At 73.7% G+C, this 44752-nt stretch carries 37 protein-coding genes; 16 read left to right on the top strand and 21 right to left on the bottom strand.

Going from position 1 to position 44752, the window contains the following annotated elements; translation table 11 throughout:
• Positions 1 to 86: 86 nt before the first annotated feature.
• Both ACFWP3_RS29850 and ACFWP3_RS29845 read right to left on the bottom strand, forming a co-directional pair.
• A complete protein-coding gene (locus ACFWP3_RS29850; protein WP_384227120.1) occupies positions 87 to 878 on the bottom strand; it encodes a hypothetical protein in 792 nt (263 codons plus the stop codon).
• Positions 879 to 1696: 818 nt separating this feature from the next.
• Complete coding sequence (locus tag ACFWP3_RS29845; protein ID WP_384227109.1) at positions 1697 to 3994, bottom strand: right-handed parallel beta-helix repeat-containing protein; 2298 nt, start codon at positions 3992 to 3994, stop codon at positions 1697 to 1699.
• A gap of 160 nt (positions 3995 to 4154) precedes the next feature.
• Between ACFWP3_RS29845 and hmgA the strand changes: the two genes are divergently transcribed.
• Together hmgA and ACFWP3_RS29835 are read left to right on the top strand one after the other, a co-directional pair.
• Positions 4155 to 5516, top strand: coding sequence for a homogentisate 1,2-dioxygenase (hmgA, locus tag ACFWP3_RS29840; protein ID WP_384227106.1), 1362 nt, complete (start codon positions 4155 to 4157; stop codon positions 5514 to 5516).
• A gap of 72 nt (positions 5517 to 5588) precedes the next feature.
• On the top strand, positions 5589 to 6338 hold the full coding sequence (locus tag ACFWP3_RS29835; protein WP_384227105.1) for a GntR family transcriptional regulator: 750 nt from the start codon (positions 5589 to 5591) through the stop codon (positions 6336 to 6338).
• 153 nt (positions 6339 to 6491) lie between these two features.
• On the opposite strand, the gene ACFWP3_RS29830 is transcribed toward ACFWP3_RS29835, so the two are convergent.
• Positions 6492 to 6653, bottom strand: a complete 162-nt coding sequence (locus ACFWP3_RS29830) for a hypothetical protein (protein WP_384227102.1) — start codon at positions 6651 to 6653, stop codon at positions 6492 to 6494.
• A gap of 173 nt (positions 6654 to 6826) precedes the next feature.
• On the opposite strand from ACFWP3_RS29830, the gene ACFWP3_RS29825 reads away from it, so the two are divergent.
• Positions 6827 to 7951, top strand: coding sequence for a type ISP restriction/modification enzyme (locus ACFWP3_RS29825; protein WP_384227117.1), 1125 nt, complete (start codon positions 6827 to 6829; stop codon positions 7949 to 7951).
• Positions 7952 to 8183: 232 nt separating this feature from the next.
• Here the strand turns inward: ACFWP3_RS29825 and ACFWP3_RS29820 are convergent, their stop codons facing one another.
• Positions 8184 to 8909 carry a TetR/AcrR family transcriptional regulator gene (locus ACFWP3_RS29820; RefSeq protein WP_384227100.1) on the bottom strand — a complete coding sequence of 242 codons (726 nt, stop codon included), beginning with the start codon at positions 8907 to 8909 and terminating at the stop codon, positions 8184 to 8186.
• A gap of 73 nt (positions 8910 to 8982) precedes the next feature.
• Between ACFWP3_RS29820 and ACFWP3_RS29815 the strand changes: the two genes are divergently transcribed.
• From ACFWP3_RS29815 to ACFWP3_RS29805, 3 genes are read left to right on the top strand one after another with little or no spacing between them, the layout of a single operon-like run.
• Positions 8983 to 9963 carry an ATP-binding cassette domain-containing protein gene (locus ACFWP3_RS29815; protein ID WP_384227097.1) on the top strand — a complete coding sequence of 327 codons (981 nt, stop codon included), beginning with the start codon at positions 8983 to 8985 and terminating at the stop codon, positions 9961 to 9963.
• Positions 9960 to 10751: an ABC transporter permease gene (locus ACFWP3_RS29810; protein ID WP_384227095.1), complete on the top strand. Its 792-nt coding sequence runs from the start codon at positions 9960 to 9962 to the stop codon at positions 10749 to 10751. Before ACFWP3_RS29815 ends, ACFWP3_RS29810 begins: the two co-directional genes overlap by 4 nt.
• A 55-nt stretch (positions 10752 to 10806) precedes the next feature.
• Positions 10807 to 12024, top strand: a complete 1218-nt coding sequence (locus tag ACFWP3_RS29805) for a CaiB/BaiF CoA transferase family protein (RefSeq protein WP_384227092.1) — start codon at positions 10807 to 10809, stop codon at positions 12022 to 12024.
• A 51-nt stretch (positions 12025 to 12075) separates the two neighbouring features.
• Here ACFWP3_RS29805 and ACFWP3_RS29800 read toward each other — a convergent pair whose 3' ends face one another.
• Entirely contained in the window at positions 12076 to 12345 is a 270-nt protein-coding gene (locus ACFWP3_RS29800; RefSeq protein WP_076046471.1) for a hypothetical protein, read from the bottom strand.
• A gap of 248 nt (positions 12346 to 12593) precedes the next feature.
• On the opposite strand from ACFWP3_RS29800, the gene ACFWP3_RS29795 reads away from it, so the two are divergent.
• The gene (locus ACFWP3_RS29795) at positions 12594 to 14357 is read left to right on the top strand and encodes a serine/threonine-protein kinase (protein ID WP_384227089.1); all 1764 of its coding nucleotides are present in this window, start codon (positions 12594 to 12596) and stop codon (positions 14355 to 14357) included.
• On the opposite strand, the gene ACFWP3_RS29790 is transcribed toward ACFWP3_RS29795, so the two are convergent.
• Positions 14327 to 15133: an SGNH/GDSL hydrolase family protein gene (locus tag ACFWP3_RS29790; protein WP_384227114.1), complete on the bottom strand. Its 807-nt coding sequence runs from the start codon at positions 15131 to 15133 to the stop codon at positions 14327 to 14329. The two genes, ACFWP3_RS29795 and ACFWP3_RS29790, sit on opposite strands and share 31 nt — an antisense overlap.
• Positions 15134 to 15339: 206 nt before the next feature.
• On the opposite strand from ACFWP3_RS29790, the gene ACFWP3_RS29785 reads away from it, so the two are divergent.
• Positions 15340 to 16437 carry a DUF5925 domain-containing protein gene (locus ACFWP3_RS29785; RefSeq protein WP_384227086.1) on the top strand — a complete coding sequence of 366 codons (1098 nt, stop codon included), beginning with the start codon at positions 15340 to 15342 and terminating at the stop codon, positions 16435 to 16437.
• Positions 16438 to 16721: 284 nt separating this feature from the next.
• Here ACFWP3_RS29785 and ACFWP3_RS29780 read toward each other — a convergent pair whose 3' ends face one another.
• Positions 16722 to 17108: a GntR family transcriptional regulator gene (locus ACFWP3_RS29780; RefSeq protein ID WP_384227084.1), complete on the bottom strand. Its 387-nt coding sequence runs from the start codon at positions 17106 to 17108 to the stop codon at positions 16722 to 16724.
• Positions 17109 to 17189: 81 nt separating this feature from the next.
• Between ACFWP3_RS29780 and ACFWP3_RS29775 the strand changes: the two genes are divergently transcribed.
• The 3 genes from ACFWP3_RS29775 (at position 17190) to ACFWP3_RS29765 (ending at position 19875) form a co-directional block, all read left to right on the top strand.
• A complete protein-coding gene (locus tag ACFWP3_RS29775) occupies positions 17190 to 18131 on the top strand; it encodes a GNAT family N-acetyltransferase (protein ID WP_384227082.1) in 942 nt (313 codons plus the stop codon).
• Positions 18128 to 18610 (top strand): DUF402 domain-containing protein, encoded by a 483-nt coding sequence (locus ACFWP3_RS29770; protein ID WP_384227079.1) that lies wholly within the window; start codon positions 18128 to 18130, stop codon positions 18608 to 18610. The genes ACFWP3_RS29775 and ACFWP3_RS29770 overlap by 4 nt, the downstream gene beginning before the upstream one ends.
• A gap of 227 nt (positions 18611 to 18837) precedes the next feature.
• The gene (locus tag ACFWP3_RS29765) at positions 18838 to 19875 is read left to right on the top strand and encodes a lytic polysaccharide monooxygenase (RefSeq protein ID WP_384227077.1); all 1038 of its coding nucleotides are present in this window, start codon (positions 18838 to 18840) and stop codon (positions 19873 to 19875) included.
• 37 nt (positions 19876 to 19912) lie between these two features.
• Here the strand turns inward: ACFWP3_RS29765 and ACFWP3_RS29760 are convergent, their stop codons facing one another.
• The 3 genes from ACFWP3_RS29760 to ACFWP3_RS29750 all read right to left on the bottom strand — a co-directional run bounded on the left by ACFWP3_RS29760 (position 19913) and on the right by ACFWP3_RS29750 (position 25616).
• Positions 19913 to 20773: an esterase/lipase family protein gene (locus ACFWP3_RS29760; RefSeq protein ID WP_384227074.1), complete on the bottom strand. Its 861-nt coding sequence runs from the start codon at positions 20771 to 20773 to the stop codon at positions 19913 to 19915.
• A gap of 164 nt (positions 20774 to 20937) precedes the next feature.
• Positions 20938 to 21921 (bottom strand): hypothetical protein, encoded by a 984-nt coding sequence (locus tag ACFWP3_RS29755; protein WP_384227073.1) that lies wholly within the window; start codon positions 21919 to 21921, stop codon positions 20938 to 20940.
• 155 nt (positions 21922 to 22076) lie between these two features.
• Positions 22077 to 25616 carry a DNA polymerase III subunit alpha gene (locus ACFWP3_RS29750; protein WP_384227071.1) on the bottom strand — a complete coding sequence of 1180 codons (3540 nt, stop codon included), beginning with the start codon at positions 25614 to 25616 and terminating at the stop codon, positions 22077 to 22079.
• Between the two features lie 194 nt (positions 25617 to 25810).
• Here ACFWP3_RS29750 and ACFWP3_RS29745 point away from each other — a divergent pair, with 194 nt between their 5' ends.
• Entirely contained in the window at positions 25811 to 26929 is a 1119-nt protein-coding gene (locus ACFWP3_RS29745; RefSeq protein ID WP_384227070.1) for a DUF3533 domain-containing protein, read from the top strand.
• Positions 26926 to 27585, top strand: a complete 660-nt coding sequence (locus tag ACFWP3_RS29740) for an acetate uptake transporter (protein WP_384227067.1) — start codon at positions 26926 to 26928, stop codon at positions 27583 to 27585. Before ACFWP3_RS29745 ends, ACFWP3_RS29740 begins: the two co-directional genes overlap by 4 nt.
• 84 nt (positions 27586 to 27669) lie before the next feature.
• Here ACFWP3_RS29740 and ACFWP3_RS29735 read toward each other — a convergent pair whose 3' ends face one another.
• From ACFWP3_RS29735 to ACFWP3_RS29725, 3 genes are all read right to left on the bottom strand, one after another.
• The gene (locus ACFWP3_RS29735) at positions 27670 to 28089 is read right to left on the bottom strand and encodes a hypothetical protein (protein WP_384227065.1); all 420 of its coding nucleotides are present in this window, start codon (positions 28087 to 28089) and stop codon (positions 27670 to 27672) included.
• A 45-nt stretch (positions 28090 to 28134) separates the two neighbouring features.
• Entirely contained in the window at positions 28135 to 29790 is a 1656-nt protein-coding gene (locus ACFWP3_RS29730; RefSeq protein WP_384227063.1) for an amidohydrolase, read from the bottom strand.
• An 83-nt stretch (positions 29791 to 29873) separates the two neighbouring features.
• Positions 29874 to 31289: a purine-cytosine permease family protein gene (locus tag ACFWP3_RS29725; RefSeq protein WP_384227060.1), complete on the bottom strand. Its 1416-nt coding sequence runs from the start codon at positions 31287 to 31289 to the stop codon at positions 29874 to 29876.
• 156 nt (positions 31290 to 31445) lie between these two features.
• Between ACFWP3_RS29725 and ACFWP3_RS29720 the strand changes: the two genes are divergently transcribed.
• Positions 31446 to 32051, top strand: coding sequence for a TetR/AcrR family transcriptional regulator (locus ACFWP3_RS29720; protein WP_384227058.1), 606 nt, complete (start codon positions 31446 to 31448; stop codon positions 32049 to 32051).
• A gap of 190 nt (positions 32052 to 32241) precedes the next feature.
• Here the strand turns inward: ACFWP3_RS29720 and adhE are convergent, their stop codons facing one another.
• From adhE to ACFWP3_RS29705, 3 genes are all read right to left on the bottom strand, one after another.
• Complete coding sequence (adhE, locus tag ACFWP3_RS29715; RefSeq protein WP_384227055.1) at positions 32242 to 34863, bottom strand: bifunctional acetaldehyde-CoA/alcohol dehydrogenase; 2622 nt, start codon at positions 34861 to 34863, stop codon at positions 32242 to 32244.
• Positions 34864 to 35099: 236 nt separating this feature from the next.
• Positions 35100 to 37418 (bottom strand): radical SAM/SPASM protein FxsBH, inactivated beta-hydroxylase extension form, encoded by a 2319-nt coding sequence (gene fxsBH, locus ACFWP3_RS29710; RefSeq protein WP_384227053.1) that lies wholly within the window; start codon positions 37416 to 37418, stop codon positions 35100 to 35102.
• Between the two features lie 20 nt (positions 37419 to 37438).
• Positions 37439 to 37621, bottom strand: a complete 183-nt coding sequence (locus ACFWP3_RS29705; RefSeq protein ID WP_384227050.1) for a hypothetical protein — start codon at positions 37619 to 37621, stop codon at positions 37439 to 37441.
• A gap of 97 nt (positions 37622 to 37718) precedes the next feature.
• On the opposite strand from ACFWP3_RS29705, the gene ACFWP3_RS29700 reads away from it, so the two are divergent.
• Positions 37719 to 38579, top strand: coding sequence for an alpha/beta fold hydrolase (locus tag ACFWP3_RS29700; protein ID WP_384227047.1), 861 nt, complete (start codon positions 37719 to 37721; stop codon positions 38577 to 38579).
• Here the strand turns inward: ACFWP3_RS29700 and ACFWP3_RS29695 are convergent.
• The 4 genes from ACFWP3_RS29695 to ACFWP3_RS29680 all read right to left on the bottom strand — a co-directional run bounded on the left by ACFWP3_RS29695 (position 38512) and on the right by ACFWP3_RS29680 (position 42672).
• A complete protein-coding gene (locus ACFWP3_RS29695; RefSeq protein WP_384227045.1) occupies positions 38512 to 39330 on the bottom strand; it encodes a hypothetical protein in 819 nt (272 codons plus the stop codon). The two genes, ACFWP3_RS29700 and ACFWP3_RS29695, sit on opposite strands and share 68 nt — an antisense overlap.
• A 99-nt stretch (positions 39331 to 39429) precedes the next feature.
• Positions 39430 to 40314 (bottom strand): S1 family peptidase, encoded by an 885-nt coding sequence (locus tag ACFWP3_RS29690; protein ID WP_384227043.1) that lies wholly within the window; start codon positions 40312 to 40314, stop codon positions 39430 to 39432.
• Between the two features lie 135 nt (positions 40315 to 40449).
• Entirely contained in the window at positions 40450 to 41262 is an 813-nt protein-coding gene (locus ACFWP3_RS29685) for a DUF1684 domain-containing protein (protein ID WP_384227041.1), read from the bottom strand.
• A gap of 93 nt (positions 41263 to 41355) precedes the next feature.
• A complete protein-coding gene (locus ACFWP3_RS29680; protein ID WP_384227111.1) occupies positions 41356 to 42672 on the bottom strand; it encodes a DUF5685 family protein in 1317 nt (438 codons plus the stop codon).
• 283 nt (positions 42673 to 42955) lie between these two features.
• Between ACFWP3_RS29680 and ACFWP3_RS29675 the strand changes: the two genes are divergently transcribed.
• A complete protein-coding gene (locus ACFWP3_RS29675) occupies positions 42956 to 43405 on the top strand; it encodes a cell division protein SepF (protein WP_069919643.1) in 450 nt (149 codons plus the stop codon).
• 9 nt (positions 43406 to 43414) lie between these two features.
• Here ACFWP3_RS29675 and ACFWP3_RS29670 read toward each other — a convergent pair whose 3' ends face one another.
• The gene (locus ACFWP3_RS29670; RefSeq protein ID WP_384227038.1) at positions 43415 to 44587 is read right to left on the bottom strand and encodes an acyl-CoA dehydrogenase family protein; all 1173 of its coding nucleotides are present in this window, start codon (positions 44585 to 44587) and stop codon (positions 43415 to 43417) included.
• Between the last annotated feature and the right edge of the window lie 165 nt (positions 44588 to 44752).

The following is a 44752-nucleotide window of genomic DNA, read 5'->3' as shown; positions in this document are numbered from 1 at the left end:
GCGTACCAGGAGCGGGTGGAGCCAAATCAACTTCTTACACCCCGTGGAGCCACTTCACGTTCCCACCCTGGAGCCCAAAGAAGTGCTTACAGACAGGTCAGGACGAGGGCGGACTCGTGGGTCTCGACCTCGAAGAGGCCCGTGCGGTCGACCGTCAGGATCAGGGTGGCCTCCTGGCCTGCGGGCAGGGCGAGTTCCTTGTCGTAGCCGTGGACGTGCAGGGTGTCCGCGCGGTCGCTGGTGACGCGCAGGGCGACCCGTTCGCCGCGCCGCAGCTCGGTGCGGGCGGGAGCGGGGCTGACCTTGCCGTCCCGGACGGTGATGGTGACCGTCCGATCGGCCTGCTCCGGCGGGGTGCTGCCGTGGTCGTGGCCGCCGGGCTGGCCCGGGGCTGCTGCTGTGGCGGTGAGCGGGGTCGTGCCCTCGACCGGCTTGCCGGACACCGCCCAGGCGGTGTGGTCGTCGGCGTACAGGCGGACGGTCAGGGTGTGCGTGCCCTCGGGGACCTGTGCGGCGGGCAGGTGGAACCAGGGGCCGTACAGCCGGGCCAGTTTGCGGCCGTCGAGCTCCAGGTGGGCGTGGCCCGCGCCCGCGAGGGCGGCGCCGCCGGCGCTGTCGGGGGTGAAGCGGAAGTTCTTCACCGCCAGTTGGAGGTTCCAGCCGTCCTCCGAGTCCGGGCGGGCGGTGAGCCGCACCTCCGGCGCGCCCTCCGCCGGGACCTCGCGAAGCCGGTGGCCGGCGCCGTCGTCGGCGGTGAGCAGGGTGCCCGTGTTCCCGGAGGCCTGCTCGTGGGTGGTACCGGGCTTGTGGTGGGTGGTGGCCCGCCCACCACAACCCGTCGCCGCCGCGCAGACCAGCAACAGGACCAGCCCGAGCAGCGCAGCGCCGCGGACGGGGCGGACACGGCCGGTCGGCCTCCCGGAGAACGGGCGGGCGCCCACGGCCCGGCTGTCCAGAGCCGGGCTGGCGGTCCCGGCCGGCCTCGCGGGGGCGGGGCGGGTCGTCACGGTCGGCCTCGCGGAGACAGAGCGAGGGGAGTCAGCCCCCTCGCCAAGGTCGCGGTGGGGCGTCACAGTCGACCGCTCCGGGGCCGGGCGTACAGCCGCGTGCCCGCTTCCCGGAGCCGGGCGGGCGGTCACGGCCAGCCTCGCGGGGGCGGGGCGAGCGGCCACCGCCCGCTCGCCAAGGTCGGGGCGGGGCGGCACTGTCAGCCTCCCCGGGGCCGGGCGTACAGCCGCAGGCCGACTGTCCCGAGCCGGGGCGGCGGTGACGGCCGGCCTCGCGAGGGCTGGGCGGGCGGCCACGGGCTGCTCGCCGAGGGTGGGGCGGGGCGGCACTGTCGGCCTCCCCAGGGCCGGGCGTCCAGCCGCGTGCCCGCTGCCCGGAGCCGGGCTGACGGTCACGGCCAGCCTCGCGGGGGCGGGGCGAGCGGCCACAGCCCTCTCGCCAAGGTCGGGGCGGGGCGGCACTGTCGGCCTCCCCGGGGCCGGGCGTACAGCCGCGGGCCCGCTGCCCGGAGCCGGGCTGACGGTCACGGCCAGCCTCGCGGGGGCTGGACAGGCGGTCACAGCCCGCTCCCCCAGGCCGGGGCGTGCCACCGCGGTTGGCCTCACCGAGGCAGAGCGAGGGGGCTCAGCCTGCTTGGCGAGGGTGGGGTGGGGGGGCATGGGCGGCCTTCCCGGGGCCGGGTGGTCGGTCATCGGCTGGGGTCTGTGGGTGGGGGCGGGGAATTCGGGGTTGGGGTGGGTGGGGGTTCGGTGGCGTGGGGCGGGGTTGGGGTGGCTGGGCTGGCTGGGGCTGGGTTGGCGGCCGCCGCCGTGGGGGCGGCCGCCGTGGGGGCGGCCGCAGTGGGGGCCGCCGCAGTGGGGGCCGCCGCAGTGGGGGCCGCCGCAGTGGGGGCCGCCGCAGTGGGGGCCGCCGCAGTGGGGGTGACCGCCGGCGTGGGGGCGGGGGCCGGGGTCGTCGTGGGGGCCTGGGGGGTGGGGTGGGGGCGGGCTGAGGCGATGACGGTCCATAGGACCCAGGTCACGGCGAGGAGGGACCGGGCCCAGGCGGGGCTCAGGGGGGTCCAGGGGATCATCAGGACGGCCTTGTCGAAGGCGTCCAGCAGGGTCAGGCCGGCCAGGAGCAGGGTCAGGCGGGCCAGCCAGGGGCGGGTCGGGCGCAGGGCCAGCCCGGTGCCCGCCCACCACAGTCCGAGGAGGAGGAGGGCCAGGGCGGGTACGAAGGTGGAGACCAGGCCGGTCGTGGAGCCGGCCACGTCCAGGGCCAGGCCCGCCAGGCCCAGCAGCGCGGCGACCGTGCCCAGGCGCGAGCCGCGCAGGCGGCGCCACCACAGCACGCCGCCGACCAGGAGCAGGACGCCCGCCACGGCCAGTGCGATCTGGGTCTCGACCCGTTCCAGACCGCTGGCGCCGTACCAGTCGCAGCCCGCCGGGAGCCTGCGCGCCTGGACGTTGTAGTCCGCGCAGACGAGGAGCTGGACCAGCTTCACCGGTTCGCCGACCAGGCGGGCCGAGGCGCCGGTGACGTCGCCGCGGGCCGCGCCGCACTGGGGGACGGTGCCCGGGGTGGAGCCGTCGGGGCCGTCCTGCCAGCAGTTGCCGCGGCCCTGGCCGTCCCACCACACGTCCATGCCGTTGGGGCGGGAGGCGCCGGACTTGTCCTTGCCCAGGGTGTTCGCGGCGTACCGGTTGTGGTGGGAGGTGTCGGCCTGCTTCGACCACGCCTCCTCGCCGCGGATGAAGGCGGGGACCGCGCTGAGGTAGAAGCCCGCGCGCTGGTGGCCGTACACCCAGTTGTCCTCGTACAGGTTCCAGTTGCCGCCCGCGGTGATGATGCCGGTGCCCGGGGGCATGGAGATCTGCGGGCAGACGACGCCGCGTTCGTAGCCGCGCTCGGCGGGCGGCTTGGCGCAGGTGCCGTCGGCGACGTACCGGTAGTAGTCCTGGTTGTTGTCGTGGATCAGGTTGCGTTCGAACTTGGCGTGGTTCTGCGGGAGTCCGGGGTGTCCGGGGAAGGCGCTGTCCATCGAGGCGCCGCCCATGTTCTGGTCGAACTCGTTGTCGTGCACCCACACCGAGTCGCCCGCGGTGCCGGAGTAGCCGACCATGTTGTGGTGGCTGCGGCAGCCGGTGATCTCGATGGAGTAGCGGGGCACGTCGTAGCCCCGGCCGTCGTTGATGTTGGAGGCGCTGCCGGGGTAGATGCCGGAGTCGCCGTTGCCGTACGACTCGCAATTCTTGTAGAGCCCGTGGTCGCTGGCGAAGGTGAGGAAGCCGTACTCGTCGTTCCACCGGGTCAGCACGTCGTCGATGACGAAGCCGTCGCCCGCCAGCACGTACAGCGAGTTGAAGGTGGTGCGCTGGGCGGTGAAGTTGCGGAAGTAGATGCCGTTGGACTTGTCGGCGCGCAGGGCGTTCAGCTTCTGGTACTTGGCGTCGATCACCACGTCGAGGCGTGAGGCGCCGGTGCCCTCGATCTGGAGGTTCGTCTTGCCGAGGATGGCGACGAGGTTCTGGTTGTGGCGGCAGGCCACCTGCTGCTCGTAGCTGAGGATCTGATAGCCGAGCGAGGAGTCCGGGGCCTTCAGGTTCGCGCACTCCCCCGTGGGCTTGCCCAGGGAGGGCTCCTCCTCGTAGAGGCCGGGGAGGATCGCGATGTTCATCCCGGGCCGGTCGACGGCGTCGACGGCCTCCTGGAGGTGGCGGTAGCCGCTCTTCTCGCAGCGCTCGTACAGGGCGAGGTTGCGCTGTCTGAGGTCCTCCGGGAAGGCGGATATCCGGCGTTCGAATTCGGGGCGGCCGGTCTTGCAGACCAGGAGGTCGGGCTCGGCCTTGCGGTACTCGGGCACCGATCCGGACCCGTCCGGGAGGGTGACGGGGCGCTCCTCGTGCGCGCGGGCGGCGGGCGCGGCGGCGAAGAGGGACAGGAGGGCGAGGAGGGCGGCGAGGAGCGCCGCCGGCACGGCAGGGAACCTGCGGGTCCACGACATGCGCGAGAGAGTAGAGCAATGTTCATCTTTTGTGATCCCCCTCTGCGCGAATCCGTCGGCGGCCCGGAAGACGGCCGCTCCGCCCGGGACCCCGTTGACGTGCGGGCCGCGGAATCCTACTGTCGACCATAGGATTCCTTCGACGGAGCGGGAGCGACACATGAGCGAGCAGGCCAGGAAGACGGCGGCGGGGCTGGAATACCTCACCGGCTTCGGCAACGAGCACAGCTCGGAGGCCGTCCCCGGCGCCCTGCCGATCGGCCGGAACTCGCCCCAGCGCGCTCCCCTGGGCCTGTACGCCGAGCAGCTCAGCGGCTCCGCCTTCACCGAGCCGCGCACCCACAACCGCCGCTCGTGGCTCTACCGGATCCGCCCCTCGGCCGCGCACCCGCCCTTCACCCGGACCGACAACGGGGCCGTGCGCACCGGCCCCTTCACCGAGATGCCGGCGGACCCGAACCGGCTCCGCTGGAACCCGCTGCCCGACCCGGCCCCCGGCACCGACTTCCTGGCCGGCCTGTGGACCCTCGGCGGCAACGGCGACGCCGCCCAGCGCACCGGCATGGCCATCCACCTCTACGCGGCCAACGCCTCCATGCGCGACCGGGTGTTCAGCGACTCCGACGGCGAGCTGCTGATCGTCCCCGAGCGCGGCGGGCTGCTGCTGCGCACCGAGCTCGGCCTGCTCGCCGTCCGGCCCGGCGAGATGGCCCTGATCCCGCGCGGCGTCCGCTTCCGCGTCGAGCTCCTGGACACCGACGGCGACAGCGGGAGCGGCAACGGGAGCGGCAGCGCCGCCGCCCGCGGCTATGTCTGCGAGAACTACGGCCAGCCCTTCGAGCTGCCGAACCTGGGCCCGATCGGCGCCAACGGCCTCGCCGCGTCCAGGGACTTCCGGGCGCCGGTGGCCGCGTACGAGACCCCCGAGCTCCTCGACCGCCCGACGGAGGTGGTCAACAAGTTCTGCGGCAACCTGTGGTCCGCCACCTACGACCACTCGCCGCTCGACGTCGTCGCCTGGCACGGCACCCACGTCCCGTACGTCTACGACCTGCGCCGCTTCAACGTGCTCGGCTCGATCAGCTACGACCACCCCGACCCGTCGATCTTCACGGTCCTGACCTCGCCCTCCGACACCCCGGGGCTGGCGGGCGTGGACTTCGTGGTCTTCGCCCCGCGCTGGCTGGTCGGCGAGGACACCTTCCGCCCGCCGTACTTCCACCGCAACGTGATGAGCGAGTACATGGGCCTGATCGAGGGCGCCTACGACGCCAAGGCCGAGGGGTTCGTGCCGGGCGGCGGCTCGCTGCACAACATGATGTCCGCGCACGGCCCGGACCGGGAGACCTTCGACCGGGCCAGCGCCGCCGAGCTGAAGCCGCAGAAGATCGACGACGGCCTGGCCTTCATGTTCGAGACCCGCTGGCCGATCACCGCCACCGCCCAGGCGGCCGGCGCGGACCACCTCCAGCGCGCATACGACGACGTGTGGCAGGGCCTGCAGCGCCACTTCCGCGCCTGACCTGCACTGCATACCCTGCGTACCGCGCCTGCGCCGCGCAGTGTCGACGTCCAGCCGTACGGAGAGCCACCCGTGACCGCCTTCGCCCCCGACTCTCTGGTCCTGAACCGGAAGCTGCCCCTCTGGTACCAGGTGTCACAGTCGTTGCGCGCCTCGATACTGGGGCGCACCCCGGACGCCTCGCTGCGCCTGCCCACCGAGGAGCAGCTCGCCGAGCACTACGGGGTGAGCGTGCTGACCATGCGGCAGGCGCTCAAGGAGCTGGAGGGTGAGGGCCTGATCAGCCGGCACCGGCGGCGCGGCACCTTCATCGAACCGGGTGCGCGGCGCGGGGCCCCGGTGCGGCTGCTGGGGTCGGTCGACGCGATCGTGGCCCAGCAGTCGGGCGACCGTACGACGATTCTCGGCCACGGGCGCACGGCGGTGTCCGGGGAGCTGCTGGAGCACTTCCCGGACACCCCGGAGGTGGTCACCTACCGCCGGCTGCGCCACGATCCCGCGAGCGGCGAGCCGACCAACTGGGCGGAGAACGCGGTCCTCCCGCAGTTCGCCGACGCGGTCGAGCTCGCCGATCTCGAACGGTGGCCTATGACGAAGGTCCTGCGGGACGTCGTCGGGGTGCGCATCAGCCGGATCACCGACACGGTCGAGGCGCGGCTCGCCGACCCGGAGACGGCCGAGCTGCTCCAGGTGCCGCTGCTCAGCCCGATCCTGCACTACACGGGCGTCACCTACGACGAGGACGGCCGGGTGGTGGACGTGGCGCGCATCCGCTACCGGGGCGACCGGTTCTCCTTCACGGTGACGGTCGACGCGCACTGATCCGGGCCGCGCCGGTCCGACGCGCACTGATCCGGCGCGCGCCTGTCCCTAGGCGCCCCGGTCCCTAGGCGCACCGTTCGGACGCGCCCCGGTCGGACGCGCCCCGGTCCGACGCGCCCCGGTCCGACGCGCTCCGGTCCGGGGGGCGTCGGGTCACTTCTCGTCGTCTTCCCTGCCCCGCTCGCCCTCCGCCTGCGACGGCGTGGTCCGCATCGTCTGGGGGTGCTGCTGCTTGCGCTGGGTCTCGTCCATGTCCTCGTCGAGCCGCTCGCCCTCGGCCTGCGAAGGAGTCGAGTATTCGTCGTACTGGCTCATGACCGTCTCCTCGGTCGGTACGGTGCACGGATACGGTACGCAGATGGCAGCGTATGCGTACATAAGGAGCGTAGCGCTTCGGCCTGGACACAGCCCGGCCGCCGGATCCCGTCGCTACCATCGGCGGCGTGAGCGCTGACACCCCGCTGCCGGACCTGCTGCTGGACGAACTGATGCCCTGGGCCGTGGGCGGCCTGCGCCTGGGCCGGGACTGGGTGGCCGCGCCCGATCCGGCCGCCCTGCGCGCCCGGTGGGCCGCCCTGACCAGCGCCGAAGGAGCCGAGCGGGACCGCCTGTTCCGCCCGAGCCGCAGCCGTACGCCCGCCGCCGGGGCCGCCGCGCTGCCCGGCCAGCGCTCGGCGGCGACGGCCCGTTTCACCGATGAGCCCGGCCCGTTCCCCGACCCCGTACGGGTGCTCCGCGAGCCCTTCGACGAGCAGTGGCTGCTGCCCGACCAGCGGCTCATCGACACGGCCCGGCCGGAGCTGTGGCGGGTCCTGGACGAGCACCAGCTGTTCCTCGTGGAGACCCCGGACCCGCTGGTCACCGCGCACCTCCCGGCCGGCCGGCTCGGCCGGATCCGCCCGCTGCACCGGCGCCCCGGCGGCGCCGAGCCGAACCTCGCGCCCGGCCTGCTGCCGCTGCTGGGCGAGCGGTACGGCGGCTGGGTCGCCCCGGAGGACGTGCTGTGCTGGATCCTGGCGGCGGGCCGCCCGGGACCGCGCGGCTACGAGGTCCCGCTGGCCGCCGATCCCGGCCGCTGGCGGGCGGGGCTGGAGCTGGGGCACCGGCTGCTCACGGTCCAGCTGCGCGGGGCCCGCGGGGGCGAGCCGCCGCGGCTGCCCGGCGGGCGCCGCCCGTACGTCCGCTCGGCGGTGACGGCATGGCCGCACGAGGTCGCGTACGACGCGGCGAGCGAGACGCTGAGCTTCGGCGGCGGGACCGTGTCGCCCGTACCGCCCGGTGCGTGGGAGTACGATGCGCACGGCGTGCGGGTGCTGGAGGCCTGGTTCACCGCCCGCGGCACGCACCGGGACCCGGCCGCCGACGGGCTTGAGGCGCTGGGTCCGGCCGAGTGGCCGCAGGCCTGGACCTCGGAGCTGCTGGCCCTGGTCACGACCTTGGCACTGCTGGCCGATCTGGCGCCGGAGCGGGCCGCGTTCGAACCCGGCCCCGCCCTGACCGCGGACGAGCTGCGCGCGGCCGGGGTGCTGCCGCCGCCGCGCTGGGCCAGGCGCCCGGCCTCGGTGCTGGACCATCAGGAGGAGGGCCCGGGCGGGCAGTTCGCACTGCTCTGACGCAACGCCGGGGCGCTGCCGGGCCGGCGCGGCGAGGCCACCGAGCCGCCGCGTCCGCCCGGCACCGCCAGGCCGTCCAACCGCCGAACCGCCGGGCCGCCAGGCCGCCAGGCCGCCGGGCCGTCGGGCCGTCGGGCCGCCGGCCCGCCAAGCCGTCCAACCGCCAAGCCGCCAAGCCGTCGGCCCGCCAAGCCGTCCAACCGTCGGGCCACCGAGCCGCCGCGCCGCCGCCCTAAGAGCCCCACGCCCCCAGCAGTCGTGACACCGAGCGGTCGAAGACGGCCGCCATGTCCAGGGCCGCGCCGGGGACCGGGCCGCCGGCCGTGACGGCCGCCGCCAGGCGCGGGTACTGCCCGGTGGCCAGCCGTGAGCCGAGCCAGGCCGTCCGTGCGCCCTGCTCCTCCGTCTCGCTCCAGGGCAGCGACCTGGCCCGCTCGGCCAGGGCCAGTTCGCCCGCCACGTACGTCGCGACGGTGCCGTTGACGGCCGCGACCAGCTCCAGCTTCTCGGCGGCCGGCACGTCCAGCGGCGCCAGGCAGTCGAGGCTGTACTCGAGGTAGCGCAGGGCGTTCGGGCTGAAGCCGTAGACGGGGCTCAGCAGGCGCGGCAGCCACGGGTGGCGGTGCATCAGCGCCCGCGTCTGGCGGGCCAGCGCGAGCATGTCGGCGCGCCATTCGCCGGCCGGCGGGGGGAAGGCGTACTCCCCGCTGACCGCGTCGACCATCAGCTCGTACAGGTCCTCCTTGCGCGGCACGTAGTTGTAGAGGGACATGGTCCCCGCGCCGATCCCGGCCGCCACGCGCCGCATGGAGACGGCCTCGATCCCCACCTCGTCGGCGATCCGCACCGCCTCGGCGGCGATCGACTCGCGGCTGTGCGCGGGCCTGGGTCCGCGGCCGGCCCGCTGGGGGCGGGACCAGATCACTTCGGGTTCAGCGGGTCGCCCGCCGGCTGTCATCGCTCAGATCACCTCGTCGTCTCGCCACCATCTTAGTTACGTACGCCGTACGTAGTGAGGTACGGTGGCGCACATGACGACTACGTACGCTGTACTTAGTGAAGGTCTGGAGAAGAACTACGGGCAGGTCCCCGCCCTGCGCGGCCTCGACCTCGCCGTGCCCGCGGGCACGGTCTGCGGTCTCCTGGGCCCCAACGGCGCGGGCAAGACCACGGCCGTCCGGATCCTCACCACCCTCACCGCACCCACCGGCGGCCGCGCGCTCGTGGCCGGACACGACGTCGCCCGCGCTCCCGCGGCCGTCCGCCGCGCCATCGGGGTCACCGGCCAGTACGCCTCCGTCGACGGGGACCTGACGGGCCGGGAGAACCTGCGGCTCTTCGCCCGGCTCGCCGGACTGCGCGGCTCCGCCGGCCGCGACCGCGCCGACGGGCTGCTGGAGCGCTTCGGCCTCGGCGAGGCGGCGGACCGGGTCGCGGGCACCTGGTCGGGCGGCATGAAGCGGCGGCTGGACCTCGCCGCCGGACTGATCGCCGGCCCCCGCGTGCTCTTCCTCGACGAGCCGACGACCGGCCTCGATCCGGCGGCCCGGGAGCACATCTGGACCGCGGTACGGGAGCTCGCCGACGAGGGCACCACCGTGCTGCTGACCACCCAGTACCTGGAGGAGGCCGACCGGCTCGCCGACGACGTCGTGGTCGTCGACCGGGGCCGGGCCGTCGCGCACGGCGCCCCCGCCGGCCTCAAGGCCCGGATCGGGGCGTACGCCGAGGTCACCGTCCCCGCGCGCGAGGCGCTCGCGGGCGCGGCCGTCGTACTGGACCAGCTGACCGGCGGCCGGCCCGCGCTCGACGAGGAGCGGCTGACGGTCGGCGTCACCGTGCTCGACCCGGGCCTCACCCTGCCCCGGATCATCCGCGAGCTCGACACCTGCGGAGTCCCGGTGACCGACGCGACCCTGCGCCCGCCCACCCTCGACGAGGTGTTCCTGCGCCTCACCCGGACCCCGGCGGCCCCGGAGCAGAACCCGACCCTCAAGGAGAACGCGGCATGAGCACCCTGCTGTCCGACGGCGGTGCCGTCCTCACCCGCCAGCTCCAGAAGGCCCGGCACGCCCCCGGGCTGCTGATCCTGACCCAGACCATGCCGGTCACGATGCTGCTGTTCTTCGGCTACGTCTTCGGCAGCGCGCTCGCCATGCCGGGCGCCGAGTACCGGGAGTTCCTGGTTCCCGGACTGCTCGCCGCGACCGCCGCGAACGGGCTGATGACCGGCTTGTTCACCGCCGCACAGGACGCCCACCGCGGGGCGACGGACCGGTTCCGGACGCTGCCGATGAGCCGGAGCGCCGTGCCGCTCGGGCAGACCGCCGCGGACCTCCTCACCACCGCCGTCTCGATGGTGCCGCTGATGCTGGTGGGGCTGGCGATGGGCTGGCGCATCGAGAACGGCCTGCCGGGCGCACTCGGGGCCTTCGGCCTGCTGCTGCTGTTCCGTTTCGCCACCGCGTGGGTCGGCACGTACCTCGGCCTGCTGAGCAGGAGCGAGGAGGCGGCCGGCCAGCTCGGCGGCGCCACCTTCGTACTGCCGATGCTGTCCAGCGCGTACCTGCCGACCGCCGGGCTCCCCGGGTGGCTGCGTACGGTCGCCGAGTGGAACCCGATCAGCGCCGTGGCCACCGCCGTGCGCGAGCTGTGCGGCAACGCCGGGGCCGAGGCCGCGGCGGGCGCCGCCTGGCCCGCCGCCCATCCGGTGGCCGGGGCCGTCGCCTGGTCGCTCGCCCTGCTCGGGCTCTTCGTTCCGCTGGCCACGCGCCGGTTCGCACGCGGCCTCGCCGGCTGACCTGGCGGCGCAGGGGGGTGACAGGACAGGGCCGGACGGGATAGGCATCGGTGCCATGGACACCGAAAGCGCCGCGCCCGCGCCCGAGCCCCTCCCCCTCGCCGGCATCACCGTCGTCGCCGTCGAACAGGCCGTCTCGGCCCCCTTCGCCACCCGCCAGCTCGCCGACCTCGGCGCCCGGGTGATCAAGGTCGAGCGCCCCGACGGCGGCGACTTCGCGCGCGCCTACGACACCACCGCGCACGGCCTCGCCTCGCACTTCGTGTGGGCCAACCGCGGCAAGGAGTCGCTCGCGCTCGACCTGAAGGACCCGCGCGGCCGGGAGGTCCTGCACGGGCTGCTGGCCGGCGCCGACGTCTTCGTGCAGAACCTCGCGCAGGGCGCGGCGGCCCGGCTCGGGCTCGACTCGGCCGCCCTGTGCGCGCGGTACCCGCGCCTGGTCGCCGTGGACGTCTCCGGCTACGGCGCCGAGGGACCGTACGCCCACAAGCGCGCCTACGACATGCTCGTGCAGTGCGAGGCGGGCCTGGTCTCGGTGACCGGCACCCCGGAGCAGCCCGTCAAGGCGGGGATCCCGGCAGCCGACATCGCGGCGGCCATGTACGCCTTCTCGGGGGTGCTCGCGGCCCTGCTGCGCCGCGGTGTCACCGGGCGCGGGGGCCGGGTGGAGGTGTCCATGCTGGACGCGCTGGCCGAGTGGATGGGGCATCCGCTGCACCACACCATGCACGGCGGCGAGCAGCCCGTACGGACCGGTCTCGCGCACGCGGTGATCGCTCCGTACGACGCCTACGCGACGGCCGACGGCGACCGGGTGCTGCTGTCGGTGCAGAACGACCGGGAGTGGCGGCGGCTCGCGCAACAGGTGCTGGAGCGGCCCGAACTGGCGGAGGATCCGGGGTTCGCGACGAACGCGGCGCGCACCGGCAACCGGGAGAAGACCGACGCGGTGGTGGCGCAGGCCCTGGGCCGGCTGGGCGCGGACGAGGCGATCGGGCGGCTGGAGGCGGCGGGCATCGCGTGCGCGCGGCTGAACTCGGTGGCCCAGCTGGCGGGCCATCCGCAGCTGGCCGCCCGCGACCGCTGGCGTGAGGTGGGGTCACCGGCCGGTCCGCTGCGGGCCCTGCTCCCGCCGATCGGACTGCCGGGCGGCGCGGCACCGCACATGGGTGCGGTGCCCGCGCTGGGTGAACACACCGAGACCCTGCTGCGCGCCCTGGGGATGGCGGGCGCGCAGATCTCGGAACTGCGCCGGGAGGGTGTCGTGGCGTAGGGCCGGGTGAGCCGGAGCCGAGCCGAAGGGAAGGCCGCGGTACGGGGACTGTTACGAGCGGCGGCTGCCGAAGAGCGTGCGACGCAGACGGCGCAGCGGCGCGAAGAGCGAGACGCGCGCGCTCCGGCTCCGCAGGCGGTGCGTGTGGTCGCGGGAGGTGAGCTCGCGCATCAGCAGCGTCGCCTCGGCGGTCTCCCGGTGCGGGACGGCAGGTCCGCCCAGCACGGCGAGATGGCGGTCGAGGCGCGAGCTGGTCGCGCTGCTGCCGCAGGTGATGGCAGGCACGCGAGGCGGCCTGCTGCGCATTGCTATCTGTTCCATGTTCTCTCCCCACCCGTACGAAGGCACCCGGCCCGGGCAGGTTAACCCTATCGCCCCCGCGTCGCCCTCGGGTATCCCGGTGGTGTGAATTACCCCTATCAGTACGGGGAGTTGACGATTACTCAGCGGAGTCGACGGTCACTCTCCGCACAGGCGCGCCGATTTCGGAGGACGCCGGCGCGAGTCACGTCACGACAGGGGCCACTTCGGGCACACTGCGCTAACTTGGAGTGATCGACTGGTGACCCATGGGGGCTCGTGTGAGTCGTAATGTGGCCGATGTGGACGGGGAATCGAGCCCCGATCGTGTCATCGCGGGCCGGTACCGCCTGCTGGATCCCCTCGGCCGCGGCGGAATGGGCATCGTGTGGCGGGCCCGGGACGAGGTGCTGGCCCGCGAGGTCGCGGTCAAGGAGGTACGGGCGCCCGCCGGGCTGGAGCCCGCCGAACTCCAGCGGCTGTACCGGCGGCTGGAGCGGGAGGCCTGGGCCGCGGCCCGGGTCTCGCACCGCGGGGTCGTCACGGTCTACGACGTGGCCTCCGAGGACGGCCGGCCCTGGATCGTGATGGAGCTGGTGCGCGGGCTCTCGCTGGCCGACGTACTGGACGCCGAGGGGCCGATGTCCCCGCAGCGCGCCGCGCACCTCGGGGAGCAGGTGCTGGCCGCGCTGCGCTCCGCGCACGAGTCGGGGGTGCTGCACCGGGACGTGAAGCCCGGGAACGTGCTGATCGCCAACGACGGCCGGGTGGTGCTGAGCGATTTCGGGATCGCGAGCCTGGAGGGCTCGTCGGCGATCACGATGACGGGCGAGGTGGTCGGCTCCCCCGAATTCCTCGCTCCGGAGCGGGCGTTGGGGCGGGAGCCCGGGTCCGAGTCCGATCTGTGGTCGCTCGGGATCATGCTGTACGCGGCCGTCGAGGGGACCACGCCGTTCCGGCGGGAGACCCCGGTGGACACGCTGCGGGCCGTGGTGGACGAGGAGTTGCCGCCGCCGCGCCGGGCCGGGGCGCTGACGCCGGTACTGGAGGGGCTGCTGCGGAAGGACCCGGCCGAGCGGCTGCCCGCGGCGGAGGCGGCCCGGATGCTGCGGGTGGTGGGCGCGGGCGGCGCCGTACGGGCCTCCGGCGGGCCGGTGTCGGGTCCGGACTCGCCGACGGCCATCGCGCAGCACCACCGGCAGGAGCCGCGGCCCGTCCCGAACGGGGGGCCACACGGGCAGTCGTACGGAGGGCCCACGCCGCCGATGGCCGGGCCCGGGCCCGGGCAGGCGCCGCGCGGGGGTCGGGCCGGGACGGTGCTCACCGTCGGGATCGTGGTGATGCTGGTGGCGCTGGCCGTGCTGGGGTGGCTGCTGCTGAAGGACCTGGGCGACAAGGAGGGCGGCAGCGGCGGAGCCGGCCCGACGGGCTCGGCGACCACCGCCCAGGCGGCCACCACCCCGGCCTCCGTCTCCCCGTCCGCCCCGGCACCGTCCTCGGCCCCGCCCTCCGCTTCGGCTTCGGCTTCCGCTTCCGCTTCCGCCGGGCCGGAGCAGCACGTCTCGGTGTACGTGGACACCGTGCGCGCCTCGTACCGCGGCAGCTGCCCGCCGTCCGCGGAGCGCGCGCCCTCGTTCACGGCCACGGTGGAGGTGGAGCGGCTTCCGGTGACGCTGGAGTACCGCTGGGCCACGCGGAGCGGGAAGACCTCCGGCCCCGGCTGGCAGTCCCTCGCGTACGAGGAGGGCGGGCCGAGGAGCAGACGGCTGGAGCACGCCGAGCTGACGCACGCGCCGGGTGCGGGGTACGAGGACGCGGTCCGGCTGGAGGTGCGGGGGCCGGCCGAGGTGGCCACGGAGTGGGTCGCCACGTCCGTGACGTGCGAGGAGGAGACCCCGACGAGCGGGGCCTCCTCCCCTGGCGCGAGTGCGTCACCGAGCCCGCAGGCCGAGCCGACGGCGGAACCGTCCGCCGGCTCCCTGGCCCGTCAGCCCGCGGCCCGTCAGGCGGCGTTGGTGAAGACGGGCAGGTAGCCGCTGGACTGGCCGGCGGCGGTGGGGTGGTACGACTCTCCGATGTTGAGCCAGTTGACGCTGTGCAGCCACGCGCTGCCGGAGCAGATCTCGTGGCCCGTGAAGGCGCCGGCGACCGAGGCGAAGGCGAACCCGTGGTCGGCGGCGCGCTTGGCGATGGCGGCGTTGAGGTGGTCGGCCGCGCCGTTGATGGCGGCGCGCTCGCCCTCGGTCAGGCCGGTGGTGCAGGTGCCGTTCAGCTTGTAGAAGCGGGGATAGCCGAGGACGACGACCCGGGCGTTCGGGGAGCGGCTGTCGATCGCGTTGTAGACCTGGTCGAGGCGGCCGGGGAGGGTGGAGTTCACGTACGCCTTGGCCTCGTTGACGCGGCTGACGCAGGTGGACTCCGACTGGAGCACACAGGTCGTCATGACGTCGGAGAATCCGGCGTCGTTGCCGCCGATGGTGATGCTGACCAGGTCGGTGCCGGAGTTCAGCGGGGTGAGCTGGTTGGCGAGTACGTCGTTGGTGCGGGCGCCTGAGCATGCGACGAAGGAGAAGGTCTGCGGGGCGTGGGACGCGGCCCACAGGGCCGGGTAGGCGCGGGGGGTGCGCTTGCAGGCGCCGCTCCCGCTGTCGTAGTTGCCGGCGCCGACGCCGGAGGAGTACGAGTCGCCGAGGGCGACGTATCCGAAGTCGGCCTGGGCGGCAGCCGCCGCCTGGCCCGCGCCGAACAGGGCGGCGCCGGCGGCCAGTAACAGGGTGGAGGCGAGCGCGGCGAGACGTGGCATCTTCATGCTCATGTGTGCGGCTCCTTGTGGGGGTTACTCCTGAGTCCGTGGTACAAGGAGCCGGGGTTGGCTGGAAGTGTTCATGCCAAGAATTTTCGGCGCAGAGTTGCCTTCCGAATCTTCACCGCCGGGGTGTTTGAAGAGGGAACCCGGCCACTCGATCCGGCGAAACACGGGTGCACGAGGGCACGGTGTGCCGGATCATGGGCGCCATGCCAGCCAACCCGCATGACGCGCTGCCGATCCGGCTCAATGTCGACGACAGCGATTCGCCGTCGGACGTCGTCGATGCGCTGTTCCTCGGCCGGTTCGCGTCCGGCGAGCAGCCGTTCTCGCACAGCGTGTCGATCGACCGGGTCCGGCCGGACGCCGGCCTGCTGCCGCCCGAGGCCACCGTGTTGCGCTCGGCGCGCGACAGCGACCGCAGCGCCACGCTCGCCGAAGGCGAGGGCTGGACCATGCTCGTCTCGCGCTGGAGCCGGGGCGCGGACGTCACGGTCACCGCCGTCAGCGACGAACTCGCCGCCGGGGTGCTCGGCCGGGCCACGGAAGGGGCCCAGGACGACCCCGAACCGCAGCCGGAGAACGTCACGATGGGCTTCTGGTACGTCTCCCCGCGGCGCGGCCCGTACCGGACGACCCGCCAGATCGCGGCCGGGACCTGGGCGGAGGTCCGGCCCAACTACACGGCGCCGGTGGCCTCGGCGATGGACCGGCTGATGAAGGTGACCCCGGACGACATCGCGGGCCGGCTGCTCCTGCTGCACGGCCCGCCGGGCACGGGCAAGACCTCGGCGCTGCGCACGCTGGCCCGGTCCTGGCGGGACTGGTGCCAGGTGGACTGCGTGCTGGATCCGGAGCGGCTGTTCAACGACGTGGGCTACCTGATGGACATCGCGATCGGCGAGGAGGAGGGCACGGCGAAGGGCCGCTGGCGGCTGCTGCTCCTGGAGGACTGCGACGAGCTGATCCGCGGCGAGGCGCGGCACACGGCGGGCCAGGCCCTGTCCCGGCTGCTGAACCTGACGGACGGTCTGCTGGGGCAGGGCCGCAACGTCCTGGTCGGCGTGACGACGAACGAGGACCTCGAACGGCTCCACCCGGCGGTGGTCCGGCCGGGGCGCTGCCTGGCCCGCATCGAGGTGGGCCGGCTGACCCATCGCGAGGCGGTGGACTGGCTGGGCACCGAGGAGGGCGTGTCCCGCGAGGGGGCGAGCCTGGCCGAACTCTTCGCCCTCCGGCGCGGGACGGGCCCGGCGGCCGTCCTCCCACCCCAGCCGCACACGTCGGAGGCGGGCCTGTACCTGTAGGGCAGCGCCCTGGCCTGCCGGTCCCGCCTCAAACGCCGGCGAGGCCGAAACACCGGGGCTCCGTCCCCGCACCCCCGCGCCTCAATCGCCGGCGGGGCTGAGATACCGGGGCTCCGCCCCCTGCCTCCCCGCGCCTCAATCGCCGGCGCGGCTCAAAGACCTGGGGCTCCGCCCCAGACCCCGCGCCTCAAACGCCGGCGGGGCTGGATTTGGCCGGCGTTGGCTCACAAGTGCCGCTGGCGGGCTGCGCAATTTCAGCCCCGCCGGCGTTTGAGGCGTGGGGGCTAGTTGGTCGTGTAGCGGGCTCGTAGGGCTTCGGTGGCGGCCGCCAAGGCTTCCGGCTCGGTCAGGCCCAGCCTCCGCGCCCGGTCCGCGAACGCCTGCGCCGCGGCCACCGCCTCCCGCGACGCCCCCTCCCCCGCGGCGACGAACGTCCCGTTCCGGCCGCGCGTCTCGATCACCCCGTCTGCCTCGAGCGCCCGGTACGCCTTGGCCACGGTGTTGGCCGCGAGCCCGAGCTCCTCCGCCAGCCCCCGCACCGTCGGCAGCTTGAAGCCGGCCGGCAGCCTGCCCGACCGGGCCCGGTCGGCGATCTGCGCGCGGAGCTGTTCGTACGGGGCGGCCGAGCCCGCCGCCGTGTTGATGGTGATCTTCAGGTTCGTCGAGGTCACGGGCCCGATTGTCCCCCATCACCGCCCGTCGCCGGATAATTGGGAGGCGCCCGCCGCGCGTCCGCCCGTAGCGTCGGCCACATGACCGTTCTCATCCGCGACCTCCGCCCGAACGACCGCTCGGACGCGGAGTCCGTAGTACGGGTGCGCCGCGCGGCCCTGCCCTTCCTGATCACCACCGCCGAGGGGGTCGCCTTCGAGGCCGGCTCGGCCCATCCCGACGCGCACTTGCGGCTCCTCCTCGCGCACACGGCCGAGGGCCTCGTCATCGGAACCGCCCAGGTCGGCATCGTCCACGACAGCCCCGAGCCGGGCCAGTCGTACGTCAACGCGTACGTCGACCCCGCGCACCGCGGCCTCGGCGCAGGCAGCCTGCTGCTCCGCACGGCCGAGGAGCACCTCGCCGCCCACGGCGCGGTGGACGCCTACGCCTGGGTCCTCGACGGCCCCGCCCACCGGGCCTTCGCCGAGCGGCGCGGCTACCGCCCCAGCCGGTCCGCGCACTTCCTGCGCCTGGACCTGGCGGCGGGCGACCTGCCCCCGCTCCCGCAGACCCTGCCGGCGGGGGTCGAGCTGCGCCCGGCCACGGCCTTCGCCGCCGACCCGCGTCCGCTCTTCGAGGCCGACGCGGAGACGACCTCCGACGAACCGGGCGACGTGGCGGCCGAGTTCGACGACTACGAGGAGTGGCTCGCGCACACCTGGAGCAGCCCGGACCTCGACAAGGAGCTGACCGCCGTCGTCCTCGTCGACGGCGTGGTGGCGGCCTTCACGGCCGCCCGTACCGACGGCGGGACCCGCTACGCCACGGCGATGACCGGCACCCGCCGGGCCTTCCGCGGCCGGGGCCTGGCCAAGCTCGCCAAGACGGCCTCCCTGCACCGGGCCCGCGCGGCCGGGTACACGGAGGCGTTCACCGGCAACGACGCGGGCAACGCCCCGATGCTCGCCATCAACAAGTGGTTCGGGTACGAGATCTGCGCGAGCGAGACGCGCTACACGAGGAAACTGGAGACAGCGTGACCGAGCAGCTGACCGTCGTCCTGACCAAGGCCGGCCGGACCAAGATCCGCTATCCGGCGGCGCGGGTCGACGACGACGGCGACCGGATCTCGGTACGGGCCCCCTGGGCAGCCGAGGGCGTGCGCGACTTCGGCTTCGTGCGCTTCGAGCCGGGCGACGTGTTCGTCGAGCACTTCTGGCGGACCCGCTGGTACGCGGTCAAGGAGGTGTGGAGCGGCGACGGCGTCCTGAAGGGCTGGTACTGCGACGTCACGCGCCCGGCCCTGGTGCGCGGCGGGGAGATCCTCGTGGAGGACCTGGACCTCGACCTGTGGGTCTCGGCGGACGGGTCCTCCGTACTGCGGCTGGACGAGGACGAGTTCGCCGAGAGCGGCCTCACCAGGAGCGACCCGGAGGCCGCCGCCCAGGCGATACGCGCCCTCGACGCCCTGGACGACCAGGCCAGGACCCCGGCGGGCCTCCCCGCCCTCCTCGTCTGAGGCACCCGGACGGCGGTATCTGTAGGCCCCGCTTAGCGGTTCCTTAAGCGGACCCTAAGGATCACCTTCTGGCGGCCGATCACGGCGAAACCCGTGGTCCTGGGGGCTAGCTTGGCGTGGCCAGGACAGGAAGGGCCCTGTGTGGCGCCGCCGGGGGGCGGCGCCACAGAGCTCGATCTTCCGGTTCCGCTGGCGCACCCCTGCCTTGTGCCCGAAGGAGATCCACCATGTCCGCACGCCGCCGTACCGTGACGCTGACCCGTATCGCCGCCGCCGGCCTCGCGCCGCTCGCGGTCGCCGCGTACGCCGCCGCTCCCGCGGCCGCCCACGGCTCGATGACGGACCCGGTCAGCCGGGTCGCGGCGTGCTACGCGGAGGGCCCGGAGTCCCCACGGTCCGCGGCGTGCAAGGCGGCGGTCGCGGCGAGCGGGGCGCAGGCGTTCTACGACTGGAACGCGGTGAACATCGCCAACGCGGCCGGCAACCACCGCGCGCTCATCCCGAACGGCCAGCTCTGCTCGGCCGGCAACGACAAGTACCAGGGCCTGGACCTGGCGCGCGCCGACTGGCCCGCGAGCCCGATGACGGCGGGCGCGCACACCTTCCGGTACAAGGGGACCGCGCCCCACCGGGGTTCCTTCGAGCTGTACGTGACGAAGGACGGCTACAACCCGGCGAAGCCGCTGGCGTGGTCGGACCTGGAGCCGGCCCCGTTCGCGAAGGTCACCGACCCGGGCATGCAGAACGGCGACTACGTGTTCTCCGGGACCGTCCCCAACAAGTCCGGCCGCCACCTGATCTACAGCATCTGGCAGCGCTCGGACAGCCCGGAGGCCTTCTACACCTGCTCGGACGTGGTCTTCGGGAAGGACAACGGCGGTTCGGCCCCCAAGCCGAGCGGCAAGCCCAGCACCAAGCCGAGCGCCAAGCCCAGCGACGCCAAGCCCTCCGAGGCGCCGTCCGACGCTCCGTCCGACGCCCCCTCGGCGCCGACGGAGCAGCAGATCGCCGACGGGGCCGGCAAGTCCAGCGTGGAGCACAACGGCCACGGCGACAACGACCCGAAGACGAACGGGAACGCGGCCGCGGCCCCGGTGTCCTCGGCCCCGGCCTGGGTCGCGCCGGGCGGCAACCTCGCGGAGACGGGCGGCAGCAGCGCCACCCCCGCTATCGCGATCGGTGGCGCCGGTGTCCTGGCCGTCGGTGCGGCCGTGCTGTTCGGGCTGGCCCGCCGTCGTGCGACGACCGGCCGGCACGGCCGCTAGGTCGTACGGTTCGAACCGGCCGCGGGCCGCGTGTGCGTCAGTCGAAGACCGATGCGCACGTGGTCCGTTCGGCGTGGGCCGGGTCGAGGGCGTTCAGGGCCTCGTGCCAGGCGATCCGGTCGGTGAGCCCGATGGCGACGTGCTCGGAGAAGTCCAGGACGCACAGGTCCTGCAGGACGACGTTCTTGACGTTCGGCCCGTCCAGGAAGCCGCTCCGGTACGGCGTGACCACCTCGTCGTACTTGGTGGCGATCACCGTGTACTTCACCCCGGGCACGGTGTCCCCGCCCGCGTTCAGCTTCTGCAGGAAGGCGGATCCGGCGATCTGGTCGGCGAGGCCCGGGGTCGCGGTGCTGATCAGGTCCTCGGCCCCGGGGAAGTACGGGAGGAGCTTGGTGAAGCCGAGCAGGGTGGTGCCGTGGTTGTCGGGGGCGAGTCCGACCAGCGCGTTGACCTTCTGGGCGCCGCCGAGGAACTTCAGGTAGTAGCGGGGCATCATGCCGCCCTGCGAGTGCCCGATGATGTCGGTCTTGGCGGAGCCGGTGGCGGCGAGCACCTTGTCGACGAAGACGTCGAGCTGCTCGGCGGACTTGTCGATGGGTCCGAGCCCGTGGAAGAAGGGCACGCCGGGCAGTTGCCCGTAGTCGAGCGAGTAGACGCAGTAGCCGCGGTGCACGAGGTACGGCGCGAGGCCGAGCCAGTTGTCCACGGAGTTGCCGAAGGTTCCGTGGACGAGGACGACGGGGCGCGGGTGGGCGGCGGACGGTTTGCAGGACCAGTTGTTCCAGCCGCTGCTGGGGGCGGACGCGGCCTGTGCGGCGCCGCTGGGGGCGACGAGTGCGGCGGCGGTGAGGACGAGGACGGCCAGCGGACGGAGCAGGCGTCGCCAGGGCAGCATCGTGTGATCTCCTTGCGGTCGACTCAAGGGGATGGAGCGTGGGGATTCGTCCCGTGATCCGGATCACAAGGGGGCGCTGCTGCCGCTAAATTACGGGTGAGTAGCAAGACAGGGAAGTTACGCGTCGGTAAAAACTCGCGTGTCTTGCGATGTTCGACCCTCGCTCAGGCGGCGAGCGTGCCCCGGGCGATGGCCTGCGGCCCGAACCGGGCGCGGACGCGGTCCGTGACGGCCTCCAGACGGCGGGCCTTCTCGTCCTCGGGGTCCAGGCTGAGCTGCCGCGCGGCCCGGGCGGCCGGGGTCAGTCCCTCGGCGCGCAGGGACAGCCCGCGGACGCGGGCCCGTTGCAGGCCGAGGCCCTCGTAGAGGGCGTAGGCCGTGGCGGTCAGGGTGGCGCAGTGCGCGGTGGGTTCGGGCAGGGTGCGGGTCCGGGTGAGCGTGGTGCGGTCGGCGCAGCGGACGGTGAGCGAGAGGGTGCGGCACACCTGGCCCCCGCCCTCCTCTTGTGTACGAACCGTACGGAGCTTCGTGCCGAGCTCGTCGGCCAGCGAGAGCAGCGCCCGCCGGTGCCGTACGGGATCCAGCTCGTCCCGGTCGAAGGCCCGCTCGGCGGCGATGGCGTGGGCGGCCGCGCCGGGCCGGACGGGGGTCCGGTCGATGCCGAGGGCACGCTCCCGCACCTCGCGGCCGAGCCGGGCGCCGAGGATGCGCCGCAGGGCGGCGGGCGGGGCGGCGGCGACCCGGCCGACGGAGTCGAGGCCGTAGGAGCACAGGGTGCGGGCGGCCTTGGGGCCGACCCCGTCGAGGGCGGTGACGGGCTTGCCGGCCAGGAACGCGCGGACGGCGGCGGGATCGCCGGGGACCACCAGGGTCCCCCCGGGCCGGGCCTCGCGGGCCGCGGCCCGGGCCAGCATGGGGTTGCCGGCCACCCCGACGGTGCAGTCCACGCCGTACAGGGCGAGGGCCCGCACCCGGATCACGGCGGCCAGCCGGTCGGCGTCGCAGCCGAAGTAGCGCAGCGCGGCCCGGACATCGGCGAGGGCCCCGTCGGGCGGCAGGGCCTGCACGGCCGGCGTGATGCCGCCGAGCAGCGCCAGCACCCCGGCGTACTCCGCGGCCCCGACCGGCCCGCCACCGGCGGCCCCCATCCGCAGACACACCACAACCGCCCCGGAAACCGCGCCCACGCCACCGCGAGCCGAGCCCGCACCGGAAACCGAACCCGCACCACCGCGAGCCGCGCCCGCCCCGGAGGCCGCGCCCATGCCCGGGGCCGCGCCCGCGTCCGTATCCGTGCCCGTGTTCATCCCGCGCTCCCCGGGCTGGAGTGCCACAGTTTGCGGCCGGTGGCGGGGCCGGTGCCCGGGGGCTGGAGGTCGGCCCACGGGTTCATCTCGTACCCCGTGGACATGCGGATCCGGCGGCCGGGGTCCGCCGGGGCCGCGTCCTCCGCCCCGGCGTCGCCGCCCTCGCGCCCCGCTCCGCCGGTCCCGCCGGCTCCGCCGGTTCCGCCCGCGCCGTCGGAGGCCAGTCGGGTCGCGACCGCCTCCAGGCCGCCGGACGCGCGCAGTTCCACCAGTTCCGCCAGGTTCCACGCCGCCGCCCCGACCACGCTCAGGCTCTGCGGGCCCCGCCGCTGCACGACGCCCCGTACCAGCAGCAGGAACGAGTGGAAGACGGTGTGCGCGCACCGCTCGTGGCTGTCGTCGAAGAAGGCCAGGTCGACCAGGCCCGTCCCGTCGTCCAGCGTCGTGAAGATGACCCGCTTCCCGGACCGGATCGGCGGGGTCTGGGTGGCCGCCTTGGCCCCGGCCACCAGGACCGTCTGCCCGTGCCCGGCCTCGCGCAGCCGCCGGGCCGGGATCACCCCCAGCTCGGCCAGGAAGGCGTGGTGGTCCGCCATCAGGTGCCGTGAGGCGTCCATGCCGAGGACGCCCAGCTCGGCGCTGAGCCGTTCCGCGTCGTTCAGGTCCGGCAGCCCGACGGACGCCGTGGACCGGCCTCCCTCCAGGGGGAGTTGGGGGCCGCGCACCGGTCCCCGCACACCGGCGGCCCGCTGCGCGCCGTGCAGCTCCGTCAAGTGCAGCAGCAGATCGCGCCGGTTGGCGCCGAAGGCGTCCAACGCGCCGACCTGCGCCAGCCGTTCGGCCACCGGGCGGCCCGGGTGCGCCCGGTCCCAGAAGTCGCGCAGGGAGGCGTACGGCTGCCCGGTCTCGATACGGCCCGCCTCGGCCTCGCTGATGCCGTGGACGTCGGACAGCCCGAGCCGCAGCCCCCACGCACCGGCCGCACCCGCACCCGCACCCGCGCCCGCGCCCACGCCCGCACCACCCTCGGACACCAGTTCGATCCGATGGGCGGCCGCAGACCGGTTCACGTCCAGCGGCAGCACCGCCACGCCCCGCCTGCGCGCGTCCGCCAGCAGCAGCCGCTTCGGGTACATCCCCGGATCGTGGGTCAGCAGCCCCGCGTAGAAGGCCGCCGGGTGGTGCGCCTTCAGCCACGCCGACTGGTACGTGGGCACCGCGAAGGCCACGGCGTGCGCCTTGCAGAAGCCGTACGAGCCGAAGGCCTCCACGATCTCCCAGGTACGGGCGATCACCTCCGCCGGGTAGCCGCGCTCGCCCGCCTTCGCCGCGAACCAGACCTTGATCCGCCCCTGCGACTCCGGATCGGACAGCCCGCGCCGCACCCGGTCCGCCTCGTCCCGCCCGCAGCCCGTCATGACGTGCACGATCTCGATGATCTGCTCGTGGAAGACGACCACCCCGTACGTTTCGCGCAGCGCGTCGGCCAGGTCGGGGTGCGGGAAGCGCACCGGCGCCCGCCCGTGCCGGGCCTCGATGAACGGCCGGACCATGTCCGCGGCCACCGGCCCCGGCCGGAACAGCGAGATGTCGACCACCAGGTCGTGGAAGGTCGACGGCTGGAGCCGTCCCACCAGGTCGCGCTGGCCCGGGGATTCGATCTGGAAGCAGCCGAGCGTCTCGGCCGAGCGGATCAGTTCGTAGGTGGCCCGGTCCCCCGGCGGCACCTGCGCCGGGTCGTCCAGGTCGAGCGCGCGCCCCGTGCCGCGCCGGATCTCGGCGACCGCGTGCGCCATCGCGGACTGCATCCGCACGCCGAGCACGTCGAGCTTGAGCAGCCCGAGCTCCTCCACGTCGTCCTTGTCGAACTGGGACATCGGGAACCCCTCGCCGCTGGTGGGCACCACCGGCGTACGGGCGAGCAGGGAGGCGTCGGAGAGCAGCACCCCGCACGGGTGCATGGCGGTCCCGCGCGGCAGCGCGTCGAGCGATTCGACGAGCTCCCACAGCCGCCCGTACGACTCCCCGCGTACGTCGCGCAGTTCCGGCAGCTCCCGCAGCGCGGCCCGGGCGTCGCGGGCCCGGATGTGCGGAAAGGCCTTGGCGAGCCGGTCGGTGACGGCCGGGTCCATGGACAGGGCGGCGCCGACGTCGCGGATGGCGTGCCGGACCCGGTAGGTCTCGGGCATGGAGACGGTGGCGACGCGCTCGGTGCCGAACCGGCCGATGATCCGCCGGTAGACCTCGAGCCGGCGGGCGGACTCCACGTCGATGTCGATGTCGGGCAGGACGCGCCGGCGCTTGGACAGGAAGCGCTCCATCAGCAGGCCCTGCGCGACGGGGTCGGCGTGCGCGATGCCGAGCAGGTGGTTGACGAGGGAGCCGGCGCCGGACCCGCGGGCGGCCACCCGGATGCCCATCTCCCGTACGTCGTCGACCACTTGGGCGACCGTCAGGAAGTACGAGGCATAGCCGTGGAAGGCGATGATGTCGAGCTCGTGGTGCATCCGCCGCCAGTACGCGGCGTCGTCGGCGTAGCCGCGCAGCACCATGCCCGCCGAGGCGCGCGAGGTGAGGACCCGCTGGGCGCTGCGGTGGGCGGCGCCGACGAGGCGGGCCTCGGGGAAGTGCACGGATCCCATGCCGAGGTCGTCCTCGGGGTCCACCGCGCAGGCCTCGGCGGTGTGCCGGGTCTCGGCGAGGAGGCGCCGGGCGTCGGCGGGGCGCAGGCCGGCGGCCCGGGCGATCCGGTCGGCGGCCTCGGTCATGGCGGCCGGGGCCTTGAGCCAGCGTTCGCCGCTGTCGAGGGGGCCGCGGGGGTCGATGGGGACCAGGCGGCGGGCCGCGTCGAGGATGTCGGCGACCGGGCCCTGGCCGGGGTCGGCGTAGCGGACGGCGTTGGTCAGCACCGCCGGGACGCCCTGCTCGGCGGCGAAGCCGACGGTACGGGCGGCCAGCCGGAGCGAACCGGGGCCGGTACCGGTGCGGCCGTGGTGGACGGCCTCCAGGCGCAGGGAGCCGCCGAAGACCTCCCGCCAGGGCGCGAGCAGCCGGGCGGCCCGGTCGGGGCGGCCCGCGGCGAGCGCCCGGCCCACCTCGGAGCCGGGCCCGAGCAGGACGAAGACGCCTTCTCCGCGCAGGGCGTCCCAGGGCAGCAGCGGCTGCCGCCCGGCGGTGTCGCCCGCGTGCGCGGCGGTGGTCATCCGGCACAGTTCAGCCCATCCGGCGGCCCCGTCGCGGGCCAGGAAGACGGCCCGCGCGGCGGACTCGTCGACGAAGGCGCCGCCCTTGACCGGGTTGCGCCGCCGGTACGAGGCCTCGCCGTGGCCGGTCGGGCCCCCCGGCCCGGCCGGCCCCGGCGGGGGCGACACGGCGAGGTCCACCCCGAACAGGGGCCGGATCCCGGCCTTCGCGGAGGCCTTCGCGAACCGCACCGCGCCCGCCAGGGTGTCGCGGTCGGTCAGGGCGAGGGCGTCCATGCCCCGCTCGGCGGCACGTTCCGCCAGTCGTTCGGGGTGGGAGCCTCCGTAGCGCATGGAGAACCCCGAAACGGTGTGCAGATGCGTAAAACCTGGCACCCGCGGCCTCCTGCTTCGCTCGTTGCCCCCGTTCCTTCTGTCTCCCCCTCTCCACTCTAGAGCAATTCGAATACCCGTGCGAAACACTTGTTCGATCACCCGTTGGGCCCACCCCTGCTGCGCCCCGTCCCCCGTGCGCCGAGCGTGGGGGCATGACCCAGCCCACCGAGAGCACCGACGCAGGTCCGTCCGGCGGCTTCCTCGCCGAGATCAGGGACGCCGTGACCACCCGGGCAGCGCTGCTGGTCCTGGGTGTGCTGGCCCTCCAGCTCGCTTTCATCACCTCGTACATCGGTGCCTTCCACCACCCGAAGCCCAGCGAGATCCCGATCGCCGTGGCCGCGCCCGCCCCGCAGGTCGCCGAGCAGTCCGTACAGCGGCTCGCCGCCCTGCCCGGCAAGCCGCTCGACCCCCGTACGGCCGCGGACGAGGCCGCCGCGATCCGCCTGATCCAGCACAGGGACGTGGACGGCGCGCTGATCGTCGACCCGGCCGGGCGGACCGACAGGCTGCTGGTCGCCTCCGGCGCCGGGGCCTCCCTCTCGCAGGCCCTCGAGGAGATCGTCGGCGCGGTGGAGCGGTCCCAGGGCCGGACCGTCCAGGTCACCGACGTGGCCCCGGCCTACCGGGGCGACAGCCGCGGCCTGAGCTCCTTCTACCTGGTCGTCGGCTGGTGCGTGGGCGGCTACCTGTGCGCCGCGATCCTCGCCATCAGCGCCGGCGCCCGGCCCGCGAACTCCGCCCGCGCCGTCATCCGGCTCGGTGCGCTGCTCGTGTACGCGATCGCCGCCGGACTGCTCGGCGCGGTCATCGCCGGCCCGGTCCTGGACGCGCTGCCCGGCTCGCTCATGGCCCTGTGGGGGCTGGGCACCCTGGTCGTCTTCGCGGTGGGCGCGATCACCCTGGCCTTCCAGGGGCTGGCGGGCGTGGTCGGCATCGGTCTCGCGATCCTGCTGGTCGTGGTGTTCGGCAACCCGAGCGCGGGCGGCGCCTACCCGTACCCGCTGCTGCCGCCGTTCTGGAAGGCGATCGGCCCGGCCCTGCCGCCGGGCGCCGGTACGTACGCCGCGCGCTCCATCGCGTACTTCAAGGGCAACGGCACGACCGGGCCGATGCTGGTGCTGGCCGCCTGGGCGGTGGCCGGCTCGGCGATCACGATCGCCTGCGCGCTCTTCCGCGGGGGCCGGCCGGGAGCCGCCGTGGGCAGCGGGCTCCCCGACGACTCGCCGTCGGTCCCCCGGTTCGCCGGCGAGGGGACCGAGGCCCGGTGAACACCCCGAGCCTTCCGGGTTTCCGCAACCGGCAGGGGCCGTCCGAACAGGCCGTCTCCGTCAAGCGGATGGAGCCCAGCGCGCAGGCCCAGCTGGGCGCGCTGGGCCTCACCGGCTTCATCGTGGTCACCGTCATCGACGCGGGCATCTTCCCCGAGAAACTCGGCCACTCGCTGCTGCCGCTGGTCGGCTTCTTCATCGGCGGGCTGGCCCAGCTGCTCGCCGGGCTCTTCCAGGCCCAGCGCGGCGACACCTGGCACGCCACCGTCTTCGGCGGCTTCGGGCTCTTCTGGATGGCCAAGGCCTGTCTGCTCCAGTGGGTGCTGCCGGCCACCGATCCCGCGCTGCGCGGGGATGTCAGCGGGCTGTTCACGCTCCCCTGGGTGTTCGTGGTGTTCGTGCTGTGGATCGGCAGCTTCCGGATCCATCTGGTGCTGCTGTCCACCTTCACCTGCGTCCTCGTCGTCTTCGTGGCGATGACGATCAGCGGGTTCACCGGATCGGTGCTCTGGAACCGGATCACCGGCTGGAGCGGGCTGCTGGCCGCGCTCGGCGCGACGTACCTCCTCGCCGGCCAGATCATGGCGAGCACCTGGGGCCGCCAGGTCCTCCCGATGGGCCGGTTCCTGGCCCCCGAGGACCACCCGGAGACGTGAACGGCGGCACCATCGAGGGATGATCACCACCCGGGAGATCGGCGACCACTCACCGCGAGCCGCGACACCCAGCCCCGCAGGGGGTCAGGTGAAGTCCGCCGGGTCCGGGATCCGCAGGAGTCCGGTGACGGCGTCGGCCTCGGCGTCGTGGACCAGGAGCTCCAGCTCCTCGCCGCCCGGCCCCCGGTACGCGATGAGCTGCATCCCCGGCCGCCGACTCGGCCGCCGGGACGCCCGGCCGCCGGTCGGCAGCGGCACCGGACGGCGCCCCGGTGGTGTGAACACCACGCCCTCACCCTGCGCCGAGAGCCTCCCGTACACGGAGCCCCGCCGGCCGAGCCCCTGTCGCCACGCCATCCGGCACGGCACGGCCCCCGCCGCACCCGCCCGCCGCTCGGCGCGGCCTGCCACGGCCGGCACCACCAGCTTCTTCGCGAGCAGCACGGCCGACACGATCAGCACGAGGACCACCGCGTCGGCCGACACCTCGATCAAGGTTTCCATCTCCCCCACCCCCGGTGATCACCGTACGGAGGCCCGGGCCGCGTGTCAGCGGGACTCGTGGACCGTTTCGCCCGCCACCACCACCGTTTCGGCGATCGTGCCCGGGATGGACTCGGCCGGGATCTCGAGGATGTTGCGGGACAGGATCACGAAGTCCGCCGCCTTGCCCACCGTCAGGGAACCCCGCTCGTCCTCCAGGAAGTTGGCGTGGGCCGAGCCCATCGTGTAGCCGTGCACCGCCGTCGCCACGTCCACCGTCTCGCCCGGCTGCCACGGCTCGCCGCCGCCCAGCGGGCGTCGCGTCACCGCCGTGTAGATGCCGATCATCGGGTCCATCTCCGCCACGTTCCAGTCGCTGGAGAACGCCAGGACCGCCCCCGCCTCGTGCAGGCTCCGCATCGGCCAGGCCTTGTGCCAGCGGTCCGGGCCCACGTTCTCGGCCCAGTCCTGCCCGGGGCCCGCGATCTCCGGCGCGCAGTGCCTCGGCTGCATGCAGGCGACCACGCCCAGCTCGGCGAAGCGCGCCACGTCCGCCGGGTCCAGGCATTCCACGTGCACCACCTGGTGGCGGGCGTCGCGCGGGCCGTTCACCGAGCGCGCGTGCTCCACCGCGTCCAGGACGGTCCGGATGCCCCGGTCACCGGTGGCGTGCACGAAGCACTGGAAGCCCCGCGCGTCCAGTCCGGCGAGCAGCTCCGCGAACTCCTCCGCCGGGTAGAAGGTCTCGCCCCGGTGGTGCCCGCAGCCCGCGTACGGTTCGAGCAGCGCGGCCGTACGCGGCTCCACCACGTCGTCGATGTACAGCTTGAGCGGGCCCACCCGCAGCCGGTCCCCGGCGAAGCGGCGGGCCGCCTCCTCGAAGTCGGCCAGGTCCGCCTCCCCCGTCCCGCGCGGGTGGAACAGCGCCGCGACGATCCGGGAGCGGAGCCGGCCCTCCGCCCGGGCGCGCTCGTAGAGCTCCAGGTCGTCGAGGGAGTTCTGCGGCTCGACCACCGTGGTGATGCCGAAGCCGATCGCGTCGTCGAGGCTCTTCGCGAGCCGCCCGTACTGCCGGTCCGGCGAGGCCCACGGCACGCCCAGCTCGCGCAGCGCCCGGTGGCCGTCCCGGGAGAGCCCCTTGACGGCGAAGTCCTTGACGAATCCGGTGGGCTCACCGGTCTCGGGGTCCACCGCCGCCGTCCCGAAGGGCAGGTCCGTACGGTCCCGGGTGACGCCCAGGCGCCGCATGGCCGCCGTGTTCAGCCAGGCCGTGTGCACGTCGTACGAGAGCACCAGCGCCGGGATGTCCCCGGTGACCGGGTCGAGGTCGGCGGCTTCCGGCATCCGGCCGCCCGGGATGGCCGAGTAGTCGAAGGCCTCGGCCTCGATCCACTCGGCATCCGGGTTGGCCCGCCGCCAGGCCAGGATCCGCTCGTGGATGCCCTCCAGCGTCCGCACCCCGGCGAGCTGCACACAGGCGTCGTCGGAGCCGAGCCGGACGTGGTTGTGCGCGTCGATGAAGCCGGGCAGGACCAGCTTGCCGCCCGCGTCGATCCGCTCGGTGTGCGGCCCGGCCCAGGCGGCGGCCTCGGCGTCCGGGCCGAGCCAGACGATCCGGCCGTCGTGCACGGCCAGGGCTTCGGCCTCGGGCAGCGCCGGGTCCACGGTGTGGATGCGGGCTCCGGTGAGCAGCAGGTCGGCGGGGAAGGGACGGCGTGCCATGTGGGGGGGCTCCATTACGAGGCGGGACGGGAGGCGGGATACGGGAGACGGAACGGGCAGGGCGGGCCGGGCGCGCGGCCCGGTCAGGCCACCGGGGAGGCGGCGGCAGCGGCGGCCGGGACGGGCACCGGCGTCCGCCGGGCCAGGGCCCAGTACGTGAGCCCGGAGACGACCGCGCCGAGGAGGGTGAGGTCGGCGCCGCCGAGCGGGGCCACCAGCGGCCCGGTCCAGAGCTCGGAGTCGCAGGTCAGGGTGGCGAAGGCCATGCCGGCGAGCAGGGCGGCCATCCCGGCGGGGTGGTAGCCGGCCCGGTACCAGTAGGCACCCGTGCTCCCGGCGTGCAGCGCGTCGGAGTCGTAGCGGCAGCGGCGCAGCAGCATGTCGGCGAGGAAGACCCCGCCCCAGGGCGCGAACACGATGATCAGGAGGGAGAGGAAGGAGAGCAGGGAGGTGGTGAAGTCGGTGAGGAAGAGCGCGGCGAGCGAGCCGAGCGCGGTGACGGCGGCGCTGATCACGATGGCCCGGGCGCGGCTCCACGGGATGCCGAGGACCTGGAGGTTCAGGCTGGAGGAGTAGAGGGTGATGATCGAGTTGGTGACCGAGCCGCCGAGTACGAGGGCCAGGAACAGCGGCTGGAACCAGCCGGGCAGCAGGCTCTCGGCCCCCGCGACCGCGTCGGTCATGTCGGTCTGGGTGGCGGCGGCGACCCCCGCGACGCCGAGGGCCACGGAGGAGGCGAAGCCGCCGAGGGCGCCCATCCAGGTGATCGACTTCAGGGTGGTGGTGCGGGGCAGGTAGCGGGTGTAGTCGGCGGGCATCGGCAGGTAGGAGAAGGGTCCGGCGAGCATGACCACGAAGGCCAGGCTCCAGCCGGACAGCCCGGGGGCGTCGGCGGGAGCGGAGGTGTCGGCTCCGGGCAGGACGAAGACGAGCAGTGCGCCGAAGCCGGCGGCGAGGACGTAGGCCATCCAGCGCTCGGCGAACTGCACGGTGGCGTGGCCCCACATGGCGACGGCGAAGGTGAGCGCGAGGGTGATGCCGAGCGCGAGGCCCCGCACCAGGTGGCCGCTGCCCAGGCCGACCTCGGCGAGGAAGACCTCCAGCGCGAGCGTCCCGACCACGGTGTTGACGATGGTGTAGCCGATGCTCACCACCCAGTTGAGGACCCCGGCCGGGAAGTTTCCGCGGACTCCGAAGGCGGCGCGGGAGATGACCAGGGTGGCGGTGCCGGTGCGGATGCCGCCGAGTCCGGCCGCGCTGATGGCGAAGAACGCCAGTCCGCTGATCACGACCACGGCGGTGGCCTGCCAGAAGGAGAGCCCGAAGGCCACGGCCAGGGCGCCGTTGATCACGTAGGTGAAGGTGAGGTTGGAGCCGAACCAGAGCCAGAAGAGGTCCTTGGCGCTGCCGTGGCGCTCCGCGTCGGGGATGGGGTCGATGCCGTGGGTCTCGACCCGGAACACCTCGTCGACGTCGGCCGTCGTCTCCTGCTGTGCCATGCGCCGTACCCCTGATCTTCGACCCGATGAAGCGTGAATGAATCTTGAATGCCGTTCTAAGTTCTTGAATGGCATTCAAGATGCGCGCTGGACCGGGACGGCGTCAAGACCCTGTCCGGGATAAGGTCGGGCCACGAAGATCAGGAGGGCGGACCGGTGGCGGGAGCGGCGCGGCGGCGCGACGGGCAGGTCGCCCAGGAGCGGATGCTGGAAGAGGCCATGGCGGCGATCGCCGAGGACGGGCTGGCGGCGCTCACGATGTCCGCGCTCGCCGAGCGGCTCGGCACCAGCGGCGGCCACATCCTGTACTACTTCGGCAGCAAGGACCGGCTGCTGCTGGAGGCGCTGCGCTGGAGCGAGGCGCAACTGACCGTGGAGCGCGCCGCGTTGATGAGCCGCCGGGTCACCGCCGGGCGCAAGCTGGCGCTCTTCGTCGCGCTGTACCTGCCGCGCGGGCCGCGCGACCCGCGGTGGACCCTGTGGATCGAGCTGTGGGCCCGTACGGCGTCCAACGAGCCGTTGCGCGCCGCCCAGCAGGAGATCGACGACGGCTGGCAGCGCGACCTGGAGAGCCTGCTGGCCAAGGGCGTCGCCCAGGGCCGCTTCGCCGCCGGCCTGGACGTCCCGGGCCGGGCCTCGGAGCTGCTGGCCCTGCTGGACGGGCTGAGCACCCGCGTGGTGCTGGGCCAGCGCGGCTCGGACCGCCCGCTGGCCCTGGAACGGGCCCGCTCGGCGGCGGCGGCCCTGATCCCGCCCGCGTAACACCCCACGGCGAACCCCGAGCACCGGCCTCCGGCACAGGCTCCGGCACCGGCCCACGCCCCCCCAGCCCCCAGCCCCCAGCCCCCAGCCCCCAGCCCCCAGCCCCCAGCCCCCGCACACGCGGAACGGCCCGCCCGGGTTCCGTCGCCCGGGCGGGCCGTGCGCGTCCCCTCGGGGACGGTCGCGGGTGTCAGTTCTTGCCGGCGGGAGCCCCCTCCGCGTTGCCGTAGTACGCCTGCCGCATGAGCTGCTGCATGTCGTCGATCATCGGCATCCGCGGGTTGGCGGGGGCGCACTGGTCGGCGTAGGCATTCATGGCCTGGACCGGGAGGGCCTCGACGAAGGCCGCCTCGTCCACCCCCTCCTCGGCGAAGGAGGCCGGGATGCCGCACTTGGTGCGCAGCTCCTCGACGGCGGCCGCGTAGGACTCGACGCCCTCGGCCGGGGTGGCGGCCGGCAGGCCCAGCATCTTCGCGATCTCCTGGAAGCGCTCCGGGGCCCGGTAGACCTCGGCCTTCGGCCACGGGGTGGCCTTGTGCGAGACCGTGCCGTTGTGCCGGATCACGTGCGGCAGCAGGATCGCGTTGGTGCGGCCGTGGGCCACCTTGAAGGTGTTGCCCAGGGTGTGCGCCATCGCGTGGACCAGGCCGAGGAAGGCGTTCGCGAAGGCCATGCCCGCCACCGTGGAGGCGTTGTGCATCTTCTCGCGGGCCTCGGGGTCGTTCGGTCCGTCGACGACACAGCGCTGGAGGTTCTCGAAGATCAGCTTGATCGCCTGGAGGCAGAGGCCGTCGGTGTAGTCGTTCGAGTACGCGGAGACGTAGGCCTCGGTGGCGTGCGTCAGGGCGTCGAAGCCGGAGTCCGCGGTGACCGTGGCCGGCAGGCCCATCGGCAGGACCGGGTCGACGATGGCGACGTTCGGGGTCAGGGCGTAGTCGGCGAGCGGGTACTTCTGGGCCGCGGCCGGGTCGGAGATGACGGCGAACGGGGTGACCTCGGAGCCGGTGCCGGACGTGGTCGGGATGGCCACCATCTTGGCCTTCTCGCCGAGCGAGGGGAACGTGTAGGCGCGCTTGCGGACGTCGAAGAACTTCTCCTTCGTGTCCCCGAACTCCACCTCCGGGCGCTCGTACATCAGCCACATGATCTTCGCGGCGTCCATCGGCGAGCCACCGCCGAGGCCGATGATCGTGTCGGGCTTGAAGTCGCGCATCATCGCGGCTCCGGCCTGCACGGTCGACAGCTCCGGGTTGGGCTCGACGTTGTCGATGACCTGGACGGCCACGGAGCCCTCGCGGGCCTGGAGGATGTCGGTGACCTTCTGGACGAAGCCGAGGGCGACCATCGTCTTGTCGGTGACGATCGAGACGCGGCTGATGCCCTCCATCTCACCCAGGTAGCGGATGGAGTTGCGCTCGAAGTAGATCTTCGGCGGGACCTTGAACCACTGCATGTTGTTGTTGCGCCGTCCGATCCGCTTGACGTTGATCAGGTTGACCGCGGTGACGTTGTTCGACACCGAGTTGTGGCCGTAGGAGCCGCAGCCGAGGGTGAGCGAGGGGAGGAACGCGTTGTAGACGTCGCCGATACCGCCGAAGGTGGAGGGCGAGTTGGCGATGACACGGATCGCCTTGACCTTCCGGCCGAACTCCTCGACGAGCGCCTCGTCCTCGGCGTGGATGGCGGCACTGTGCCCCAGGCCGTGGAACTCGACCATCGCGGCGGCCAGTTCGAGGCCGTGCTCGGTGTCGGAGGCCTTCAGGGCGGCCAGCACCGGGGAGAGCTTCTCGCGGGTCAGCGGCTCGCTGTCACCGACCTCGTCGCACTCGGCGAGGAGGATGGAGGTGCCCTCGGGGACGGTGAAGCCGGCCTGCTCGGCGATCCACTGCGGGGACTTGCCGACGACCGCCGGGTTCAGCTTGCCGCCCGAGCAGTCGGCCGCGTAGGCCGTCGTACCGAAGACGAACTGCTCCAGCTTGGTCTTCTCGGCGGCGGTGACCACGTGGGCGCCGAGCCGCTTGAACTCGGCGAGGCCCTGCTCGTAGATCTCCTGGTCGAGGATGACGGCCTGCTCGGAGGCGCAGATCATGCCGTTGTCGAAGGCCTTGGAGAGCACGATGTCATGGATCGCGCGGGCCGGCTTGGCGCTCTTGTGGACGTACGCCGGGACGTTGCCCGCGCCGACGCCCAGGGCCGGCTTCCCGCAGGAGTAGGCGGCCTTGACCATGGCGTTTCCGCCGGTGGCCAGGATGGTGGAGACGCCCGGGTGGTTCATGAGGGCGCCGGTGGCCTCCATGGAGGGCTCGGTCACCCACTGCACGCAGTCCTCGGGGGCTCCGGCGGCGACGGCGGCGTCGCGGACGATGCGGGCGGCCTCGGCGGAGCAGTTCTGCGCGGAGGGGTGGAAGGCGAAGATGATCGGGTTGCGGGTCTTCAGGGCGATCAGCGCCTTGAAGATCGTGGTCGAGGTCGGGTTGGTGACCGGGGTCATCGCACACACGACACCGACGGGCTCGGCGATCTCGGTGATGCCGTTCAGTTCGTCGCGGCGGATCACGCCCGCGGTCTTCAGCCCGCGCATCGAGTTGACGACGTGCTCGCAGGCGAACAGGTTCTTGACGGCCTTGTCCTCGAAGAGGCCGCGGCCGGTCTCCTCGACGGCGAGCTTCGCGAGTTCACCGTGCCGGCTCAGGGCGGCCAGCGAGGCCTTCTTGACGATGTGGTCGACCTGCTCCTGGTTGAACGACTCGAACCGGCCGAGCGCCTTGAGCGCCCCCTGGACCAGTCCGTCCACCATCTCGTTGGCCTGCATGGCAGGAACTCCTTCATTTCTACCTGGCGCGAACCTGATGCCTCAATTCGACACCCAGAGGCGGAAGCCGGCGGGCCGATAAAGCCCTTTCCTGGCAGGCCGAAGGGCCGTACACGACCGTTCACTGCCCCAGAAGAGGGCATCTGAGCTGCGAAAACGAGGAAGGCCCAAAGACCTATGCGCGCTTGTGAAAGCTTTCACAAGAATTTCGCGTCTTGCCTTCCCGCATTCCCGATTCACGAACCCGATGCGAACTCCAGGCGCATTCGGGCCACGACCGCCCGCCCGCTCACCGTCAGCTCCGCCGCTCCGGAAAGCCGGTCCAGCACCCGCTCGACGGCCCCGCCGTCGCCGTCACCGCCGTCGCGCCCCTCCGACCGCCGGTACCGCTCGGCCCCCACCCGCACGTACACCTCGGCCAGCAGCTCCGACACCGGCACCGGCCGCTCCCGCCACGGGGACGCGTGCAGCCACTGGCCGTCCAGCGCGTACAGGTCGGCCACCTCGGTCAGCTCGCGCAGAGCGGCCCGCCGCCGCCCGGTGAGCAGCGCGAGCGCGGTCCCGCGTACGTCCGCCGCGTACGGCACGCCCAGCACCCCGGGCCCGCACCTCCCCGCGCCCGCCGCGGCGCCGGCGGCCCCGAGCGGGGTGAGCGTGCCCAGGCCGGCCGCGGTCTCCCGCGCCAGGTCCGGCACCGTGCGGTGGAGCAGCTCCCACGCGGCCCCGACCCGGCGCTGCCAGTGCGCCGCCTCCGCGTGCGACAGCCTCGGCCGGGGCGGCCGGGAGAAGCAGTCGCGCAACGGGTCGAGGTCCTCGACGGCCATCGGCGGCGCCCCCGGCCCGCCCCCGGGCCACCGCCGTACGGGCTGCCAGCGCGGCCCCTCCCCGGACAGCCCGAAGCCCCGCTCGGTGCGGCCTTCCCGTACGCGGAACCCGGTCTCGGTGGCCCTGATCTCGGCCCGCCGCGCCCTGCCCTCCGCACCCCCGTCCGCACCCGCAGCCGCACCCCCGTCCGCATCCCCCGGCCCGTCCGTGCGCAGCAGCCCGAGCGTGGGCAGGTACAGCCCCCCGCCCCGGTGCGGCACGGTCACGGCAGGGTCCAGCCGCCCCCGCACCACGGCCGCCGCCGCCAGCGCGGACAGCCGCCGGGCGGGCGCCGTGCCCGGGGGCCGCCCCCGGCCCAGGGAGTCCAGGGCGGACAGCAGCCAGGTGCGGGTGTACGGATGGTCCAGTACGGCGTCCACGGCCTCCGGCGCGGCGGCCTCGACGGCGGTGAGCAGCTCCCAGGAGCGCTGCCAGTCCTCGCCCGCCGCCCCGGTCAGGCCGAGGTCCGCGTGCAGCCGGGCCAGCAGCACCCGGGTCAGCTCCTGCTGGGAGGCGGCCCGCACCGCGGGGTCGGCGCTCTCGGGCGCGTCGGCCGTCCGGGCGGTGCGCGCCTCGACCCCGTCGACCAGTTCCCGCAGATCGGTGCAGTAGACGGAGGGGTTGTCGAAGCCGTTGTCGGCCCGGTAGCGGTGTGCGTAGAGGCCGCCTCCGCAGGAGCGCACCACGGGGCAGCGGCGGCAGGCGGCGCTGACGCCCGCGAGGCCCGCCTGGCGGGCCCGGATGCCGGGATGGGCCGCCACCTCGTCGAAGGCGTGGGTGAAGAGGTCGAAACCGGTGGCGGCGGCGCCCTCGTGGGCGGTCTTCAGCGAGTCGGCCTGTTCCAGGGTGCCGTCGGTCTCGACGACGACCAGGTCCGTGGGCGCCAGGCCGAGCGACTCGGTCAGGCTCGGCCCGCCCCGCAGGGTGCTCAGCAGGGAGTCGAACATCCGGACGGGGACCGGCCTGCCCCGCGCCTCCCACCGGTCGAAGACCCGCAGCAGCCAGCGGGCGTACGCGTCGGGGCGGCCGCCGGGCCGGGCCGGGGGCGTATCCCAGGTGGCGTGCGGCAGCAGGAAGTCGATGCGTGGCGGTTCGAGCGCGGTGAGCGCGTCGAACACCGCGAGGGGGTCGTTCTCCACGTCCACCGTGCAGAGCAGGCCCTGGTAGAGGTGCCGGTAGCGGTCCTGCCCGAGCAGTGCGAGCGCCGCCAGGACGCGGGGGTGGCTGGTCCGGCCGTTCGCGAAGCGGCGGTGCCGGTCGTTGGCCGCGCGGTCCCCGTCGAGGGACACCCCGACCTTGACCCCGTACGCGTCGAACAGGTCGAGGAAGGCCGTGTTCAGCCGCAGCCCGTTGGTGTGGATGCGCAGGTCGAGCGCGCTCACCCCGTCGAGGGCCCGGGTGAGTGCCGCGCACAGGGTCCGCAGCCGCGCGGGACCCGTCAGGAGCGGTTCGCCGCCGAGCAGGATGACGGTCACCGAGGGCAGGCGGTGGGCGGCCGCGTGCTCGGCCAGCCGCGCCGCGAACCGTTCCGCCACCGCGTCGGAGACCACCGCGGGCCGGCGCCGCCAGCTCTGGTCCGCGTGTTCGTAGATGTAGCAGTGGTCGCATGCGAGATCGCATCTGCTGTGCACCTTGACCACGAACTCGCGGAAGGGGACGAGCGGTACGGCAGCGGCCCCGGCGGCTTCCATCGCGGCGGGCTCGCCCGTGTTCAGAGCGAGGAGTTGAAGGTGACCGTCCGCACCTCGCCGGGAGCGGCCGCCCCGGGCAGCACCCGGGCGATGCGCAGGTCGGCGTCGGTCCCGCGGACGGTGAGCGAGGACAGGCTGGTCCGGCTGCCGTGCTCCGGCCGCGCCGGTGCGGCGGCGGGCTGCTGCTTCTGGGTGGTCGTCACGGTTCCCCCCTCAGGGTCGTGGCTGTGTTTCCATCAGGTGAGCTGTCGTCATGAGACTAGAGATGTCTGTAGGCAGCCGAAAGACCGCGGAGGCGCCGTGCGGGTCGAGGTGAAGGCGGGAGACGGCCGTTTGCTCGTGGCCGAGGTCTGGGGAGCGCCGCACGGGCTTCCGGTGCTGCTGCACCACGGGACCCCGGGGAGCAGGCTGGGGACCGCGCTGCGCGACATCACGGAGCGCTGCCCGGACATCCGCTTCTTCGCGTACGACCGGCCCGGCTACGGGGACTCCGAGCGGTGTCCGGGGCGGACGGTCGCCGACGCCGCCCACGACTCCGCGGCCGTCGCGGACGCCCTGGGCGTGGACACCTTCGCCGTCGTCGGCCGCTCCGGCGGCGGTCCGCACGCCCTGGCCTGCGCGGCGCTGCTCCCGGAGCGGGTGACGGGGACGGCCGCCCTGGTCAGCCTGGCCCCGTGGGACGGTGCCGGGCTCGACTGGTTCGCCGGGATGACCCCGCACAACGCGGAGCACTACGCGCTGGCGGTCCGCGATCCGGCGGCGCTGGAGCGGCGGCTCACGCCCCGCGCGGAGGCGATCTGCCGTGATCCGGGCCGGCTGCTGGAGGAGCTGCGGGCGGACCTCGCCGAAGCCGACCTGCCGGTCCTCTCGGACCGCCAGGTGCACCAGGTGATCCTGGACAACTACCGCGAGGCGCTGCGCACTTCCGTGTACGGCTGGCTGGACGACAGCCTGGCGTTCTGCCGGCCCTGGGGCTTCGACCCCGGCTCGATCCCCGGCCGGGTGCTGCTGTGGCGGGGTTCGGAGGACGCCTTCTCGCCGCTGGGCCATTTCCGGTGGCTGGCCGGGCACATCGAGCACAGCACCGCCGTGATCAAGCCCGGTGCGGGTCACTTCGCGGCTCAGTACGCGCAGCCGGAGGCCCTGGACTGGCTGTTGTGACCGGTGGCTGCTCCTCGACGGGGGCGCCCACCGCCTGCCGGGCGCCTTCGAGGCACTCGATGATCCGCTCGTGCGTGTCCCCGACGCTGTCCACGACGCGTATGCGCATGTAGAAGGCCTGTACTTCGTCGATGAACCGCTTCGAGAACACGCCCACCCCGACGGTCTCGTACGTGCCGGTCGCCACCAGCGGGTAGCCGGCGCCGAAGGAGGAGATCCGGAAGTCGACGGCGGCCCGCAGGCCCTCCCCGGCCAGCCGCTCGCCGACGGCCGCGAGGCCGGTCCACCGCACGTCGCCGTCGCCGGACTCCGGTTCCGAGCCCGGCTCCTGCTCCGCGTCCCCGGCCATCACCAGGTGGTAGTCCACGTGCTCCAGCACCACGTTGTGCTGTCCGCCGTTGAGGATGCCCACGTTCCAGGACTTCGCGGTGCCGGGCAGCAGTCCGGGCACGAACTCGGACCGCCAGCCCAGCGCGGGCCTGACCGTACGGGCGTACTGGGCCCTCGCCAGGACGGCGCCGGCCGCGACGGCCAGCAGGCTCGCCAGGGGTTCGGCGCTGATCAGCTGGAGCCGCCACGGCCAGTCGCCGCGCCCCGCCTCGGAGACGTTGCCGCGCACGACCTCCCAGACGAGGACGGCGGCCAGTACGCACAGCAGCACCAGAGGTGCCGTGAACAGCCAGCGGTTGCGCCGGATGCGCCGCTGGGTGTCGGGGAAGGTCCGTCCCCGCCCTGTAGGTGCACTGCTCATGCCCGTCTCTCCCCCCGAAGACGAACCCCCGCCCGGCAGTCCGGGCGGGGGTTCACGTTGGTGCCGCTGGCCGGGCGGGTCTCCTACCCGCCGGCAAGGTCAGTACACGCTGACCCCGTAGGCGTTGAGGGCCTCGACCACGGGCTGGAAGAAGGTGGTTCCGCCCGAGGAGCAGTTGCCGCTGCCGCCGGAGGTGAGACCGACCGCGCGGGTGCCCGAGTAGAGCGGGCCTCCGCTGTCGCCGGGCTCGGCGCAGACGTTGGTCCGGATCATGCCGTAGACGACGTCGCCGTTGCCGTAGTTGACGGTGGCGTTGAGGCCGGTCACCCGGCCGCTGTGGGTGCCGGTGGTGGAGCCGCGCCGGGTCACGGACATGTTCACCGTGGCGTTGACCGCGCTGGTGATGTCCTGGCTGCCGACGGTGCCCGGGGGCACCGGCGAGTTGCTGGCGTACTTGATCAGGCCGTAGTCATTGGTCGGGAAGCTGGATCCGGTGGTGGAGCCGAGCACGGTGGTGCGGGCGGAGTTGGTCCACCAGGTGCCGGCGCCGTCGGTGCAGTGCCCGGCGGTCAGCGCGTAGTAGTTGCTGCCGCTGCGCACGTTGAAGCCGAGGGAACAGCGCCAGCTCGACGCGTAGATCGCGTCGCCGCCGGAGGCCAGTTTGGTCAGCTTGCCCGGGGTGCGCTCGATGCGCAGGGCCCCGGCGTCGGCTCCGGCCTCGCGCTTGATTCTGGCGAGGTCGGTGGCGGAGACGGTGGAGTCGGCGGTGACCACGAGGGTCCCGGTGGCGGGGTCGGTGTGCCAGGCGGTGCCCGCGACGTCGGCGCGCAGGACGGATGCGCCGGCCGAGGCCAGCTGCGCGGAGCTGAATCCGCCGTCCTGTGGTTCCGCGTTGGCCACGGTGGGGGCGGCGAGTGCTGCGACGGCGGCCAGGCCGGTGGCCGCCGCGAGCAGCCTGGTACGGGTGATGCTCTTGATCCTCACTTCTCGTCCTCCGAGAGGGTCGGGGGCCCGGCGGTCGTGGGGGTGCCGGAGCCCGTGAGGCGCAGTCAGGTCACGGGAAGCGCATGCTTTGTGCCGTGCCCCTGACAAGCACTGTCGGGAGTGTCGTGGCGTCGGTTACCGGTCGGCAAGGGCGCCTTTCAGCCGCCGCTCCCCTGCCGCCACTTCGAAGGGCAGCGTGTTGCCGGGCGGCGGGAAGGGGCAGATGAAGTGGTCGGCGAAGGCACAGGGGGGCAGCAGGGCCCGGTTGAAATCCACCGTGATCGAGCCGTCTTCGGCGGGGGCGCCGGGTTTCAGGAAACGGAAGCGGTAGCTGGAGCGGCCGCCGGTGGCATCGCCGAAGACCGCCCAGAGGCTGCCGTCCTCCTCGTCGACCGCGACCTGGAGGGCGTGCTCCACGCCCTCGAAGGGGAAGCGGAGCTCACCGCCGAGGCCGAGCCCGCGCGCCCGCCCGTCGGCGTTCTCCACCTGGACCGTCCGGTCCCCGCCGTACGGGCGGAACCGCCCGGGCAGGCTGAAGGCCGGATCGTACGGGGACGCCTCCAGGCCGGCGAAGGCGCGGCGGGCCGCGGAGTCCGGGTCGAAGACGCGGACCGCCCACTGCCCTTCCCGCCGGATCACGACGAGCCGCCGCTCCCCGGCGGAGAGGCGGGAGCGCGCGGGCGGGGCCTCGTCGGCGGCGAGCACCACCTCACCGGTGAAGGGCTCTCCGTCGAGCTGAACGGAGTCCTCCGGGGCCGCGGCCAGCACCACCGAGGCCTCGGTCGCGCGCCAGCGCCCCGGAACGGCCGGAATTCGACCTTCCGGGAAGTCGGCGAGCCAGTGGGTGCCCGTCAGTGCGAGGGGCCCGTAGGGGGCGGACACGGAGGCCACCCGTCGCTCATGCCATTTCCGCCAGTCGGCGGGGGGATCGTCTGCGTCATCGCTCATGCCGCTCAACCCTTCCACGCGGGTCCGGCCGGGAACCATGGGGTACCCCGTCCGGACGTGCGCTTCGTGAAAGGGCGTCAGCCTGAGGTGGGCTCAGCAGCCGTCGCAGGGACAGCAGCAGCAGTCGCCGCAGCCGCAGTCACAGTTGCAGTTGCCGCAGTCGCAGTTGTTGCACCAGGGCTCCTTCTTCTCCCGGGACCACGGCCCCTCGTGCTCGGTGCAGCACAGCTGGCAGGTGCAGAACAGCCCGAGGGCCACCGCGCAGCCGGCGAGCAGCCCGCGCCGAGGCTTCTGCGGAGGCCGGCCGCCCCCACCCCCACCGCCGCCGGGCCCCATGGGCGGCGGGGGCATCCCCGGCCCGCCGGGGGCGGGAGGAGCGCCCGGGGCGTAGGGATTGCCGCCGTAGGGATTGCCGCCGTAGGGGTTCCCGTTCCCGTACGGACTGCTCGCCTGGGGGCTGCTCGCGTACGGTCCGGCCCCGCCCTGGTACGGCCCGGCCGCGTACGGGCCGCCGCCGCCCTGCCCGGTGGAGGCGGTCGCCGTGTGCCCGCAGCCGCTGGTCCCGAAGGCCCGGTCCACCGAGGTGCGCAGCTCGTGCACCAGCAGCCGGTGGGCGAGCCCGGCGTCCGCGAACTCGACCTCGCGCAGCGCGAGCCTGATGCCCTGCAGGGCGTCGTCGCACAGCCGGCGGGCCTCGGCCAGCCGGGTTCCGGTGGCGGTCAGCGGGTTCCAGGCGCCGGCCGAGGCGTCCGCCGCCTGGTCCTCCACGGCGTCCAGCAGGTGCGCGAGCCGCCCGAAGTACCGGCCGGCTTCGGCGAGCGCGGGGGCGTTGCCTGGCCGTCCGGCGAGCTGCGCGGTATGGGCGAAGGCGGCGGCCGTCGCGGTCTCCGTCGGCTCGGTCACCACGAGCACGGGCGTGCCGGGTCCGGCCAGCGTCTCGATGCCGGCCTGCCGGTCCACGGCGTCGACGAGCACCGCCGTGTCGAAGCCGAGCGAGGCCCCGGTGCGGGCGCCGGCCCGGTCCCAGCCGCGGGCCACCCTGCGGGCGGCCGCGGCTATGGGGGCCCGGGCCAACAGGCCGTCCCGGTCGGCCACGTGGTCCCGTACCTTCGCGGAGGCCAGCACGAGCGAGACGGCGGCGGCGAGCCGCGCACCCTCGCCGTTGGCGACCGGGGCGGTGCGCATCCCGCGCAGCGGACAGGGTCCGGCGGTGCGCCGGGCGCCGGGGGCCGGTCCGGACTGAGCCTCCGTCAGAACGGATACCAGCAGCCCGTCGTAGTTGGTGACGATCCTGGCGAACTGGCCGTGGTCCCCGCGAAGTGCCAGGCACAGCCCGCACAGATGAGCCATCCACTCCGTTTTGAACCGCTCGCCCAGCCTGTGCGTGCAAGGTCTGACGATGCCGAACAACTGCTTCCCCCGTGTGTCGTACGCGTGCCTGCCGGGCATCGTATCGACCCGCGTCCTTCACCCGTACGTCCCCGCCGGCCACCCGTACGGCGGCACCGGTCGTATTTTCACTCAGTCAGCAGTGGTAGCTGCCAGGAACCTTGACCGTGCAACGGATGTTCTGCACCAGTACCGTCACGAAACCCCTGCGCGGCGGCTATCCACTTGGCGCGTTGTCAGCATCATGGACGACCATAGGGGCAGCGGAGAGAAGACAGACTGACCACGGTGAAAGGAGGCGTCCATGGGTTCGGTGCGCAAGGCGAGTGCCTGGCTGGGTCTCGTGGAGGACAGCGACGACGAGCGTTACTACGACGACGACTACGCGGAGGCGGCCCAGGGTTCGGTGGCCGGTCCCGGCGAGCAGTGGGTCACCGACCCCCGCGTCAGAGTGGCCTCCGAGTCCGCCGTCGAGCAGGGCCGCCGCATCGCGACGGTGACCCCCGACGGGTTCCGTGACGCGCGGGGCATCGGCGAGCTGTTCCGCGAGGGCGTCCCGGTGATCGTGAACCTGTCGTCGATGGACCCGGGCGACGCGAAGCGCGTGGTCGACTTCGCGGCCGGCCTGACCTTCGGGCTGCGCGGCTCGATCGAGCGGGTGGCGACCAGGGTCTTCCTGCTGACCCCGGCCGACACCCAGATCGTGAGCGGCGAGCCCGGCGGCCGCTCGCGCGACTTCTTCAACCAGAGCTAGGCAGGGCCCTCACCGGAAGGCGTCGAGCCCGGTGAGCGCCTTGCCCAGCACCAGCTGGTGCATCTCGACGGTGCCCTCGTAGGTGAGGACCGATTCGAGGTTGGTGGCGTGCCGCATGACGGGGTATTCGAGCGAGATCCCGTTGGCACCGAGGATGGTCCGCGCGGTGCGACAGATCTCGATGGCCTCGCGGACGTTGTTGAGCTTGCCGAAGCTGATCTGCTCCGGCCGCAGGGTGCCCGCGTCCATGCGCCGGCCCAGGTGGTGGGCGAGCAGGATGCCCTTGTGCAGCTCCAGTGCCATGTCGGCCAGCTTGGCCTGGGTGAGCTGGAAGCCGCCGATCGGCTTTCCGAACTGCTCCCGCGTCTTCGCGTAGCCGAGCGCCGCCTCGAAACTGGCGCGCGCCGCGCCCATGGACCCCCAGATGATCCCGTACCGCGCGTGGCTGAGACAGCCGAGCGGCCCCTTGAGACCGGTGACGCCCGGCAGCACCGCGTCGGCCGGCAGCCGTACGTCATCCATCACGAGCTCGCTGGTCACGCTGGCCCGCAGCGACCACTTGTGCTTGATCTCCGGCGCGGAGAAGCCGGCGCTGTCCGTCGGGACGGCGAATCCCCTGATCCCCTCGTCGGTCTGCGCCCAGACCACGGCGACGGCGGCCACGGATCCGTTGGTGATCCACATCTTGCGCCCGTTGAGCACCCAGTCGGCGCCGTCCCGCTTGGCGTAGGTCCGCATCGCGGCGGGGTCCGATCCCACATCGGGCTCGGTCAGCCCGAAGCAGCCGATCAGCTCACCGGCCGCCATGCCGGGCAGCCAGCGCTGCTTCTGCTCCTCGGAGCCGTACTTCCAGATCGCGTACATGGCGAGCGAGCCCTGTACGGAGACCAGCGAGCGGATGCCGGAGTCGGCCGCCTCCAGCTCCAGGCAGGCCAGCCCGTACTGCACGGCGCTGGCGCCCGCGCACCCGTACCCCTCCAGGGACATGCCGAGCGCGCCGATCGATCCGAGCTCGCGGGCCAGCTCGCGGATCCCGGGGAGCTCGCCGCTCTCGTACCAGCCGGCGATGTGGGGCAGCACCCGGTCGGCGGCCCAGCCGCGGACGGTGTCGCGGATGGCGAGGTCCTCGGGCCCGAGGAGCTCGTCGATCCCGAGCGGATCAAGGGGCAGGAACGCGGACACGGGGCCTCCCGGCGGCCTGAGTTCAGAACCTAGCAGCGCAAGTTTTACGCCCCGCCGAAGCTAAACGCCCAATCCCCACCCCGTCCACCCCCACCTCCCGGCCCGGCCCGGCCACATCCAGCCCCGCCGGCGTTTGAGGCGCGGGGTCCGGGGCGGTGCCCCCGC

Origin of the sequence: Streptomyces sp. NPDC058525, assembly GCF_042719495.1 — a bacterium.
GTDB lineage: Bacteria > Actinomycetota > Actinomycetes > Streptomycetales > Streptomycetaceae > Streptomyces.
The sequence above is the reverse complement of the archived record's forward strand: the minus strand, read 5'-3'. Positions and strand labels throughout refer to the sequence as shown.

Bases quoted from the DNA above. Each gene is read 5' to 3' on its own strand.
- fxsBH (WP_384227053.1), bottom strand. From the start codon at position 37,418: ATGGAAGCCGCCGGGGCCGCTGCCGTACCGCTCGTCCCCTTCCGCGAG.
- ACFWP3_RS29745 (WP_384227070.1), top strand. From the start codon at position 25,811: ATGACCCAGCCCACCGAGAGCACCGACGCAGGTCCGTCCGGCGGCTTC.
- ACFWP3_RS29685 (WP_384227041.1), bottom strand. From the start codon at position 41,262: ATGAGCGATGACGCAGACGATCCCCCCGCCGACTGGCGGAAATGGCAT.
- ACFWP3_RS29825 (WP_384227117.1), top strand. From the start codon at position 6,827: ATGCCCTGGGCCGTGGGCGGCCTGCGCCTGGGCCGGGACTGGGTGGCC.
- ACFWP3_RS29810 (WP_384227095.1), top strand. From the start codon at position 9,960: ATGAGCACCCTGCTGTCCGACGGCGGTGCCGTCCTCACCCGCCAGCTC.
- ACFWP3_RS29830 (WP_384227102.1), bottom strand. From the start codon at position 6,653: ATGAGCCAGTACGACGAATACTCGACTCCTTCGCAGGCCGAGGGCGAG.
- hmgA (WP_384227106.1), top strand. From the start codon at position 4,155: ATGAGCGAGCAGGCCAGGAAGACGGCGGCGGGGCTGGAATACCTCACC.
- ACFWP3_RS29675 (WP_069919643.1), top strand. From the start codon at position 42,956: ATGGGTTCGGTGCGCAAGGCGAGTGCCTGGCTGGGTCTCGTGGAGGAC.
- ACFWP3_RS29815 (WP_384227097.1), top strand. From the start codon at position 8,983: ATGACGACTACGTACGCTGTACTTAGTGAAGGTCTGGAGAAGAACTAC.
- ACFWP3_RS29845 (WP_384227109.1), bottom strand. From the start codon at position 3,994: ATGTCGTGGACCCGCAGGTTCCCTGCCGTGCCGGCGGCGCTCCTCGCC.
- ACFWP3_RS29805 (WP_384227092.1), top strand. From the start codon at position 10,807: ATGGACACCGAAAGCGCCGCGCCCGCGCCCGAGCCCCTCCCCCTCGCC.
- ACFWP3_RS29790 (WP_384227114.1), bottom strand. From the start codon at position 15,133: ATGAAGATGCCACGTCTCGCCGCGCTCGCCTCCACCCTGTTACTGGCC.
- ACFWP3_RS29735 (WP_384227065.1), bottom strand. From the start codon at position 28,089: ATGGAAACCTTGATCGAGGTGTCGGCCGACGCGGTGGTCCTCGTGCTG.
- ACFWP3_RS29755 (WP_384227073.1), bottom strand. From the start codon at position 21,921: ATGGGGGCCGCCGGTGGCGGGCCGGTCGGGGCCGCGGAGTACGCCGGG.
- ACFWP3_RS29730 (WP_384227063.1), bottom strand. From the start codon at position 29,790: ATGGCACGCCGTCCCTTCCCCGCCGACCTGCTGCTCACCGGAGCCCGC.
- ACFWP3_RS29785 (WP_384227086.1), top strand. From the start codon at position 15,340: ATGCCAGCCAACCCGCATGACGCGCTGCCGATCCGGCTCAATGTCGAC.
- ACFWP3_RS29765 (WP_384227077.1), top strand. From the start codon at position 18,838: ATGTCCGCACGCCGCCGTACCGTGACGCTGACCCGTATCGCCGCCGCC.
- ACFWP3_RS29750 (WP_384227071.1), bottom strand. From the start codon at position 25,616: ATGCGCTACGGAGGCTCCCACCCCGAACGACTGGCGGAACGTGCCGCC.
- ACFWP3_RS29800 (WP_076046471.1), bottom strand. From the start codon at position 12,345: ATGGAACAGATAGCAATGCGCAGCAGGCCGCCTCGCGTGCCTGCCATC.
- ACFWP3_RS29775 (WP_384227082.1), top strand. From the start codon at position 17,190: ATGACCGTTCTCATCCGCGACCTCCGCCCGAACGACCGCTCGGACGCG.
- ACFWP3_RS29695 (WP_384227045.1), bottom strand. From the start codon at position 39,330: ATGAGCAGTGCACCTACAGGGCGGGGACGGACCTTCCCCGACACCCAG.
- ACFWP3_RS29795 (WP_384227089.1), top strand. From the start codon at position 12,594: ATGGGGGCTCGTGTGAGTCGTAATGTGGCCGATGTGGACGGGGAATCG.
- ACFWP3_RS29725 (WP_384227060.1), bottom strand. From the start codon at position 31,289: ATGGCACAGCAGGAGACGACGGCCGACGTCGACGAGGTGTTCCGGGTC.
- ACFWP3_RS29760 (WP_384227074.1), bottom strand. From the start codon at position 20,773: ATGCTGCCCTGGCGACGCCTGCTCCGTCCGCTGGCCGTCCTCGTCCTC.
- ACFWP3_RS29820 (WP_384227100.1), bottom strand. From the start codon at position 8,909: ATGACAGCCGGCGGGCGACCCGCTGAACCCGAAGTGATCTGGTCCCGC.
- adhE (WP_384227055.1), bottom strand. From the start codon at position 34,863: ATGCAGGCCAACGAGATGGTGGACGGACTGGTCCAGGGGGCGCTCAAG.